General features: G+C 43.7%; 51 protein-coding genes and 1 pseudogene (1 of these 52 cut by a window edge). 32 read left to right on the top strand and 20 right to left on the bottom strand.

Going from position 1 to position 53,802, the window contains the following annotated elements; translation table 11 throughout:
- Positions 1–801, bottom strand: the 5' portion of a protein-coding gene (locus tag F0251_RS13680) for a sigma-54 dependent transcriptional regulator (protein ID WP_061034057.1). Its footprint begins 663 nt before the window's first position; only the first 801 of its 1,464 coding nucleotides appear in the window; the start codon lies at positions 799–801; its stop codon lies beyond the left edge, outside the window.
- 303 nt (positions 802–1,104) lie between these two features.
- On the opposite strand from F0251_RS13680, the gene F0251_RS13685 reads away from it, so the two are divergent.
- The 6 genes from F0251_RS13685 (at position 1,105) to F0251_RS13710 (ending at position 6,399) form a co-directional block, all read left to right on the top strand.
- Positions 1,105–1,911: a substrate-binding domain-containing protein gene (locus tag F0251_RS13685; RefSeq protein WP_171731173.1), complete on the top strand. Its 807-nt coding sequence runs from the start codon at positions 1,105–1,107 to the stop codon at positions 1,909–1,911.
- 196 nt (positions 1,912–2,107) lie between these two features.
- Positions 2,108–2,806 carry an ABC transporter permease gene (locus F0251_RS13690; protein ID WP_008217899.1) on the top strand — a complete coding sequence of 233 codons (699 nt, stop codon included), beginning with the start codon at positions 2,108–2,110 and terminating at the stop codon, positions 2,804–2,806.
- 10 nt (positions 2,807–2,816) lie between these two features.
- On the top strand, positions 2,817–3,536 hold the full coding sequence (locus tag F0251_RS13695; RefSeq protein WP_008217897.1) for an energy-coupling factor ABC transporter ATP-binding protein: 720 nt from the start codon (positions 2,817–2,819) through the stop codon (positions 3,534–3,536).
- Positions 3,514–4,098 (top strand): molybdenum cofactor guanylyltransferase MobA, encoded by a 585-nt coding sequence (gene mobA, locus F0251_RS13700; RefSeq protein WP_004742253.1) that lies wholly within the window; start codon positions 3,514–3,516, stop codon positions 4,096–4,098. The genes F0251_RS13695 and mobA overlap by 23 nt, the downstream gene beginning before the upstream one ends.
- Positions 4,098–5,915: a bifunctional molybdopterin-guanine dinucleotide biosynthesis adaptor protein MobB/molybdopterin molybdotransferase MoeA gene (locus tag F0251_RS13705; protein ID WP_171731174.1), complete on the top strand. Its 1,818-nt coding sequence runs from the start codon at positions 4,098–4,100 to the stop codon at positions 5,913–5,915. Before mobA ends, F0251_RS13705 begins: the two co-directional genes overlap by 1 nt.
- 217 nt (positions 5,916–6,132) lie before the next feature.
- Positions 6,133–6,399, top strand: coding sequence for a DUF2960 family protein (locus tag F0251_RS13710; RefSeq protein WP_171731175.1), 267 nt, complete (start codon positions 6,133–6,135; stop codon positions 6,397–6,399).
- 128 nt (positions 6,400–6,527) lie between these two features.
- Here F0251_RS13710 and nagK read toward each other — a convergent pair whose 3' ends face one another.
- Both nagK and F0251_RS13720 read right to left on the bottom strand, forming a co-directional pair.
- Positions 6,528–7,436: an N-acetylglucosamine kinase gene (nagK, locus tag F0251_RS13715; protein WP_008217891.1), complete on the bottom strand. Its 909-nt coding sequence runs from the start codon at positions 7,434–7,436 to the stop codon at positions 6,528–6,530.
- A 163-nt stretch (positions 7,437–7,599) separates the two neighbouring features.
- A complete protein-coding gene (locus F0251_RS13720) occupies positions 7,600–8,340 on the bottom strand; it encodes a tRNA-uridine aminocarboxypropyltransferase (protein ID WP_239962622.1) in 741 nt (246 codons plus the stop codon).
- A gap of 74 nt (positions 8,341–8,414) precedes the next feature.
- On the opposite strand from F0251_RS13720, the gene F0251_RS13725 reads away from it, so the two are divergent.
- Positions 8,415–9,224 (top strand): sterol desaturase family protein, encoded by an 810-nt coding sequence (locus F0251_RS13725; RefSeq protein WP_171731177.1) that lies wholly within the window; start codon positions 8,415–8,417, stop codon positions 9,222–9,224.
- 115 nt (positions 9,225–9,339) lie between these two features.
- Here the strand turns inward: F0251_RS13725 and F0251_RS13730 are convergent, their stop codons facing one another.
- The gene (locus tag F0251_RS13730) at positions 9,340–11,385 is read right to left on the bottom strand and encodes a methyl-accepting chemotaxis protein (RefSeq protein ID WP_171731178.1); all 2,046 of its coding nucleotides are present in this window, start codon (positions 11,383–11,385) and stop codon (positions 9,340–9,342) included.
- Positions 11,386–11,489: 104 nt separating this feature from the next.
- Between F0251_RS13730 and F0251_RS13735 the strand changes: the two genes are divergently transcribed.
- On the top strand, positions 11,490–11,975 hold the full coding sequence (locus F0251_RS13735; RefSeq protein ID WP_061034065.1) for a C40 family peptidase: 486 nt from the start codon (positions 11,490–11,492) through the stop codon (positions 11,973–11,975).
- A gap of 114 nt (positions 11,976–12,089) precedes the next feature.
- Here the strand turns inward: F0251_RS13735 and F0251_RS13740 are convergent, their stop codons facing one another.
- Entirely contained in the window at positions 12,090–12,434 is a 345-nt protein-coding gene (locus F0251_RS13740; RefSeq protein WP_008217871.1) for a DUF3802 family protein, read from the bottom strand.
- A 506-nt stretch (positions 12,435–12,940) separates the two neighbouring features.
- On the opposite strand from F0251_RS13740, the gene F0251_RS13745 reads away from it, so the two are divergent.
- Together F0251_RS13745 and F0251_RS13750 are read left to right on the top strand one after the other, a co-directional pair.
- Positions 12,941–13,807, top strand: coding sequence for a fructosamine kinase family protein (locus tag F0251_RS13745; RefSeq protein WP_171731179.1), 867 nt, complete (start codon positions 12,941–12,943; stop codon positions 13,805–13,807).
- Between the two features lie 58 nt (positions 13,808–13,865).
- Positions 13,866–14,069: a CPXCG motif-containing cysteine-rich protein gene (locus tag F0251_RS13750; protein ID WP_008217868.1), complete on the top strand. Its 204-nt coding sequence runs from the start codon at positions 13,866–13,868 to the stop codon at positions 14,067–14,069.
- A gap of 105 nt (positions 14,070–14,174) precedes the next feature.
- Here F0251_RS13750 and F0251_RS13755 read toward each other — a convergent pair whose 3' ends face one another.
- Entirely contained in the window at positions 14,175–14,783 is a 609-nt protein-coding gene (locus F0251_RS13755; RefSeq protein WP_171731180.1) for a riboflavin synthase subunit alpha, read from the bottom strand.
- Positions 14,784–14,925: 142 nt separating this feature from the next.
- Between F0251_RS13755 and F0251_RS13760 the strand changes: the two genes are divergently transcribed.
- Positions 14,926–16,296, top strand: a complete 1,371-nt coding sequence (locus F0251_RS13760; protein WP_061034068.1) for an MATE family efflux transporter — start codon at positions 14,926–14,928, stop codon at positions 16,294–16,296.
- A gap of 134 nt (positions 16,297–16,430) precedes the next feature.
- Here F0251_RS13760 and F0251_RS13765 read toward each other — a convergent pair whose 3' ends face one another.
- Positions 16,431–17,276: a DNA ligase gene (locus F0251_RS13765; RefSeq protein ID WP_171731181.1), complete on the bottom strand. Its 846-nt coding sequence runs from the start codon at positions 17,274–17,276 to the stop codon at positions 16,431–16,433.
- 330 nt (positions 17,277–17,606) lie between these two features.
- On the opposite strand from F0251_RS13765, the gene F0251_RS13770 reads away from it, so the two are divergent.
- The 21 genes and pseudogenes from F0251_RS13770 to F0251_RS13870 all read left to right on the top strand — a co-directional run bounded on the left by F0251_RS13770 (position 17,607) and on the right by F0251_RS13870 (position 44,125).
- Positions 17,607–17,936 (top strand): STAS domain-containing protein, encoded by a 330-nt coding sequence (locus F0251_RS13770; RefSeq protein ID WP_061034070.1) that lies wholly within the window; start codon positions 17,607–17,609, stop codon positions 17,934–17,936.
- A gap of 63 nt (positions 17,937–17,999) precedes the next feature.
- Positions 18,000–18,833, top strand: a complete 834-nt coding sequence (locus F0251_RS13775) for an OmpA family protein (protein WP_171731182.1) — start codon at positions 18,000–18,002, stop codon at positions 18,831–18,833.
- Complete coding sequence (locus F0251_RS13780; RefSeq protein WP_171731183.1) at positions 18,830–20,929, top strand: SLBB domain-containing protein; 2,100 nt, start codon at positions 18,830–18,832, stop codon at positions 20,927–20,929. Before F0251_RS13775 ends, F0251_RS13780 begins: the two co-directional genes overlap by 4 nt.
- Complete coding sequence (locus tag F0251_RS13785; protein WP_061034073.1) at positions 20,929–21,618, top strand: tyrosine-protein kinase family protein; 690 nt, start codon at positions 20,929–20,931, stop codon at positions 21,616–21,618. The genes F0251_RS13780 and F0251_RS13785 overlap by 1 nt, the downstream gene beginning before the upstream one ends.
- 530 nt (positions 21,619–22,148) lie before the next feature.
- Positions 22,149–23,141, top strand: coding sequence for an ABC transporter substrate-binding protein (locus tag F0251_RS13790; protein ID WP_061034074.1), 993 nt, complete (start codon positions 22,149–22,151; stop codon positions 23,139–23,141).
- Between the two features lie 155 nt (positions 23,142–23,296).
- Positions 23,297–24,196 carry a proline/glycine betaine ABC transporter permease gene (locus F0251_RS13795; protein ID WP_008217852.1) on the top strand — a complete coding sequence of 300 codons (900 nt, stop codon included), beginning with the start codon at positions 23,297–23,299 and terminating at the stop codon, positions 24,194–24,196.
- Positions 24,189–25,421, top strand: coding sequence for a glycine betaine/L-proline ABC transporter ATP-binding protein (locus tag F0251_RS13800; protein ID WP_171731184.1), 1,233 nt, complete (start codon positions 24,189–24,191; stop codon positions 25,419–25,421). The genes F0251_RS13795 and F0251_RS13800 overlap by 8 nt, the downstream gene beginning before the upstream one ends.
- A 371-nt stretch (positions 25,422–25,792) precedes the next feature.
- Positions 25,793–26,197 carry an Hpt domain-containing protein gene (locus tag F0251_RS13805; protein WP_061034075.1) on the top strand — a complete coding sequence of 135 codons (405 nt, stop codon included), beginning with the start codon at positions 25,793–25,795 and terminating at the stop codon, positions 26,195–26,197.
- A gap of 205 nt (positions 26,198–26,402) precedes the next feature.
- Positions 26,403–27,911 carry a sigma-54 dependent transcriptional regulator gene (locus F0251_RS13810; RefSeq protein WP_061034076.1) on the top strand — a complete coding sequence of 503 codons (1,509 nt, stop codon included), beginning with the start codon at positions 26,403–26,405 and terminating at the stop codon, positions 27,909–27,911.
- On the top strand, positions 27,892–29,022 hold the full coding sequence (locus tag F0251_RS13815; RefSeq protein WP_253820280.1) for a glycosyltransferase family 4 protein: 1,131 nt from the start codon (positions 27,892–27,894) through the stop codon (positions 29,020–29,022). The genes F0251_RS13810 and F0251_RS13815 overlap by 20 nt, the downstream gene beginning before the upstream one ends.
- 197 nt (positions 29,023–29,219) lie before the next feature.
- On the top strand, positions 29,220–30,593 hold the full coding sequence (locus F0251_RS13820) for an O-antigen ligase (protein WP_116870550.1): 1,374 nt from the start codon (positions 29,220–29,222) through the stop codon (positions 30,591–30,593).
- 93 nt (positions 30,594–30,686) lie between these two features.
- A complete protein-coding gene (locus tag F0251_RS13825) occupies positions 30,687–31,472 on the top strand; it encodes a DapH/DapD/GlmU-related protein (RefSeq protein WP_116870549.1) in 786 nt (261 codons plus the stop codon).
- Positions 31,465–32,583: a glycosyltransferase gene (locus F0251_RS13830; RefSeq protein ID WP_171731185.1), complete on the top strand. Its 1,119-nt coding sequence runs from the start codon at positions 31,465–31,467 to the stop codon at positions 32,581–32,583. The genes F0251_RS13825 and F0251_RS13830 overlap by 8 nt, the downstream gene beginning before the upstream one ends.
- Positions 32,580–34,004, top strand: a complete 1,425-nt coding sequence (locus F0251_RS13835) for a Wzz/FepE/Etk N-terminal domain-containing protein (RefSeq protein WP_061034080.1) — start codon at positions 32,580–32,582, stop codon at positions 34,002–34,004. The genes F0251_RS13830 and F0251_RS13835 overlap by 4 nt, the downstream gene beginning before the upstream one ends.
- Before the next feature lie 278 nt (positions 34,005–34,282).
- Positions 34,283–35,383, top strand: coding sequence for a glycosyltransferase (locus F0251_RS13840; RefSeq protein ID WP_061034081.1), 1,101 nt, complete (start codon positions 34,283–34,285; stop codon positions 35,381–35,383).
- A complete protein-coding gene (locus F0251_RS13845; protein ID WP_171731186.1) occupies positions 35,380–36,567 on the top strand; it encodes a glycosyltransferase family 2 protein in 1,188 nt (395 codons plus the stop codon). The genes F0251_RS13840 and F0251_RS13845 overlap by 4 nt, the downstream gene beginning before the upstream one ends.
- 9 nt (positions 36,568–36,576) lie before the next feature.
- Positions 36,577–37,236 (top strand): sugar transferase, encoded by a 660-nt coding sequence (locus tag F0251_RS13850; RefSeq protein ID WP_032498275.1) that lies wholly within the window; start codon positions 36,577–36,579, stop codon positions 37,234–37,236.
- A gap of 177 nt (positions 37,237–37,413) precedes the next feature.
- Positions 37,414–38,281 (top strand): annotated as a pseudogene (locus F0251_RS13855) (LysR family transcriptional regulator).
- A gap of 99 nt (positions 38,282–38,380) precedes the next feature.
- A complete protein-coding gene (locus F0251_RS13860; protein WP_171731187.1) occupies positions 38,381–39,490 on the top strand; it encodes an efflux RND transporter periplasmic adaptor subunit in 1,110 nt (369 codons plus the stop codon).
- Between the two features lie 9 nt (positions 39,491–39,499).
- The gene (locus tag F0251_RS13865; RefSeq protein ID WP_171731202.1) at positions 39,500–42,610 is read left to right on the top strand and encodes an efflux RND transporter permease subunit; all 3,111 of its coding nucleotides are present in this window, start codon (positions 39,500–39,502) and stop codon (positions 42,608–42,610) included.
- Between the two features lie 12 nt (positions 42,611–42,622).
- Positions 42,623–44,125 carry an efflux transporter outer membrane subunit gene (locus F0251_RS13870; protein WP_171731188.1) on the top strand — a complete coding sequence of 501 codons (1,503 nt, stop codon included), beginning with the start codon at positions 42,623–42,625 and terminating at the stop codon, positions 44,123–44,125.
- Positions 44,126–44,210: 85 nt separating this feature from the next.
- Here F0251_RS13870 and F0251_RS13875 read toward each other — a convergent pair whose 3' ends face one another.
- From F0251_RS13875 to F0251_RS13940, 13 genes are all read right to left on the bottom strand, one after another.
- Entirely contained in the window at positions 44,211–44,426 is a 216-nt protein-coding gene (locus F0251_RS13875; RefSeq protein ID WP_171731189.1) for a DUF6434 domain-containing protein, read from the bottom strand.
- A 57-nt stretch (positions 44,427–44,483) separates the two neighbouring features.
- Positions 44,484–44,816: a YnfA family protein gene (locus F0251_RS13880; protein ID WP_171731190.1), complete on the bottom strand. Its 333-nt coding sequence runs from the start codon at positions 44,814–44,816 to the stop codon at positions 44,484–44,486.
- 345 nt (positions 44,817–45,161) lie between these two features.
- Entirely contained in the window at positions 45,162–45,569 is a 408-nt protein-coding gene (locus F0251_RS13885; RefSeq protein ID WP_171731191.1) for a hypothetical protein, read from the bottom strand.
- Between the two features lie 44 nt (positions 45,570–45,613).
- A complete protein-coding gene (locus tag F0251_RS13890; RefSeq protein WP_171731192.1) occupies positions 45,614–46,036 on the bottom strand; it encodes a hypothetical protein in 423 nt (140 codons plus the stop codon).
- 164 nt (positions 46,037–46,200) lie between these two features.
- Positions 46,201–46,839, bottom strand: a complete 639-nt coding sequence (locus F0251_RS13895; protein ID WP_171731193.1) for an RraA family protein — start codon at positions 46,837–46,839, stop codon at positions 46,201–46,203.
- A 267-nt stretch (positions 46,840–47,106) separates the two neighbouring features.
- Entirely contained in the window at positions 47,107–47,661 is a 555-nt protein-coding gene (locus F0251_RS13900; RefSeq protein WP_171731194.1) for a nucleotidyltransferase family protein, read from the bottom strand.
- 60 nt (positions 47,662–47,721) lie between these two features.
- Positions 47,722–48,177, bottom strand: coding sequence for a GNAT family N-acetyltransferase (locus F0251_RS13905; RefSeq protein ID WP_171731195.1), 456 nt, complete (start codon positions 48,175–48,177; stop codon positions 47,722–47,724).
- Positions 48,178–48,332: 155 nt separating this feature from the next.
- Positions 48,333–49,112, bottom strand: a complete 780-nt coding sequence (locus F0251_RS13910; RefSeq protein WP_171731196.1) for an FRG domain-containing protein — start codon at positions 49,110–49,112, stop codon at positions 48,333–48,335.
- 126 nt (positions 49,113–49,238) lie between these two features.
- Positions 49,239–49,655, bottom strand: a complete 417-nt coding sequence (locus F0251_RS13915) for a VOC family protein (protein ID WP_171731197.1) — start codon at positions 49,653–49,655, stop codon at positions 49,239–49,241.
- A gap of 693 nt (positions 49,656–50,348) precedes the next feature.
- Positions 50,349–50,705 (bottom strand): DUF6404 family protein, encoded by a 357-nt coding sequence (locus F0251_RS13920; protein WP_171731198.1) that lies wholly within the window; start codon positions 50,703–50,705, stop codon positions 50,349–50,351.
- A 224-nt stretch (positions 50,706–50,929) separates the two neighbouring features.
- Positions 50,930–51,535, bottom strand: coding sequence for a hypothetical protein (locus F0251_RS13930; protein WP_045986704.1), 606 nt, complete (start codon positions 51,533–51,535; stop codon positions 50,930–50,932).
- Between the two features lie 227 nt (positions 51,536–51,762).
- Entirely contained in the window at positions 51,763–52,854 is a 1,092-nt protein-coding gene (locus F0251_RS13935) for a transposase (protein WP_171731199.1), read from the bottom strand.
- Positions 52,851–53,708, bottom strand: a complete 858-nt coding sequence (locus F0251_RS13940) for a tyrosine-type recombinase/integrase (RefSeq protein WP_171731200.1) — start codon at positions 53,706–53,708, stop codon at positions 52,851–52,853. The genes F0251_RS13935 and F0251_RS13940 overlap by 4 nt, the downstream gene beginning before the upstream one ends.
- Positions 53,709–53,802 lie beyond the last annotated feature (94 nt).

Consider the following 53,802-nt stretch of genomic DNA (forward strand, 5'->3'; position numbering starts at 1 on the left):
AGGCAGTGGCATTTCGCCAATTTCATCAAGGAATAGCGTACCGCCATTAGCCACTCTGAATAAACCTTCACGATTCTTCTTCGCGCCAGTAAAGGCACCGGAGGTGTGGCCAAATAATTCACTTTCAAGAAGCTCTGGAGCAATCGCACCACAGTTGATTGGGACAAATGGCCCAGTTCGTTTACTGGCTTCATGAACACCACGTGCAACCAATTCTTTACCGGTACCAGACTCACCTTCTACTAACACGGACGCTCTTGACGGAGCAAATTGGCTAATAAGAAGCTTAAGTTGTTTGGTCTTATCTGAGCTACCAATAATCTCGGTTTTGATGTGGCGGCTGACATCACGCTTCAACGCGTACTGCATTCTTTGGTCAAGGCGCTTATCCATACAACGAAGTACAGCTTGAATCATCTGTTCTAAGTTGAATGGCTTTAAAATGAAATCTGAAGCACCGAGCTTGAGTGCTGATATGGTCATCTCCAGATCGGCATAGCCAGTCATAAAGATAACATCTGCTTTTCGGTCGCTATCATTGAAGGCTTCTTCCCACTCAATACCAGAGCGACCAGGAAGATTAATATCGAGAACGATCAGGTCGAAGTGTTCATTGCAACGTAGCGTTTCTGCTTCTTCTACAGAGCCTGCACTCGACACCTTGCCAAAGTACTTACCTAGTGCTTTCTTTAAAATTGCCTGCATGCCAATTTCATCATCGACCACCAGGACCGAAAACGCCTGATATTGAGTCAAGGTGCTTGGATTGAGGTTAGAGGCGTTTGAACTAGGTAAAGACATAATGATCAGCCGAAAGGGAAAGTTGGGACAGAGTGTACCAATTAACCTTTTGTTCAACAGGGACAATGTGCGACATTTTGTCCTAGCTCATGTTTTGGTTCATTTTATCTAGCGAAATGACGCAGTTTTGTCCGAAATAACAGCAATTTAATGAGACTTGATGCATTATTTGTTGGCATTAAGATTGCTTATAGGGAAAGGATTTCTAATTACTATAATTAGCATCTTATGCACATGTCCTTCTTTGAGCCCTTTAAAACTGAAGACATGTCATTCATTTCTAACAAAATGGAAATAATAATAATGAAAGCAATTCCCCTAACTATTGCAGCTCTATCTATCGTCAGTTACTCGGCTAGCAGCGCAGAAGACACCACTCATATCAAGCTTGCGACAACGACAAGCACTTATCATTCTGGCTTACTGGATTATCTACTGCCTGAATTCGAAAAAGATTCGGGTATCAAAGTCGATGTTTTAGCGGCAGGTACTGGTAAGTCACTTCGCATGGGTGAAAACGGTGATGTGGATTTGGTGATGACACACGCACCAAAAGCAGAAGCTAACTTTGTTGAGAAAGGCTACGGCGTTTTACCTCGTAAATTGATGTACAACGACTTTGTGATCGTTGGCCCTGAAAGTGATCCAGCGAAAGTTGAATCTCAAAAAGCAGTGGCGGATGTATTTAAAGCGATTGCGACAAACAATGTAACGTTTGTGTCTCGTGGTGATGATTCAGGTACACATAAGAAAGAGATGGGTATCTGGGCTCAAACTAAGATCGAGCCAAACTTTGGCGGCTACCGCAGCGTTGGTCAAGGCATGGGCCCTACTCTAAACATGGCGTCAGAGATGCAAGGTTACACAATGACTGACCGTGGCACTTGGCTGGCTTACCAAAATAAATTGGATCTAAAAATCCTTTTCCAAGGTGACGAAAACCTATTCAACCCTTACCAAGTAATTCTAGTTAACCCAGAGCGTTACCCAAGCATTCACTACCAAGCAGCAAAAACGTTCAGCGATTGGTTGGTTAACCCTAAAGGTCAAAAACTGATTAACGACTTTAAGCTGCACGGCAAGCAACTGTTTGTTGCGAGTGCTGAGTAGTTTGTCGCTCGCTAGGTTGTGCTAAATAGGGTTAAAGGTTCACTCTTTGCCAAATAGCATTACGCTTAACGAGTCAGCAAACCAAACAAGTAAAGAAATAATAGCTGGCCAATAAGGCTCATTAATATTGTGTCAGCTATGATTAACATCAGTCATTACCGATAAAAACCTATTATCGATTCACACGAGATACTTCATGACCTTATGGCAAACAACGCTAGATGCATTGAATTTACTGGTGAATTTTGACCACGACTTGTGGCAAATTGTCGCGGTGTCCTTCAGCGTATCTTTGTCCGCCATCTCTCTGGTAATTGTTCCCTCTATCATCATGGCTTTCTTATTGGCCTACACGGAATTCCCTGGGAAATGGGCGTTACTCTCTGTAATCAACACATTGCAAGCAATACCAACCGTGGTTATTGGCTTATTGATGTACATGATGCTCTCTCGTTCTGGCCCATTGGGCGACTGGCAATTGCTGTTCACTCAAAAGGCTATGATTCTAGGTCAGATGCTGATCTGCTTTCCTATTCTAGTTGCCATGATGCACGGTGCGCTGCAAGCCAGTGATCGCCGAGCTGTCGAAACGGCACGCACTCTGGGAGTTTCAACCACTCGCGTTGCCTGCACCTTGATTTGGGAAACTCGTTTTCCTCTACTGGCGGCAGTCATTGCTGCGTTTTCTCGCATCGTCACTGAAGTGGGTTGTTCAATGATGGTTGGCGGAAACATTATGGGAATGACAAGAAACATCCCTACCGCTATTGCAATGGAAAGTCACAAAGGTGCTTTCGCTCAAGGTGTGGCGTTAGGCATGGTTTTATTGGCATTGGCATTAGCCCTTAACTTTTTCCTTTCTAGTGTGAGAGGAAAAGGCTATTTAAGAACTTAGGAACGCTGTCATGAGTATAAAAATAACAACGCAGCAAATTTCAATGCGCTACAAAGAGCGTGTTTTGTTCCACATCCCTGAATTGTCGATCGGTCCGAACGATGCGATTTATCTTAAGGGCGATAACGGTGTAGGAAAAACCACTCTATTAAAAATTCTGTCTGGATTGATTAAGCCGACTTCTGGCCGTATTCAGTCACCGACACAAAGTTGGCAACATAACCTGTTCCCTAGACTAAAATTTAAAGACATCATCTATCTACATCAAACACCTTACCTATTTGATGGTTCTGTGTACCAAAATGTCGCTTATGGGATTCGCTTTAGTAAAGAGAGCCAAAAAGATAAGCGAGCTCAAATTATTAATGCGTTGAGGATGGTAGGTTTAGAAACCCTAGCAGATGAACACATTTCTGTGTTGTCTGGTGGTGAACGTCAACGCGTAGCAATGGCACGAGCTTGGATTCTCAAGCCATCAATTTTGCTGATGGACGAGCCAAGTGCTTCTTTAGACAAAGAATCTATTGAAAGATTGGTGATTATGGCCGAAGATCTTCTTCAGAGAGGCGCGAGTTTAGTCATTACCAGTCACCAAACCAACGCGTTAACCGATTTGTGCAAGAAGCAATGGTGGATCAAAGATAACACGCTAGCTGAGTCACCGCTTCTGCAAGTAATTAAAAAGAACAAAGCACAAGAGAATATTTATGCTGCTTCCAACGCAAACTAGTTGGGTTATTTTGGCTGGCGGACAAGCCAGCCGTATGGGCGGAAAAGATAAAGGACTCGTTGAGCTCAACGGTTCCCCGCTTATTCAATACGTTATAGACAAGCTGTCACAACAAGATGTCAGCATCACCATCAATGCCAACCGTAACCTCGACAGTTACCAAGCATTCGCTCCGGTTGTTTCCGATTCGTTCCCTGATTATCCGGGGCCATTGGGCGGTATTCATGCTGGTCTTAAAAACGCGACCACAGATTGGGTCGGTTTTGTCCCATGTGACAGCCCACAAATCAGTGATGATCTCGTACAACGCTTTTGTGCAGCTGTAAAAGAAGACAGTGACATTCTTGTGGCCCACGATGGTGAATTTAAACAACCCGTGTTTACCCTATTCCACAAGCGTGTTCTTCCAAAGCTAGAAGCCTTTTTAGAACGTGGCGATCGCAAGATAATCTTGCTCTACAAAGAATGCGTCACTGAGTACGTTGACTTCAGCGATGCACCAAACTGCTTTGTAAACCTTAATACGCCAGAAGAACTCACCCAATTCGGAACGCTTCAATAATGAAAGATTCAAAACAACGCCCTAACCTGCCGTTATTAGGTTTCGCTGCCTACAGCGGTACAGGTAAAACAACGGTACTTGAAGCCCTGTTACCTTTGTTAACCGACGCAGGTTTGAAAGTTGGCGTTCTTAAACATGCTCACCACGAATTTGATGTCGATAAGCCGGGCAAAGACAGCTATCGCTTACGCAAAGCTGGTGCGAATCAAATGTTGATCAGCTCTCGCAACCGTAATGTCATAATGACAGAAACGCCAGAAGCCGAAGCTGACTTTGATTATCTGCTTACCCGTTTCGATACCAACACGCTTGATTTAATTTTGGTAGAAGGCTGCAAGAACATCGCTTTCCCTAAAATCGAGCTTCACCGTGATGAAGTGGGTAAACCTTGGCTTTATCCAAACGATGACAACATCATTGCTATCGCAGCAGACAGCAAAGTCGAATCTGATCTGCCACAAATGGCAATCAGCGACTTAGAAGCAATTCGTGATTTCATCATTGAATACGCTCAGTCATTTGATCCTGTGTTGAAAACAAGCAAAACAGCAGCGTGTTCATCACCAAAAGATAATACACCGATTGTATGTTGCGACGCTTTTTCCCCTGCAGGTCTTACCGTGACTCAAGGCCAGCAAAAGATTGTTGATAGCATTGATGCACTAGAGCTGACGGAATCCGTTGCCCTAGAACAAGGATATGGTCGCGTATTAGCGGAAGATGTTATCTCACCAATCAATGTACCTCAGAACACGAACTCTGCAATGGACGGCTATGCCATTCGTAATGAAGACTTAGAACTGGATAGCTACCACGTTGTTGCTGAAGTTATGGCAGGACACAGCTACGACAAGACAGTTCAACAAGGTGAAGCGGTTAAGATCATGACAGGTGCACCAATGCCAGAAGGTGTTGATGTGGTTGTTATGCGTGAGCAGGCTGTTCAAGAAGGTGACACAGTTAGTTTCCCAGACGCAAAAATTTCAGTAGGACAAAATGTCCGTATGGCGGGTGAAGATCTTGAAATCGGCCAACCTGTCTTTACTCGTGGTACAAGAATCGAAGCACCAGAAATGGGCATGATGGCATCACTAGGTTTTGGTACCTGCCCTGTTCTACGTAAAGTGAAAGTTGGCGTATTCTCGACAGGTGATGAAGTTCAAGCACCAGGTAGCGAGCAAAAACCAAATTCTATTTACGATTCAAACCGTTTTACTATTATTGGTATGCTTCAAAAACTGGGCTGTGACATCGTTGATTACGGCATTATTGAAGATGACGAACAGAAGATGATGGATGTCCTTCATGCTGCGTCGTTAGAGACTGACATGGTATTAACGTCTGGCGGTGTATCTGTTGGTGATGCTGACTACATCAAGCTTGCGCTAGATAAACTGGGTGAGATTAACTTCTGGCGTATCAACATGCGTCCGGGGCGTCCTCTTGCTTACGGTAAAATTGAAGATAAACCATTCTTCGGTTTACCAGGTAACCCAGTCGCAGTAATGGTGTCATTCATCAATTTTGTTGAGCCAGCGATTCGCAAGCTGCAAGGTCAAACAAACTGGACACCAGTAAAAGCGAATGCAGTAGCTACCGAGCAATTACGTTCTCGCCAAGGCCGCACTGAATTTAGTCGTGGTGTGTTCACTATGAACGAATCTGGTGTACTTGAAGTTAAGACGACTGGTAAACAAGGCTCAGGCATTCTGCGCTCAATGAGTGAAGCAAACTGCTTAATTGAAATTTCACCATCGGTTGATACCGTGAAAGTTGGTGAAACAGTGACGATCATTCCGTTGCAAGGTCGTGTTTAATTAATAAAACGGCCTAAGGTGTATTGATTACACTGAAGTTCAAACGTTCGAAGCCCCTTCTGCGATGGTTTAGTCGCAAGGGGCTTTTATATTTCTGAACAACCTTAATAAGTAACCCATTAACTAAGTTAATCTTAAGATTTCTTACCATTACCTTGAGCGACGTACGGTTTTTATGTACAGTGCGCCCAAAGTAAAAATTCTATTGGAGCGCATCATGGCTCGTACCATTCTGTACACGTACAAAGACGAAGACAAAGAGTTACTGTTTTCAAAGCAAGAACACCGCACGATCCAAGAAGCGGTTGCTGATGCTGAAGGCATCGACATCACTGAATATTTAAAAACAGAGCACCAGCTTGAGTTGATTTCAGATACTAAAGCAGTTCGCAACTACCAAGACAATTACTTCCGTAAGCTAGGTTTTTCAAAGCTTACGCTGAAGCAAAAAGAAAACCTTGGTGTTGGTAAAAAGAATAAGTAAGTTCTTAGAGAGCTTCGCTCTTGCTAATCGATAGCTAAAATCACCAAACAATAAAAAATGCCGCAACCTCTTTCGAGATTGCGGCATTTTTATTTATTCTGCGTAACTTGTTTAGCTGAAAGCCATCACTATTTGATGTTTAGGAATGCAGCACCACGAACGCCACCTGAATCACCGTGTTTTGCTTTGATGATCTTCGGACACTTAGCAACAGACAGTAAGTACTTAGGAACGCGCTTTGGCATTTCTTCGTAGATAAGCTCGAAGTTTGAAAGACCGCCACCCAGTGCAACAACGTGTGGATCTAGGCCAGTAAACAGGTTCGCAAAGCAGATAGCCAAAAGTTCCATGAAGCGGTCAACGTGTTCAGCCGCTTTAGCCTCACCTTCGTTGTAAGCTTGGATGATCTCAATCGCTTTCTTCTTCTCGCCAAAGTAGTGCTCGTAAATCAATTCGAAACCACGACCCGACAGATAGCTATCTAGACAACCTTTTTTACCACAACCACAACCTAAAAGCGGTGCGTTGTCACCAAGGTGGAACCATGCATCCAAAGGTAGACGCATATGGCCTAGTTCACCGGCAACGTGGTTACGACCAGAGAATACCTTACCTTCGTAAACTAAACCGCCGCCAAAACCTGTACCTAGAATTAGACCAGCAACCGATGGCTCGTCTTTTAGCTCATCATCCCATGCTTCAGAAAGCGCGAAACAGTTCGCATCGTTTTCGATTTTTACGCTACGACCGATTAGCGCTTCTAAATCTTTACGTAGTGGCTTACCTGTTGATGCAGGAACATTAACAACCAGCATAGTGCCGTCGTCTGCGTTTTCCATACCAGGAAGGCCAAGGCCGATTTTGCCTTCGCAAGAGAATTCGCTATCGTATTTCTTTACTAAACCAGCGATCGTATCAAGCAGTAATTGATAGTCATCTGTTGGTGTTGGAACGCGCTCTGTTGCTACTCGCTCAAGTTTCTCATTGAATGCACCAAATTCAATTTTAGTGCCGCCAACATCGAAGCCGTAATACATGAAATCTCTCCAATTTTTCCCTAAATTCGGGCAAATAAACTCTTTAAATAAAACAACTGGGGAACATTATCCATAACACTCCCCCTACAAACCGTGATAGATAACAAACTTATCTCGTGTTTGAGTCTGTTTGAACAACAAGTCAGCACAAAGCGGTTAAAGGTTAGAGTGACGTCTCATTTTTACTGTGCTCTATGAAAGCATTCAGGCTTGGTTTGGTCGGATCTGACTTGTAACGAGTCTTACTTAGCATGTAGCTTTCGCGAAATGCTTCAAACCATAGTTGTAATGTTTTGGCGCCCTGCTCTTCACCAGCTTGTTTTAATACTAAGCTCGCGACTTCTGCAGTTGAAAGGTGTTGCTCATTGTCTGACTTTCGCATCATGTATTGAGAAACGGATTCAGGTTCAATCGACAACACAGGTAGCTCTTGTAAGTACTCAGAACGTCTAAAGATACGTCTTGCTTCACGCCAGCTACCATCGATGAAAATCAGTAGTAGCTTTTTATTTGGATTACGCATTTGTGGCAGGTCTTGAACCACTCGCGATTTGTCATCGGTATAATCTTCTGGGAACACAATCACCGGTTGATATTGCTCGTCCTTCAGAACATCCAGCATCTCTGTGTTTGGCTCTGTTCGATGCCATAGGTAAACATGGCTGTCTTTTACTGTGTCGACAATCAAACGACCTGTATTACTTGGTTTCAATATTTCGTTATCTGACAAGATCAACATTGTGGCAATATTCGTATCTATGTTCGGTTGGTGGTCACAGATACAGCTGTCTTGTTTGATTTTACAGAACTCACATCGAACCACTTTACACCCGCGCGCATTGAACGGCTTGGTAGAAAGGGACAAACGGTGTTGATATAAACGGTGAAAAGCGTGGATTCTCATGGACAATAACAGTAAATCTAGAAAAGTGGCCCGATTGTACTTACAGTATCGTTAGAATGATAGAAGGAATTCTCATGCAAGACCCATCCTTACTTCGCCTTGTTTTCTTTGTTAGCGCTTTTGTTTTGTGTGCGTTGTGGGAATATCGTGCGCCAAGAAAAACGTTGACTCAAAATAAATGGTTTCGTTGGGGAAATAACTTCTCATTAATGGCGCTTAACAGTGTTTTATTGGCGACATTAATACCTGTTGCGGCATTTCAAGCGGCACTGATTGCGGAACAAAACCAATGGGGTCTGTTCAATAACATCAGTCTACCCTTTGAAATCACCGTGTTCCTTTGTGTCGTATTATTAGATCTTGCCATTTACACTCAGCACCTGGTGTTTCACCGTATCCCAGCTCTATGGAAACTTCATCGTGTTCATCATGCCGATCTGGATATAGACGTAACTACAGGTACCCGCTTTCATCCCTTTGAGATGATTTTGTCGATGTTGATTAAGGTCGCGTTAATTTTTGTATTGGGTGTGCCCGCACTAGCCGTTGTGGTATTCGAGGTCGTTTTGAATGTAAGTGCAATGTTTAACCACAGTAACGGTCGTTTACCTTTATGGTTCGACAAACAGCTTCGTAAAGTGATTGTCACGCCAGACATGCATCGAGTGCACCACTCTGTGATTGTCAAAGAAACCCATTCTAACTTTGGGTTCTTCTTATCAGTTTGGGATATCTGGTTTAAAACGTATCGTGCTCAACCCAAGCTTGGGCACGACAAGGTCAATATTGGTGTGCCAGAAATACGAGACGGAAAAGAACAAAGACTCGACTTGATGTTACGCCAACCATTCGCTTCCTTCCCTCATTCGGAAGACAAGACCTAACGCCTCAAGACATAATAAAAAATGGCGCCAACTCATTAAGAGATTGCGCCATTTTTATATGCGTAGCTTTTCACCCTTCAGCGGCAATTCCCACTTCCGGACAACGTTGACACATCTACTTCAATACGTACTTATGAAGCATAGCTTGTTGATGGCCTGCGATTTCACCCACTTGCTCAGAACTTTCAATCATGGACTCAAGTTGCAGTTTGGTATTTTCGCCCTGTTCGGACACGCGCGTGATTGAGTGTGTCACATCAACAGTTGCACGAGCCTGTTGCTCTGTTGCGACCATGATTTGCTCGACGCGGCCTTTAATCTGGTTAACCGCAACTTCAATCTTCTCAAAAGCTTGCTTCACATCGCCGCTCGCTTGAAGTGCATTCGCCATCTCAGTTCGTGATTCAGTAACAGACGTACGAGAACGGTCCGCCGCAGCCACCAGCTCATTCATCATGTTTCGGATATTAGTGGTTTGTTGGGATGTACCACTCGCTAATTTCCTTACTTCATCTGCGACTACCGCAAAACCACGACCTTGCTCTCCCGCTCGCGCTGCTTCTATCGCAGCATTCAATGCCAGCAGGTTGGTGTTTTCTGCAATACCACTGATCATGTCGACCATTTCACGAATTTGCTTCACTCGCCCATCAAGATCAGCCATCGACTGTTCGTTCATGTTTAAAGAGTGCTCTAACGCTTGTAAGCGCTCTTGGTTTAAACCAATAACCTGGCTACCACTCACTGACTCGTCTTCTGCGACTTGGGCATCATCATTCGAGGCATTCGAAATACGAGCGATTTCACCAATCGACGCTTCAAGTTGTGTGATTGTGGTGATCATATTCTGCAGAGATTCATTCTGCTCATGCAGGCTCAAGTTGGTTTGCTCTGCAGCGTCGTGACTTACTTCTGCGGTCTGATAAAGCGTTTCACAGTTGCGAGTAACTAAACGTATAGAATCGGCAGTTGAATCGACAACCGTATTAAGTTTAGAGGTGATGACTTGTAGCTCGAGTGGGCCAAGCAACTCACTCTGCTTCGAGAAGTCATGTTCTGCAAGAGACGTTAACTGACGTGTAATGTTTTTTAAGCCTTTGTTCATCCAACGACGCAGTACTAGCCATGACGTAGTAATGATCATTGCGATCACTAACCCACTAATAAATAGCACACGGTCGATGTTAGTAATGGTCTGGTTTACGACCAGTTCACTTTCATCAATCAGTTGAGACGCTGTCGACGATAGCTGATTGAGCGTGTTAATCACCGTATTCGCTAGTCCAATCACTTGCGCTAAGTTTTGCTCTTGTTGTTTGACTAGCTCTAGCTTAAGCAATATTTGTTTGATCACGCCCTCTTCTGTAAAGCCCTCTTTTACCATTTCATAAGGAGCGATTAGGCTCGCGAATTCTGCAATGTCTGGGTGCCAATCTGAGAAATCACTGTAGGCCAAGTTAAGACCTGCGATTCGGTTCCTCAATTGACGATATTCATCTTCTGCTTTCTCTAGGTCGTTTTGCATCATCAACATTAAGAAAGTATTGGCCATCGCAGATGCACTCGACGTAAAGCGGTTGGCCGCATCGCTCGCTTCTGGATTATCTTCAACTAAGAATGAGCTAATACGATTCATTTCAGGACCGATAGATCCTACGCCGTAACGAAACTCACCAATTTTACTGTCGATTAGGTTTTGCTTACTTTGTATTTCAATTTGTGCAGAAAGAACCGTGTCGGTCATTTGTTGTAGCTGTGCCATATCGTCGATAAGGCTTTGCTTTTGTTCAAGAGAAATCGCATCAGGAAAAGATTGGGAGATAAAAAGGAGTTCCTCGAGCGTGTTGTTACTCTCTACAGCGAGTTCATCGATCAAATTACGTGTTTGGTTTAGTGTATCTAAGTCAGTCGATTGGGTGCTATAAGTGAGTAGTTTTACTTGTTCTAATACGCTTTGTGTTAATTCTGCGTTATGCAGAGCGAGTGGCAGAGCTTGTTCAGACAGAGTATCAAAGTAACCTCCTACTCGATCTATGCCACGAATACTGACCATAGATAAAAAGCTGACAAGTAGAAGGATCGAAATAAATACGGCACTAACCGTTTGAATGAGCGAGAATGTATAACGTGAGGGTTTTACCGATAAATTGGTGTCAGTCATGCGAAATCCAGTTTGACTACAAAAAGAGATATCCTTAAGTTAGTCGGTATACTAGAAGCCCTTGATTACGCTTTTATTTCAGTTTTCTTTCAGAAGAGTTACATATGAAATTCAGAAAAATGCTTGCAGTTACAATAACTTTCGCAACATTAACAGCTTGTAGCTCAGCACCATCCCCTTCTAAAAACAGCCAAATTGCAAATAAACCTCTATCAAAGTCAGAACAATTGACTACCAATGCTTATATGAGTGTGTACAAGCAGTGGAAAGGCGTACCTTATCATTTCGGTGGAACTTCATTCAGAGGCGTGGATTGTTCCGCTTTTGTCCAAATTGCCGTGCAAAATGCGACGCAGCAAGCATTACCAAGAACAACAAAAGATCAGAGTAAACAAGGTGTTGAAATTGCTTATGAGCAAGCAAGGAGTGGAGATTTGGTATTTTTCAAGACGTCTTTCACCGTTAGGCATGTAGGTGTGTATTTGGGGAATAACCAGTTCCTACATGCGTCTACGTCGAAAGGTGTAATCATATCTAGGCTAGATAACCCATATTGGGCTTCTAAATTTTGGCACTTTAGGCGCATATAGTGTATTTGCGAGGCCACCAATTGAATTAAAGGCAACCTCATAGAGGTGCTACGCTTTCAGTCCATCAATAAAGAGTACTAACCACAAAAATAGTCAGTAACGACGAAATAGAGGTTAATCGTATTTTGCTACTGCAGTATCGAATAGGTTCTTCACCAATGCGATGTATTCATCCAAGAAAACAATCTGTTCGTTTGTCGCTTTTTTAGCCCACACGCCTGCAAGCACTTCCCCTAGATCAGCAACCACGGCATCCGCTTCTTTAAGCAACTGAAAACGTACACTTGAATGCAGCTCAGGGTTTTGCTCGAAGATCGCCATAATGTTGCTTGAAATCATGTCAGTTACTATGTCTTCGACACTTTCGTTTCCAGTATCACCGTTACCGTTAGTAAATACATCTAGGTTAAATGATAAGTGCTCGATCAAAGCTAGGTAGCCATCGGTTTCTACAACCACAATAAATCTCCGTTTTAAGCTCTAAGGCAGATTAATACGTATTAGGCTAATACTATGTATATGAAGTCATTTGTCATCATTTTATTGCTATAACGAGGATTAAAATGATCTTTGTTAGTATTTAAGTGCAAAATTGAATCAATAATACGCGAAGCAGCTTACTCAATAATAATTACCCGCCTTGCTCAAACCACAACATCTCAAAGCTCTCTTTAGCAATAGCGCGTCAACCATACCAAGCTATTATTGGTTTTCTAGTGGAAGTAAGGTTATTTGGTGTCGCACGTGATATTTGTTCCAACTATTTTGCGATTGGTGATTCACTTTTTACTGATTTATCAAAGGCATTCACATAGCCCGAGTTCACAAAACTGTTAATTGATCCGTACTGTCTTGTACTAGTGCTGAGAACATTGACCAGAACGTCTATAAATCACTCAGATTTGTCCTAAACTATTGCTATCAAACGATAGTATTTCACTCCAACAGTTCATTGAGGATTTCCTATGTGGCAGGCCATTTCTCAACAGCTTTCAGACACACTCTTATTCAATTTTCAGCTTACCGAGCGCGTTAAGGTTCCCGGTGGTGACATTAACGATTGCTATATGATCAGCGACGGTAATGAACGTTACTTCGTTAAGGTGAATCAGCGAGAGTTCCTACCTAAGTTTGAGATTGAAGCTGAGAACCTACGTTTATTAAGAGAGACTTCAACAGTCTACGTACCTGAGCTGGTGCTGATTGGTAAAACCAAAGAGTGCTCGTTTATCATTCTTAACTATCTGCCTACCAAACCACTCGAGACAGGCAATAACAGTTATGACTTTGGTGTCCAGCTTGCCAAACTTCATCAGTGGGGTGAGCAAAAAGAGTTTGGTTGCGACCAAGACAACTACATCGGCAGCACGCTTCAACCAAATCCCTGGCATAAAAAATGGGGCCGTTTCTTTTCTGAACAACGCATCGGTTTTCAACTCCAGCTCCTAAAAGAGAAAGGCATCGAGTTCGGGGATATTGACGACATTGTTGGGATGGTGAACATGAGACTTGCTGGCCACAACCCTCGCCCTTCATTACTTCATGGTGATCTTTGGAATGGTAATGTGGCTAATTCAGCATTTGGTCCTATTTGCTACGACCCAGCTTGTTATTGGGGCGACCATGAGTGTGATTTAGCGCTCACTGAACTGTTTCAGGGCTTCCCACCTGAGTTTTATGAAGGATACCAAAGCGTCATGCCGCTTGACGTTGGCTATACTGATCGAAAAGACATTTACAACTTGTACCACCTTCTTAATCACTGTAATCAATTTGGCGGTGAATATCTGGCACAAACAGAAGCGTGCATTCAGAAGATTCAGGCTGTGTAATACTTATCACAATAGATAAGCGGTCAGATGGTATAAGTTAGCTTGAGGAGAATTTGTCATGCAGAAATATACAGAGAAACATGTCTCCTGCCCTCATTGCGGGCACGGTATTAATATAACGCTCGACGCATCCAATGGCAGTCAAGATTTTTACGACGACTGCCCTGCCTGCTGCAATGCCATTCACCTAGACATGCAAGTCGACGAAGTGCGAGACAGAATAAACCTGTCGATCGATGCAGACGATGAGCAGGTATTCTAATTTGTGTTTCTTACAGGCAACAAAATCAAAAAAGAGCACCTAGGATGCTCTTTTTTATTTGGTCATCGCGTAAATAGAACAACGCAGATTAAATGTGACGGTTGATTACTTTTGATTCGCTAGTACACGTTCCACAGTATCAACAATCGCTTGAGTTTGAGGATCAAACTCGATATTTACTTCGTCACCGACTTCACGGCCACCAAATAGCGTGCGATTCAGGGTTTCTGGGATTAAATGTACAGAGAAGCGGTTATCTTCCACTTCACCGATCGTAAGTGAACAACCATCAACACCGATGTACCCTTTGCTTAGAACATACTTCATTGATGTTTCTGGTAGTTCAAACCAAAGTGTGCGGTTGTTTTCCGTTTTGATAACTTCAACTAACTTAGCCATTAACGAAATGTGGCCAGACATGCTGTGACCACCAATCTCGTCACCAAACTTAGCGGCGCGCTCAACATTCACTTTGTCACCTACGTTTAACTCGCCCAAGTTGGTTAGACGTAATGTTGCTTGCATTAAGTCAAAAGAGATTTGGTTACCTGAAATGTCAGTCACTGTCAGGCAACAACCGTTGTGAGCAACAGAAGCGCCGATAGCTAACCCCTGTACCATTTCATCCTTTAACTCAATGGTATGAGTCTGAAACAACTCTTTTTTATTGATAGCAACCAGTGTTGCCATGCCTTGAACGATACCTGTAAACATAAGTTTCCTATTTAGCATTTTACTATGGCAGTTATTGTGACATTTCTTTATGATTCGTCCAATGGAAGCTTAACGATCAGTGTCTCTGATTCCTTCTGAATATTCATTCCTGTCCCATTTTCTTTCTCATCTGGAGTTGTTTGTGCATCGTTACAAAGAAGAAGCCTCAAATCTAATCAAACTTGCGACGCCAGTATTGATCGCATCTATCGCGCAAACTGGCATGAGTTTCGTTGATACTGTTATGGCCGGTGGCGTCAGTGCTATCGATATGGCAGCGGTATCAATAGCGGCAAGTATCTGGCTTCCTTCAATTTTGTTTGGTGTCGGATTACTTATGGCGTTAGTGCCTGTGGTCGCACAACTAAATGGTTCTGGTCGCCAAGTTAAGATTCCTTTTGAGATTCAGCAAGGTGCATTCTTAGCGCTTGTACTTTCGATTCCAATCATTGGAGTCCTTTTCCAAACTCAAGCCATTTTGCAATTGATGGATATTGAAATCCTAATGGCAGAAAAGACCATCGGCTATATGAATGCGGTAATGTTTGCAGTGCCAGCTTTCTTGTTGTTCCAAACCTTAAGAAGTTTTACTGACGGTATGTCTTTGACTAAGCCTGCAATGGTCATTGGTTTTATTGGCCTGTTATTAAACATTCCGCTTAACTGGATGTTTGTTTACGGTAAGCTTGGTGCTCCTGCCCTTGGCGGTGTGGGTTGTGGCGTAGCAACCGCTATCGTTTATTGGATCATGTTTGGCTTACTGTTTACTTATGTGTTGACCTCTAAGCGCTTGGCTAAAATCAACATTTTCGGTCAATTCCATAAACCTCAACTAAAAGCTCAAGTTCGCTTATTTAAACTTGGTTTTCCTGTCGCAGCTGCGCTTTTCTTCGAGGTGACGTTGTTTGCAGTGGTTGCGCTGTTAGTTGCCCCACTCGGCTCATTGATCGTAGCGGCGCACCAAGTTGCGATTAACTTCTCTTCACTGGTGTTTATGATCCCAATGAGTATTGGTGCTGCGGTTAGTATCCGTGTTGGTCATAAACTGGGTGAAAACAACACTGAAGGCGCTAAAATTGCGACTCACGTTGGTATCATTGTTGGCTTGGTAACAGCGTTTATCACAGCGGCACTCACCGTGTTGTTTAGAGAGCAGGTCTCACTTCTTTACACAGAAAACACAGCAGTAATTACCATCGCAATGCAGCTCCTGATTTTTGCGGCGGTATACCAATGTACAGATGCAATTCAAGTCATCGCTGCGGGTGCACTTCGTGGTTATAAAGATATGCGTTCAATCTTCAATCGTACTTTTATCGCTTACTGGCTGCTTGGTCTGCCGATTGGCTACATCTTAGGGATGACGGATTGGATTGTTGAACCAATGGGCGCACACGGCTTCTGGATTGGCTTTATTATTGGTTTGTCTTCAGCAGCAATTATGCTTGGTATGCGTTTGCATTGGATGCACAAACAAAGTGATGAAGTACAGTTGGAGTTCGGCTCTCGCTAACCGCTTCTTAAAGACAAGTTAATTAAACAAAAGAGCACTGATAATCAGAGCTCTTTTTTATTTCATGTACACACTTTTTCCGTGTCCAAAATAGTTATCAACAATGCTTGTTCGGCACGCTGATGTGCAATTGTTTAATAATCACTTTTCTCTCTAACGAACCTTGCAAACTTCGGCTTACCATTTTGAGTGAAGCCATTGTAACGGAAGGTAATTTGACTGCCAATTTCTGGAGGAGACAAGCGCATCTTATCGGTGAAGCCACTTCCAATGTAAAACTCCACACCATCTTCTGTGTGTACTAAAATTGAGCCCATCATCCCCTTATACTTGCCAGTTCCGGTTTTATAGCCAATAACGGTCGCTTCTGCATCGTGATGTCGTTTTAGTTTTAACAAGTCATTACTTCTACCCGCCTGATATCGGCTGGTAATCTTACGAAGCATCAACCCCTCGCCTTTACGCTCATCGACATTATCAAGCTGATGAAACAATGCCTCTTCACTTGCAATCGGTGTATGCTCCACATACCCAATGTGCGGTTCGTTTATCACTCTTACCCAGTGCAAGATGTTGTAGTAACGTTTCTGATAGTCGCCCGCCGCACCTGGCATATCAAACAGCATGAATTCGATCTCTTGCCACGCTGTATCACTTGGAGTGTGGTCTAAGACTGTTGTTTGGACTAAGTGAAAATTGTCTCTTCCAGCCCACAGTTCTCCTTCAAGGTGAACATCCGGTAATTCTTTGACAAACCACTTAGGCGCATAAATTCGATTCCCATTGCGGGTATATAGATGCTTTCCATCCCACAAAGCCCTGATGCCATCGAGCTTTTCGCTGGTCCAATATTCAGACACATCTATACCTTGCTTATAGGTATTTGCTAAAACCAATTGTGCAGGAGGCAGATACGAAGCATGAGAAGGAAACGTAGAAAACGCACACAGTGTTGCTATTGCCAACTTGGTTAGCCTCATTTCAAAATTCCTTTTGTAGCTTGAGCGGTTAAAAGTATGAGCACTTTGCTCAAATCTACTTTCTATCCTAGGTGTTCTAACCATTCATCATTCAATCTTTAATCTAAGATGCGATCAATGCATCAACCTTATCCATAATGGCGTTTCATTCGCAAAATCAATTCGTTACACCTCCCAAAAATCCAACCAATTTTAGTTCTCATATTGAGAAATCACCTTTCTCAATATGAAACACTAAAAATCAAACACTATAAGCCATTGATATGTAAGACCAAAAAAGTTGGCACATTCAGTGCTTTTGTAAACTCATGAACAAAAGGAGATAAGACTATGGAACTACGTAAGATTGACCTAAACACAACAACACTAACACTTTCAATTTTTGGTGATTTAGACGCGGCAGGCAGTCGCGATGCACAAACCGACATTGATGACGTGATTTCTAATGACGGTCATCAAGAGATCGAAGTCGACTTCAGTCAGGTCGAATTTCTTGATTCATCGGGTGTGGGTGCGATTGTTTACATGTTCAAACGCCTAACTGAGCGTGAACGTAACATGCGACTAGAAAACGTGTCGGGTCAACCACTGGAAATCATGAACCTTCTGCGAATTGGACACGCTATCCCTGTTAACTCAAAAAATCCTACAAATTCATGAAGATCCACTAAGCTAGAAGTAACAAAAAATAATAATAAAAAGCGTAAAACAAAGGACGTTGGCATGAATACAATCAAAAACTACATAGCCCTATCTCTGTCTGTGCTAGTTCTGGGTTGCACAAGTTACCCAGAACACGGCACTGGCGGACTAGCCGAGAGTTATGATTCGATGAACTATCAGAATTCTGACTTCTCGCCGGTTATGCCTGACGAACCGTTAGGTCCAGAGCATGGCTTACGTTTTGATTGGCAACTCGCTAAATTGCATTTGGATGCGCTGATTCAAGAAGGCGCGCGTTGGTGCTTCCCCGCTGCGGTTGTCCAAGCCATCGAGAAGCAAAATCGCATCGCTCGCGAGCTTCAAGGAGGCCTACTTTTAGATGCGGCTAACGATTTGGTTATCCAAAGAAAACGCCTAAACGAACTTGAGGTTCAACTTGACTATGTAACTTCACAAGCGCGTTGTGAACCTCCCAAGAACGAAAACCAATTCCGTATGCAGCTGTCGATAATTCAACAACTGTACGATCTACTCAACGTCGACAATCAATTCGCACACAACTCTATCGAAGTGAATCCTAAATATATGGGTAAGCTTGCAGAGGCGTCTTACATCTTAAAAGACAACAAGTCGCTAGAGTTAATAGTGACAGGCCATTCAGACGCAACAGGCTCAGAAGAATACAACGACAAATTAGCCCTAGGCCGAGCGCAACAAGTTGAGCGCTATCTCACTATCTTTGGTCTAAGCCCTAGCCGTATCAAGGCCGTCTCAGTAGGTGAAACCGTACCACTATTTGAAGGTGAATCCGAAGGTACACGCTTAACCAATCGAAGAGTGAGTATCGAAGTCATCTCCCCTGAAAACGCGGCTAAGATGGGGAGCTCACTATGAAATTACTGATTGCGTTACTTATCACGTTATCGATGTTCATCGCGACTTTAGTACATGCCGACGACGACTTTTCGGACGCAGTGCAAGTCGGTGATCTTATCCAAGTGAATGTGCCTGGAGAGAGCGAGTTAAACAAAGGTTACCAAGTGGATAAACGCGGTCGAATCACCCTACCTGAAGTAGGTACTGTGTTCGTCGCAGGCTACGATAAAGAACAGTTGAATAAAGTCGTTCTAGAGTCACTGGCGACGGCTTATAAAGATCTATCGAATGCTTCTGTTTATGTAAAAGAACAACAGATCATTATCTACGTGCAAGGTTACGTTGAACAACCGGGTGAATACACCTTGGCTTTGGGCTCGAGCGTCCAAATGGCGCTGTACGCGGCTGGAGGCTTACGTTCTGGGGCTCAATTGGACAAGTTAATCTTAAAGCGTGGCGCAGAACGTAAAGAGTTTAATTACAAGCGTTTCTTAGATTCTGGCGATGAGGACTACCTGCCTACACTGCAATCACTTGATTCTCTATTTGTCCCTGCTTCACCACTGGTTGGTAATATTGAACAAGAATTTGATCCTGCTAAGCTTGCCAACTCGGGTGACAGCGCGGATTCAAGAAGTTCAATTAAAGTCTTCGGTGAGGTCAACGCACCTGGTTCATTCACTTATAAAGAAAATACCGATCTCGTTGATGTCTTAATGCGCTCTGGCGGCGTAACTCGCTACGCTAGTGTCGAACAAATCCGCGTCATCTCAAACAATACTCCAACGCTATTCAACCTTAAGCGCTACCTTGATTCTGGCGACGAAAGTCTACTGCCAGTGCTACGCCCAGGCTCAACCATTTTTGTGCCAAAACAGGAAGAAGAGATTAAATCCGGTGCGAACATGGTTTATGTAATGGGCGAAGTGGCAGCACCTGGTGCCTTTGAAGGTAAAAAAGGCGCGACCTTCATGGATATCTTGGCTAACGCCGGTGGACCTACTCGCTTCGCTGAGTCTCGCCAAATCCGCGTTATCAAAGCCGATGGTCGAGTACTTCGATTCGATTTAGCCGCCTATACCGAAGGCTTACCGAACTCAAACCCACCAAACATTAAAGCTGGTGATGCGATTTTTGTTCCTGAGAAAACGGATATGAACGAAAAATCTTGGTTGAAGATCGCTCCAGACAGAGCCGTTAACGTGATTGGTGAAGTAAACCGACCTGGTCGAATTGAGTGGTCAGACGAAATGAACTTCATGGGCCTACTCGCGCATGTCGGAGGACCAACTCTACGCGCTGATACTACAAAAATTGAGATTGTGACTGGCAGAAAGCTCGTGGTATTCGATTTAGATGAGTTTATTAAAAACGGTGCACCACGAGACCAAATGCCCTATATCTCTGCTGGCTCAATCGTTCGTGTACACGATTTACCGCAAGACCCATCAGACAATAAATCACAATGGGTTCGCCAAAGCTCTGATGCGTCTATTTACATTTTTGGACAAGTCAACGCACCGGGCCGTTACCGTTTCACTAAAGACATGCATTTCCTAGATATCTTGTCTGCGGCCGACGGCCCTACTGGAGATGCAGACATACACAACATTCGTGTGACCCATCGTGATAAACCTTACGCCAAGGTCAGCAAGCTTAATCTGTCTTTGTATTTTGAAACAGGCGATGAATCGTTACTACCGAATGTCACTACTGGCGACACTATCTATATCCCTGAGAAGAACAAAAACTGGCTAGACAAGCCAAAAGAAGAAACCGTGCGTGTGCTAGGGGCCGTTAATAACCCCGGCCGTTATGCGTTTAACGATAACATGACGATTTTAGATATCTTAGCTGAAGCGGCTGGCCCTACTGACAATGCATACGTTGAGAAGATTACCATTGTAAATATGTCTTGTTGCCAAGGACAAGCTCGCACTTTCGACCTGGTTGAATTTAGTAAAACAGCCAACATTTATAACCTACCGGTTTTGCGCGCTGGAGACACCATTTACATTCCAGACCGTCGTGACAGTTTTATGGAAAAAGCCCGTGTAGGCCTAGAGGACATACTACGTATTACTACCACGATTGTACTAATAGGAGCGTTATAATGACTATTTCAGCAACGCATGCCGAAGTTGAGCAAATCTATTTGGCGTCTGAATTAAACGAACAACGCTCTATCTGTGTTACTGCTTGTCATTCAGGTGACGGCGTAACATCGGTCGCAACTGCCCTCGCCGAGCGTTTCTTGTTAGCGGGTCACTCTACACTGTATGTGGACCTTAACCTGTTCAACCCAGCTTTTAAGAACCTCAATATGCTTGAAGAGGAACAATCAGGTCAGCTTATTGAGCATGTTGAATCACAACGCACGTTTATCGGGGTACCCGCACCGCAAGTCGCATCGACGCAGTTAGCATACAAAGATCCATCGACATTAAAGCAGGCTGTTGCTCAATGGCTAGTTAAATACGACCGCGTAATCATCGATACTTCGCCGCTACTCAACATAAATAAAGGTAATATCCCAGCTCAATCAGTAGCTAGCGCCTGTGATTCAACGCTTCTTGTTGTCGCTTACGGAGATACATCGTCTCATCATCTCGAGCAAGCTAAGAAGCTTCTCGATGCTCAGACTATTTCCTTAACGGGCTGCATCATGAATATGAAGGATACGCCAAGCTTTGCACAAGAACTGGTTAGACAGATAAACCGAATGAAGTTTATCCCAGTTAAGCTACGTGAGCGTCTAGCTAATAAACTCTATCGGAACGAGTTTTTGAACCTGCCGATGTAGAATGTATCCTGCTAGCAGGTGAATTAATGCCAATTACTTCCTGAAATCGCACATTAATCGTATTTTCTAATTTTTGGCGAATTTAATATAGAAAATACGATTTTTGCGACCATTCAATGCATTTCATACACATAATTAGTGGTCATCTCACCTTGAAAACGCCTCAAAGATCAACACAAACCGGCTAACTTTGGTGGTAATGTGACACAGCCTGTTAAAGTGCCATGTAAATAGCGTCAAAGATGGAATTCGTACGAATATTCCCTAAGATTATAAATAGAGGTGGTTTTTGACGAATTTGTAATAGTTTGACAAAGTTATCCGATGGCGGTGAAACACCGTGGATAAATCAAGCAAATCACACTTATGCTTTGTTGCTGTATTGGTTTGCTGATTGATTCACACACTTCCCCCATCCCTCCTTCTGCTCAAATGGTTCAAAACATGGAAAGGATCACCATCGAGCAATTCAGTTAGTCAACTGACCTTGACTAGCTTGGTTGTATTATTAAAGAGAAAGGAAACTCAATATGAAATACAAGTTAAGCTCCGTATTTTTGTTAGTTGCAGCAGCCAGTGGTCATGCTAACGCTGGAGAATGTGGCAGCGTAACAATCGCAGACATGAACTGGAACTCTGCAACTCTTATAGCCAACATCGACCAATTCATCCTTGAGCATGGTTACGATTGTGATGCCGAACTCATCCCTGGCGACACTATGCCAACCGGCACATCCATGATTGAAAAAGGCCAACCAGATGTTGCACCGGAACTATGGAGTAACAGCCTAAAAGACGCTCTTGATAAAGGTGTTGAAGAGAAACGTCTTCGCTACGCAGGTAAAGCTCTTGTAAATGGTGGTGAAGAGGGTTTTTGGGTTCCTGCTTACCTAGTTAAACAAAACCCAGAAATGGCAACAATCGAAGGTGTACGCAAGAACGCTGCGTTGTTCAAGCACCCTGAAGACCCAGATACATCCGCATTTTACAGCTGTCCAGCAGGCTGGAACTGTCAAATCAGTGCCGCTAACCTGTTTGACGCACTTAACCTAGAAGAGAGCGGTTTTACCATCGTAGACCCTGGCTCAAGTGCTGGTTTATCTGGATCTATCGCGAAAGCTTATGAACGTGAAGAAGCTTGGTTCGGTTACTACTGGGCACCAACTGCAGTTCTTGGCAAATATGACATGGTAAAAGTCGACTTTGGCAGTGGTGTTGATAAAGAAGAATTTATCAGCTGTACGACCCAAGAAGGCTGTGAATCTCCTAAAGCAACCATGTACCCGCCTTCTCCTGTCCACACCATTACCACTGAAAGTTTTGCATCGCGCGCACCGGAAGCGTACGACTACTTTACTAAGCGTGGTTTCACCAACGAAAAAATGAATGCTTTACTAGCTTGGATGGAAGACAACCAAGCGGATGGTGAAGAAGCGAGCATACATTTCTTGAGTGAATTCCCAGAAGTATGGCACCCATGGGTTTCTGAAGAAGTCGCAAAAAAGGTTGAAGCTGAGCTTTAATAACAATGCTTAGTGAGTAGTTATATTTGTCTATGGCTACGCTTCAATACAATGGAAATAACGTCGCTATACTTGATGTTATTCGTAATTCGGAGCCTTGTTCACATCGCATTTTAGTGTGTTGAACAAGTGGCTCCGAACTATAAGGATATAAAATGGCTGACAGCAATTGGTTATCGAGCTTCCCAGAAATGGAACGCTCTGATTTGCGAGCAATTAAAAAGACGCTAGACGGCGCATATCGTGAGTTTTCCCGTGAATATGGAGAAATGATCGAATCATTATTTGACCCTCTTCTTTCCTTCCTAGTTTGGTTTGAAAAACTTCTAATCTCTACCCCTTGGCTGATCGTTCTTGGCGTTTGCACGGGCTTAGTTTATGCCGCCAGTCGCTCTTGGAAACTGGCTCTAGGTTGTGTGCTCTCTCTACTTCTCATCGGCTACTTTGGTATGTGGGAAGACACAATGCGGACACTCAGCATCATCACTGTGTGTACCTTAGTTTCTATCTTCCTAGGTATTCCTATTGGTATCGCCATGGCGCGTTCTAATCGCGCACAATCGATCGTTACACCACTGCTGGATATTATGCAGACAATGCCTGCGTTTGTTTACTTAATCCCAGTCGTTATGCTGCTTGGTATTGGTAAAATTCCAGGTCTTATCGCCGTGGTTATTTACGCAATCCCCCCTGTGATTCGTCTAACTAACTTAGGCATTCGTTTAGTCGATAAAGAAGTGTTAGAAGCTGCGACTGCTTTTGGTGCGAGCAAGAAACAGCGTTTATGGGGCGTTCAGTTACCACTGGCAATGCCAACCATCATGGCAGGTATAAACCAAACCATCATGATGGCCCTATCAATGGTGGTTATTGCGTCTATGATTGGTGTTAAGGGCTTAGGACAACCGGTTCTTAAATCGATTACCAACCAATATTTCACTCTAGGCTTGATGAACGGCTTCGCCATTGTTGCACTCGCGATTCTGTTTGACCGAGCGTCACAGGCTTATGCGCGTAGAACCAATGCCCACCTAGGAGGGTTCAAACATGACTAAACCATTAATCGAAATTAGTGGCCTGTTCAAAGTGTTTGGGCCTAAACCTCTGTCCGTAATGGACCGCGTTAAGAATGGCGAGCATAAAGATGCGATTCTCGCCGACACCGGTCATACCGTTGGCCTTAAAGAAATTAACCTTCAGATAAATCGCGGTGAAATCTTTGTGATTATGGGGCTTTCAGGCTCAGGTAAATCAACACTCATCCGTCACTTCAACCGCTTAATTGACCCGACTCAAGGTAAAATCACGGTAGAAGGCATCGACGTAATGAGCTTGAATACCAAAGAACTGGAAGAGTTTCGTCGTCACAAAATGTCGATGGTATTTCAACGCTTTGGGTTGATGCCACACCGAACTGTGGTTGAGAACGTCGCCTATGGCTTGGAAGTCCAAGGTATCAAAAAAGATGAGCGCCTATCAAAAGCAAATGAGTGGTTGGAAACCGTAGGTTTGAAAGGGTATGGCAATCAGTACCCTGCCCAACTTTCGGGTGGTCAACAACAACGTGTCGGCTTATCACGCGCCCTGTGTACTAACGCTGAAATTTTGTTAATGGATGAAGCCTTTTCTGCACTCGACCCTCTCATTCGAAGCGAAATGCAAGATCAGTTAATTGAACTTCAAGAGAAACTCCATAAAACCATTGTCTTCATCACCCATGATCTAGACGAAGCCCTCCGCCTAGGTGACCGCATCGCTATCCTTAAAGATGGCGAGTTAGTACAGCAAGGCACGCCTCATGAAATCCTACTTAACCCTGCCGATGATTACGTTGAGGCATTCGTAAAAGACGTGAATCGCGCTCGTGCTTTGACTGTAGAAACAGTTATGCAGCCTCCTTTGTATCGAATCACCTCAGAGACCATCGAAGGTGCATTGGCTCAAATGAAGATGCTCAAGCACGATTACGCTTATCACGTTACTGACGATGGCTATCAAGGTTTGGTCACAAAAGAGAGCTTACAAGACGCTGTTGAAGATTCTTCGGTTCACGATTTCAGTGATGAGATCTACGAAGAAGTTCCTGTGGTATTACCTGATGCAGTGATTGAAGAAGTTCTGCCAGACACCATGTCTTGCGACTACTCTCTTCCGGTCGTGGACGAAGATGGGAACCTCAAAGGTGAACTAGAGAGAAGCGCTGTTGCCGACATCTTCTCAGAGACAAGCGAGGAAGAAGTAGAACCTATCCCAAAGCCAAAAATTGACAAAGCGTCTTAGTCCAAGTCCAACTTGGACAAAGGCGTAACCAATGACTTTATTAACACTTAGGCCACCACTATTCAGCAACAGGGTGGCCTTTTTCTTTAGTTTACTAGATTTAGAGGAAACGAGGTTTTTTAGCACTAGAGTCCAAGCCCTTCTCCTATTACACACCTAAGTTCATATTTTGTAAGTAAAAATACATATAATCAATCCGTTAGGTTTATCACAAAGATAGCCACAAGCATGGCTTAATGTCGATTTATTCTGCTGTTTATAAGGCAACCAGTTGAAATTATTCCAGAAAATGACTAAAACTTAAGAGTGCAAACGAGTATTAGACTTCTCGATGATGTAAGTATTTACAGCTCAATAAAAGGACTAGTTTGATGAACTCGACTTTAACGTCAGACACACCTTCAGGTGAAAATAAGCTAAAAAATGAAGAGCTTGTGGAAGAAAGCGTACTTGAACAGATGGTTCGAGATACCAGTCCGGAGATTATTCCAATTTTAATCGACCACTATGTGACAGAGTCACAGGCTCGTTTACTCACCATTAAAGAAGCAGTTAGCAACAACGACGCTCAAACGCTCGAGTTTGAAGTCCATACCCTTGGTAGTACCGCACTTTCGCTAGGTAACCGGCCTTTAGGTAAGTTAGCAAGAGCATTAGAACAGCAGTGTTTAGAAGCGCATCATGAACAAGCCTTTCTGCAGGTTGGCGAGTTAATCGAACTTGCAGAGCGTTCAATCAACGCGTTATTAGAAAGAAAAGAAGCCGGTTTTAGTTAGCGCTCTTTCACCAGATATAAATTAGTTAAATAGCTAAACATAGTCATCACCGATTTACGTTTCATGGTCATCTGTTCGCATAAACAGACTAAACTCAAATAAGACAGCGCGCCCAGTAAGTAACAAAGACCGTCGACTCGTATCTACGCTCAAACATCACTATGTTATTGATTGGTTAGGATAAAGTTTCAAAAGGAATTACACAATGCGCCCTAAGGTATTGTTAGTTGAAGACTCCACCTCCCTCGCCGTACTTTACAAGCAGTACGTAAAAGACGAGCCATACGACATATTTCATGTCGAAACTGGAGCTGAAGCTAAAACATTTATAGAGAGACACGTCCCACAACTGGTTATCCTCGATCTTAAACTGCCTGATATGCCAGGTGAAGAGGTCTTAGATTGGATCAGTGATAACGACATCCCAACCGCTGTAATCATCGCGACAGCCCATGGTTCAGTGAACATTGCCGTTGACCTAATTCAGCGCGGTGCGGAAGACTTCTTGGAAAAGCCAATTCAAGCCGACCGCCTCAAAACATCGGTTAACCTGCATCTGCGCAGAGCCAAACTCGAAAATCTAGTCGACAATATTCAAAGCAAATTCGATCGTGACCGTTTCCATAACTTCATCGGTTCTTGTTTACCGATGCAAGCCGTCTATAAAATCATCGACTCAGTTGCTCCGACAACCGCAAGTGTGTTCATCAATGGCGAGAGCGGGACAGGTAAAGAAGTATGCGCAGAGGCAATTCACCAAGAGAGTCAGCGTGGTGATAAACCATTCGTTGCCATCAACTGTGGTGCTATCCCCCGCGACTTAATGGAAAGCGAAATCTTCGGTCATGTCAAAGGCGCATTTACCGGTGCTACAACCGATCGTAAAGGTGCTGCAATGCAAGCACACGGTGGCACACTGTTTCTGGATGAACTTTGTGAAATGGAATTGGAAATGCAGAAAAAGCTCCTTCGATTCCTACAAACCGGGACTTTTACCCCGTTAGGTGGCAACCGAGAAATCAAAGTAGATGTCAGAATCATCTGTGCGACTAACCGTGACCCTCTCGTCGAAGTAGAAGAAGGTCGATTCCGTGAAGACCTTTACTATCGTGTACATGTGGTGCCTATTGAGATGCCACCGCTGAGAGAAAGAGGAAGTGACATTGTCACTCTAGCTAACCACTTTTTGAAACTTTACGCCAAACAAGACAAGAAGAAATTCAATTCTATCGATAAAGAGACACAAGGTTTACTTAAGCGCTATCCATGGCCGGGCAATGTTCGTCAGCTACAAAACATCATTCGCAACATCGTAGTGTTAAACAATGAAACCAGTGTAACCAAAGAGATGTTACCTGCTCCGATCAATAAAGCAGACGCTACAACCTCAAAAAGCGTTACGCCAATACGTAGCGCTGTTGTGGAAGCCGTGTCGCCAGTTGTTCAAGAAGGTAAGCTGCCTCCAGTCACACCAGAAGAGCTTGAGCGTTCATCTGTCTCTCCAGACACAAATGATCCAATGACACCGGCATTTACCACTAGTGACGGTGCGATACGTCCAATGTGGCAGATAGAACGCGAAGCCATTCAACATGCGATCAATCATTGTGATGGAAATGTGTTAAACGCTGCCGTTTTATTGGAGCTGAGCCCTTCCACTGTTTACCGTAAGAAACAGGCTTGGGAGTCTGAAGATGAGTGTAACCAAGCCTAATTTGGATACTCAAGCTCAACCAACTCAGGTTCAGGGGCATTTAGTTCCTGAACCTCAAGAGATTTGGCTACTCATCGATAGCCAAACCTTTGGTGGAATTGAAACGCATGTCATTGAGCTCGCACTTGGTTTACTTAAACATAACCGCAAAGCTAGAGTCGTCCTGCTCACCAAGTTTGCTCCTCTTCCCCCAGTGATAACACGCTTAAAAGACTTAGACCTGCCTTACAGTCACCTTAACGACTTAGCACCAAGTAAAACCTATTCAGTTTCGCAACTTAAACTGGCAATCACGCAATATAAACCCACGCATGTCCATGCTCATGGCTACAAAGCAAGCATTGTGAGTAAACTGGTGAAGCTAGTGACCCCAAGCCATTGTAAGCCTCGTCAAATATCGACGTATCACGCAGGCGAAACACCTAAAGGCAAAGTTTGGATCTACGATTTTTTAGATAGATATACTGGATTCCTGTCCAATCACTGTTTTGTTGTCAGCAACAAAATACAAGATAAGATCCCGTCACGAACTACCCTGCTTAATAATTTCATTGCGATCCCAGACAGCTCTCCGAATGCTCAACATTTAGTTAACGAAAGCAACAGTGAACAAATTTATCAGGTAGGTTTTATTGGCCGTTTAAGCCACGAAAAAGCGCCAGACCGTTTTGTTGCTCTTGCACAGTTTGCGGCTAATCATAAATTTCACCTATTTGGAGATGGTCCTGAAAGGCAAACGCTCGAAAAGAGTAAACCAAATAACTTAACATTCCATGGACACCAAACCAGTATGGACCATGCATGGAAAACCATTGATGTTTTAGTCATACCATCTCGTTACGAAGGTCTACCTATGGCGGCATTAGAAGCCATGGCTCGCGGCATACCGGTTATAGCGACCAACGTTGGTAATCTATCGCAACTGATTCAGCATGAATCCAATGGTTACATCGCTACAAATGAAAGCGAACTCACTGCATGTTTAACGAGTTGGTTTGACCTCCCTTTTCAAGACAAGCAGACTATGGGAATGAAAGCCAAAGCGACCATCCGCGAGCATTACTCTCCACAAGCTGTTATTCCCCAGATCCTAGCCTGCTACAGTGCATAACGTTGCCACACCATAGATTCAATCCAAATAACAATGGCAAGCGCGTTTCCAATTTGATTCTCATTTTGACCCGCCTCAACTCAACGTTTTAGAAAAATCTAAATTGAACATAAATACAATAACTTAGTGTCAGTCGATATGTGGCATTCACCTTGCTATGTCTTTAGTTGAATAATAAAAAACGCTAGGGATTTACAATGAGAGACCAAGTTAACCGAACACCGCTAATTTTAGGGCTCTCATTGCTAAGCCTTGTTATTGGTGCTGCTTGGTATCTCGTTCCTCACCCAGCAGTGGCTATCGGACTCGCCTTTATCCCGCTTGGTGCCTTGTTCGTCATCAATAAGGCATTTTGGTTTGTAATTCTGTTTGTTGTGTTCTCTTTTTTCAGGATTCATGAAGCATTACCAGTACTCTATCCAATGAAGATCCCTTTGTTACTGTCCATGGGGGCATTGTCGGCATTGCTGTGGCACTCACTGGTCAGTAGAGAGCTTAAAATCTCTTGGCATCATTCTCTGAATTGGCTGGTTATCTTTTGGATTCTCACGATCATTGGGATTGTTTTTGCCTCTAATAGACCGATCGCGTTAGCTGAATTTAAAGGTATCTACTGGAAGATTATTGTCATGACTCTTGCCATTACTTGGCTCGTGAACACCACGGAAGACTTAGCGAAAACGGCGATGACGATCATATACGCGGGAGCTCTGGTCAGCACCATCGCCGTTTACAACTCAATCAACGGTATTGGTTTGGTCGAAGGCACACGCGTAACCATAGGTCGTGATTTTGGGTCAATGCTCGGAGATCCTAACGATTTGGCGCTGGTATTAATGTTCCCTCTCGCATTTACTATCAGTCAAGCCAGCACTTCCGGAATCCCATTGTTTAAACGAATTATCAGTGGCTTCGTTTGCGTGCTACTACTCGCTGCTATCATCGCAACGCAGAGCCGTGGTGGACTATTAGGGTGTATTGCCGTGATTGGTATATTTGCTTGGAAGTTGGTTCACTCTAAACTCTTGTTAATGTCTGGCGGAGCAATTGCCGCAGTCGTCCTTTACTTAGCTGCTGGAATATCAGACAGAGCTTCAGGTGGTGCGGCCGAAGAAGGGATTGATGAATCCGCTATGGGACGAATATACGCTTGGGAAGCCGCTTTCAAAATGGCATTAGACAACCCTCTTACTGGGGTTGGCTTAAATAACTTCTACTCTAATTACTTTTTTTATAGCGCTTATTGGGATGGATTAAATCATGCTGTGCACAGCACCTGGTTTGGCGTTTTAGCTGAAACTGGATTTATTGGGTTGATCATTTTCGTAGGGCTTATCGTATCTCTGATCAAAACCTCTCGTGCCACCTTGGCGCAACTTAAAGCTGCGGGTTCCAATGTCCCACCAGAACTCAATGCTATCGCCTACGCGGTCTACGCAGGCCTGATCGGTACCATTGTTTCCGGCACTTTTCTAACTCAAGGCTTCAACTGGCCGATTTACATCCTTGCAGCACTCACAGTTTGCGTTTCAAACGTATCTCAAACTGCTTGTCAAAATGAGAAAATCTAAAAGCTAAACCTTAACTCATTGAAAATATGGGCTTTACTATATGGCACACAATATGAAGGTACTTCTATATAACAACAGAGAAGGAATTTCATTATGACGTCAGCAAGCATCCATCAATTTAAACACTGGCTTAAGTTTCACCCTAATTCTCGAATTAGAAATGTTTTTTTCATTTTGAAAAACATCAGAAGCGCCGAGCTCCCTACTCCTCAGATCTTCAATCGTTGCCTATACCAAACACACAAATTGATTGTGAATGTCATCGGGGGATTTACTCGCTTTTGCTACTGGACCCCAGCGTTCAAAGGCAGAGTCGCACAGTGTGGTAAGCGCCTATATTTGTATGGAGGCCTACCTTTCGTAAGTGGACCACTGCAAATTTCAATTGGGAATGACTGTCGTATATCGGGTCACACTACATTTTCAGGGTGTACGCAGCCGCTCGACGGTTTAGAGCATCCGTTACTGTCAATTGGTGATAATGTTGATGTGGGTTGGCAATCAACTATCGCGGTCGGCAAACGAGTGATTATCTCCGACAACGTCCGAATTGCTGGCGGTGCCTTTCTTTTTGGTTACTCCGGCCACCCACTTGATGCGACACGTCGTGCAAACGGTGAAGGTGATGACCCACAACAGATTGGCGACATCATACTAGAACGAGATGTGTGGCTAGGGACCAATGTAACTGTCAAAGGCGGCGTGACAATTGGTGAAGGTGCCGTGATTGCTGCCGGTAGCGTTGTAACCAAAAGTATTGCCCCATTCTCTATTGCCGCAGGTAATCCCGCACGAGTGGTTGGGGAAATAAAATCCGAAGAAGTGACGGAGTCGGATGTTTTTGATGCATTTGAGACTCACGGAGGTGACCATGCGTGATCTCATTGTATTCGGTGAAGACTTTGGCGGACTTCCATCGTCAACCCAGCACTTAGTTCGCCAACTAGTTAAAACACATAAAGTACTTTGGATTAACTCCATTGGCCTTAGACAACCACGCTTAAGCGTGAAAGATGTAACGCGTGCGTTCAATAAGTTGTTTGGTAAGACTAACGCAATCACCCAGAACATGTCGGACTCTGTTGGCCTCAATAACATTAAAGTCGCCAACTTGAGAACCATTCCTGCTCCTGCATCATACGCTTCGCGCAAGCTCGCTCAAATGATGATGTTGCAACAGTTAAAACCAATGATTGAAGAGCTTAACTTACAAGACCCTATCCTGTGGACGTCACTTCCTACTGCAGTTGACCTGTGTGGGCATCTGGGTGAGTCTGCTGTCGTTTATTATTGCGGCGATGATTTCAATGCGCTCGCAGGCGTTGACCACCAAACTGTCGCTGAGCACGAATCTAAACTTATAGATAAAGCGGATCTGATTTTCGCAGCGAGTAAAGAGTTAGTGAAAAAGTTTCCTAAATCTAAAACGCAGCTGCTTCCACACGGCGTTGATGTTGAGCTATTTTCTACACCAGTAGCCAGAGCTGAAGACCTGCCAAGCAGTCATCGTCCGATTGCAGGGTTTTATGGCAGCCTGTCGAAGTGGCTAGACTATGACATGATCGGACATGTTGCTCACGCAATGCCTGAATGGGATTTTGTATTCATTGGGCCCAACGAGCTTGATACGCTAATGTTACCAAAGTTACACAATGTCCATTACCTTGGCCCAAGACCACATCACACCTTACCAAGTTACTCACAACATTGGAATATTAGTTTGCTGCCCTTCGTAGACAATGAGCAAATACAAGCGTGTAGCCCACTTAAGCTAATGGAATACTTAGCTGCAGGCACACCCATCGTAACAACACCATTCCCTGCGATGGCGTCTTATCAGAAGCACGTTACAGCTATCAACAATGCCCAGGAAATGATCCAAGCACTTAACAACGCTCGTCAACTCACTCACTCGCCTATCTCTATCGTCGAAAAAGACAGCTGGAAAAACCGTGGCAACTTCGTACATTGGATGCTGGAGCTATTATGAACAATCTCAAGCTGCGTTTATTAAGCATATTGAACGGGATGTGGCGTCAGCGCTACGTGATTCTAATCCCTATTCTTATCTTGCCATTTGTGGGGTTTGGTGTGAGTAAACTTGCGCCAACAAAATACGATTCGCACACCAGTATGCTGATACAAGAAACCGCGAAAATGAATCCGTTTCTTGAGGACATCGCCGTTTCTACCATGCTTAAAGACAGAATGAGTGCACTTAGAACCCTGTTACACAGCCGTCACGTTCTTTATTCGGTGGCAGATGAGCTTCAGCTAACAAAACCAGATATGTCGGAAGTTCAAAAACAAGAGATCATTACGGATTTGTCAGAACGTTTATCTGTTACTCAAATGGGTAAAGATTTCTTAAAAATAAGTCTTACCTCTAACACGCCGATCGGTATGGAAGAGACACTTAGTTCCGTCAGCGAGCATTTTATAGAGCAAATATTGGCTCCAGAACGTTCGTCGATCCAAGACTCGAGTAGTTTCCTTAGAATTCACATCGACGAGCGAAGCGCCGAACTGGCAAAGGCGGAAGAAGAGTTAGCGAGATATATTAATGAAAATGTACACTCAACTCCTGAGGTTCAAAGCCAAAGCTTGAATCGATTGGCTTCGTTAAAGCAAACCCTAGCCGAGAAAGAAGCCGAGTTATCAGGCGTTGAAAAAAGCCTAGGGTCAATTGACCAACAACTATCAAAAACCAATCCTGTTATCGGACGATTAGAAGATCAGATCATTGACACACAAAGTTCGTTAACCTTATTAAAAGCAAAGTACACCAATAAACACAGTGCTGTACAGGCGAAGGTCCTTGAATTGGAACGTCTTGAGAACGAAAGAAAAACACTGCTCGCACAGAAGCAACCCGGAATGAACAGTGACCAATTGTGGGATATAGCGAGTAGCACCTCACTAGACAAACTCTCCGACACGCAACCTCTTTTAGTGACTCAACTTCATAACCTTCAACTTGTTCGGGGGCGCTATGAGTCATTAAAAGAAGAGACAAAAAGCCTTAAAACCATGATTTTTGAATTGGAACACAAGGCAAACAACTTCGGTGACAACGCAAAAGAGATGTACCGTTTGCAGCGTGATGTAGAAGTTAAGCGACAACTATTCGATGAACTTAATGAACGTTATGAGATGGCTCAGTTAACTGGCTCGCTAGGTGTGTTCGAAGAAAATAAACGTGTGAAGATTATCGACTTACCTTACACCCCGAGTATCAAATCGAATATGCCGACCTTCATATTCATCCTAGCAGGTCTGATCGCAGGCATTGGCTTGGGTGCGGGGTTAGCGATACTGTTCGAATTGTTTGACTCATCGATCAAACGAAAAAGTGATATTGAAGCGATCATGGGCGTGTCGGTATTAACGGTCATTCCGAACATGAACTAAGGGCTCACTATTAAAGAAACGAGCGCCAACCTGATGTTGGTGCTCTTTTTTTAGCGATAAACAGCATTGTTGTTCCATTGGAGATTTGAGCCGATTCCTCTCACTGTCGATTGTCTTTTGATTCCTATTTTGAGAATGTAAAATCAACAGACACTAAATTAAATTAAGCCATTGATTAAACTTAATTAATTTTCTGGCACGGCACGTGCAACATTGCAGTCATAACAACAAATATGTTTAGCAAAAAGACTTAAAACGTCAGTGCAAGGAGCCGCATTATGGAAAAGCCAAATACAAACCAACGTAAGAAAGTCATACATGTGGTTCAGCACCTAGCGCCAGGAGGTTTAGAAACACTCACTCTCGACTTGTTACGTCTTGCAAAGCCACTCGACCAAGTACTAATCGTTAGCTTAGAAGGAACCAAAGATAAGGCGATAAAAAATTGGCCGAAACTACAACCGTATCAAAATCAGATCGTGTTTTTAGATAAAGCACCGGGTGTTCAATTCGGTATCATCGTCAAACTCATTAAAGCTTTTAAAGCAATACGCCCGGACGTCGTCCATACGCATCACATTGGTCCATTGCTCTACGCTGGATACGCCGCGAGAGTTTCAGGCGTCCCAACACGTATCCATACAGAGCACGACGCATGGCATTTAAAAAACAACAAACGTCGAAGACTCCAAGCCCTTGCTTTAAAAGCCGCTCAACCGACATTAGTTGCCGACGCGACCCGTGTCTATGACCAACTTCGTCATACTTTTTCATACAACAATATCATCACCATAAAAAACGGTGTCGATTGCGATAAATTCAAGCCAACGCCCAAAGCGATTGCTCGACAAAAGCTCGAATTACCTAACGATAAACACATCGTTGGCTGTGCTGGACGCTTAGAACATGTGAAGGGACAAGACCAACTCATCAAAGCGCTCTCCTTTCTTCCCGCTAATTTCATTGTTGCGTTCGCAGGTGACGGCTCAAAGCGAACCCAATTAGAAGCATTAACGACAAAACTTGGTTTACACGAACGCGTAATATTTCTGGGGTTAGTTGAAGACATGACCACATTTTATGGCTCGCTCGATACTTTCTGTCTTCCTTCACGACACGAAGGTCTGCCCCTGTCTACGTTAGAAGCGCAAGCTTGCAATATTCCTACGGTAGCAATGGATGTTGGTGCAATTGATGAAACGCTATGTCCAATTAGTGGCACGCTGGTAAAAAAAGGAAACATTATTGAGTTAGCCAACGCGCTGCTAGAGGGTCAGCAGCAACGCTTCCTATCACCGCGCCAATATGTGCTCGACAACTTCGATATAGTGAAAATGGTCGCGTCTTACGACAATATTTCTCAAGGAGCTTGCGCATGATTGATTGGGTATTAGCCGGTTTGTGTTTGTTTTCAGGAATGTTGATTGTCTATCACCATGCAGCGTATCCGATCCTTTTACGATGGTATGCGAAAGGCCATCCAATACGTCAAGTAGAAGAAAGCCATCGCTGCTACAAAGATGAAAAACAAGATTGTACGTTACCAAGCATCACTATTCTGGTACCGGCATTTAACGAAGAGCAATGGATAGCGGATAAAATCCGTAACCTAGCATCATTGGATTACCCGAAGAAAAAACTTACTGTAATCATTGCTTGTGATGGGTGTACGGATAACACCGTTGAAATTGCTCAAATGACCATCCAAGAAGCAATATGCAGTGACATCCATTTCGAGATACATGATCACACTCAGAACCGAGGTAAAGTCTCAGTAGTAAACGAAGAAGTGACAAACATAACCAGCGATATCACAGCACTTAGTGACGTGTCAGCCCTGATATCATTGGATGCACTTTTAATTGCCGCTGCTCACTTCGAAAGTGACAAGGTTGGTGTCGTTAACGCTACTTATCTGTTATGCCCTACAGGAAACGAAGGTGAAAACACCTATTGGCAATATCAAACGGCGGTGAAACAGTGTGAAGCATCTTTGGGGTCCAGTTTAGGTTCTCATGGCGCCTTCTACTTATTTAGAACATCACTTTTCGAGCCACTGCCACTCAATACCATTAATGATGATTTCATTTTACCGATGCAAATCGTCAAGCAAGGCTATATCGCCGAATATGAAACTCAAATGGTTGCACTGGAGCTTGAAGAGTCGAACCTCAAAACCGACTTCAAACGTCGCTTACGTATCTCGGCAGGTAACATGCAGCAAGCCATCCGATTATTCGGCTTGTTCAGCCCTAAGTTCAAAGGCATCGCTTTCGCTTTCTTTTCAGGTAAAGGGCTACGCCTACTGACCCCCTATTTGATGATCATGTGCTTAGTGTGTTCAGCTCTCCTAAATCACTATTTAGTGTTCGAAGCGCTGCTGTGGGCACAGATTGCGATATACACCATTGGTTTACTTGGCTGCATATTACCTAAGCGCCTAGTCAACAAACCTATTTCATTAATTTCTTATTTAGTCGTTGGGCATTATGCCAACTTCATTGGCGGATTACGCTACTTATTCGGACTTGAAAGCTCACCTTGGACTCGAGCAAATCGTTAAGGATTGACCATGATGAACATTGACCAACTATCAAATCACAACCTTTACCAATACAAAGTCTCTCGTGCGAAGCGTACCTTCGATTTTGTCGCCTCATTGGTTGCACTTATTATTCTGTCGCCAGTGTTCCCTATCATTGCCCTAGCGATTGTTTTTACTTCTCGTGGTCCAGTGCTTTATCGCCAGCTTCGTGTCGGTAAATCAACACCAGAGAAAATGGAAATCTTTGAGATAATGAAGTTCCGTAGCATGTACGAAGATGCTGAGTCTCGCTCCGGTGCGGTTTGGGCGACACAAAACGACCCTAGAATTACACCTGTCGGTCGTTTTTTAAGAAAAACTCGCCTTGATGAAATCCCTCAGTTATTCAATGTGCTAAAAGGTGAAATGTCTTTAATTGGTCCGCGTCCAGAACGTCCTACTTTCTACACTAAGTTAGAAAACGAGATTCCGTACTTTGCAGACCGTACCTACGGCGTTATGCCCGGTATCACGGGTCTAGCGCAAGTCAATCAAGGTTACGACACTTGTATTGACGATGTTCGTCGTAAAGTTGGATTCGACCACAGCTATGCATTGAGCCTTTGCTCGGTCAAATCTTGGATTGCAACAGACCTAAGCATCATAACCAAAACGATCGTCGTTATGGTTGATGGCCGTGGGCGCTAAAATAGACTTTGCATTCAATTACCAGTATCGAACTACTCTAGTCCCTCACTTTTTGATTTATGTCCTATTAAAACCAATGAGTCGTTAATTGCTCATTGGTTTTTTCGATTTTATATACCATCTGGTATACGATGCGGACTAATTGACCCAATTATCTACGCTAAGTCGGCCGTCACTATGAAAATTGAAGATCTTAAACTATTCACTACCGTTGTTGAGCTTGGAAGCTTTACCGCTGCCGCGAAGGCTCTCGATCTTCCGCGAGCAAATGTCAGTCGACGAATCAATGACTTAGAGAAATCACTTAATATACAATTGTTCTTCCGTACGACGCGAAGCCTATCCGTTACCAAGTCTGGCGAGCTGTATTACAACGAACTGCTGAAGGCATTAAGTGCTTTGGAAAAAGCCAATCACGTTGCGTCGAACTTGTTGGAAGTACCTCACGGTCGAGTCAAGATCGGTTTGCTTCCAGAGACCGGTGATATTGTCCAAGCCACCCTATTCAAGTTCCAAGATCTCTACCCAGAAATAGAGCTCGATATTCGCAGCATCAGTAACGGTTTTATCGACATGTATCGCCAAGGGTTAGACCTTGCGATGCATGGTGGTCGTTTGAGTGATTCTAATGTTGTCGCGCGTAAGGTAATGGATTTGCAGCGCATTTTCGTTGCTAGCCCTGAATACATTGCTAAATCGGGTAAACCTACAACGCTTGAAGAGCTGTCTAAATTTCCGTTTGTCTGTTTCCGTTGGCCAAGTGGTGATGTTGATAAAGAGTGGGAAATATCAGGACAAATTGTAAAGGTAGAACCCTCTATCGTTAGTGATAGTATCGGCTTTGTGAAGGGTGCATCTACCCGCCATCGAGGTACCTCTATTGATGGTGAGACAAGAGCTTAAAGAAGGGTCACTGATTAACCTTTTTCCTGATCACACCATGCAACAAGAAGAAGCTTGGTTGTTGTACCCGCAGCGCAAAGCACTCAGCCACGCAAGTCAATTATTGATTGATTTCTTGTTACAAGAACTGCCAAATCTCTAATTATTGTCACAAATAGCATGACAGTGTTATACCGTTAGCACTGATTATCTCTAGTCTTCATCTCGATAGAATTGCTCCATCAATATTTAGGAGCAATTCATGATGTCCATCTATCGCTACTCTCTACTCGCAGCCACTCTTCTCCCTCTTATCGGTTGCAACCATTCTGTTTCTACGGAGCCAACTGCAGATTCATCTAAAGTAACGGAAGAACGCCCTATTCAAGTCATCCAACTTGAATCTGCATCTCAACAGTCGAGTAAAACCTTCACAGGGAAGCTTCAATCAGTAGAAACCGCAGGCGTGGCATTTCGTGTTCCCGGTACCATACAAAAATTGCTAGTTAAAACGGGGGATCGCGTGCAAAAAGGTCAGCCTATCGCTCAACTCGACCCACACGATTACCAAGTTGCTTTAGAAGAGTTGCAAGCTCGCGCTTTAGAAGCGAAATCTGCACATAAGTTAGCAAAAGCCGAATTAGCCCGCGTTAAACAAGCGATTGCTGATGATGCTATTGCTAACGTAAACCTAGACCGTGCAATCAGCGGTTACGAACGCAGCGAAGCCGCAGTTAAGGTAGTAGAACAAAACATTCGTCGAGCGAAAGATTCGGTGCGCTACACCCGCTTATTAGCGCCTTTCGATGGTGTGATTGCTTCATCAAACTTCGATCAATATGAACAAGTGCTTCCTGGTGTAGCTGTGTTTACTATTCATAAGCCGGAACAGCTTGAAGTGACCATCGACGTACCAGAAAACTTGATTCACCAATTCGAAGCTGAACAACAAGCTACCATCAGTTGGTATCACGCAAAAAAGTCTATTACTGGTCATGCGACTGAAATCTCCACACTCCCTCACCCAATAAAACAGACCTATTCTGTGACTTATCGTTTGGATGATTTAACTAATACAGACTCTCGTAACCTATTACCTGGTAAAGCGGTGACGCTCACCACTGATTTAGGTGAAAGTAGCAACAATTTCTGCCTACCTTACTCATCAATTGTTAATCAGTCTGGCGATGAACAAGTGTTTGTTATCAAGGGCTCACAAGCTGAATCCGTGCCGATCAACATTACCTCTGTGAGAGAAAACAGCGCGTGTGTCGATTCAACTTTAAATGATGGCGATTTTGTCGTCGTAAGCGGTGCGCAATACATCAAGGAAGGCCAGCATTTCTCATCCATCCAAGTTAAAGAGCTGTAGGTGAACACCATGAACTTAGCTGACTTTTCCATAAAGCAACGAACCTTTGTCCTGTTCTTCACCGCGTTAAGCGTGATTGCTGGGCTCTATTCTTATTTTGATCTAGGAAAACTTGAAGACCCAAGCTTCACCGTAAAAACGGCTGTCGTCGTCACTCTCTACCCTGGAGCTTCGGCTGAAGAAGTTGAGCAACAAGTCACGGATACGGTTGAAACCAAACTTCAAGAAATGGCGACTTTAAACCGACTACGCTCGCTTTCTCGTCCAGGCATGTCGATGGTGTTTGTCGATTTGAAAGAGTCGCTAAACTCAAAAGAACTCCCACAAGAATGGGATCTACTTCGTCGTAAAGTATCAGACATGAAGATGCTCCTACCGAGTACTGCGCAAATCAGCATAGTACAAGACGAGTTTTCTGAAGTGTACGGGATGCTTTTCTCAGTTTACGGTAAAGACGCGACTCCATCAGAGCTTCGTAGTTATGCGGAAGAGTTACAACGTCGCATTAAAACCGTCGATGGCATTAAAAAAGTAGAATTGCATGGTGTCCAACCGCGCGTTGTTCATATTGATATTCCTGATGAACGTTTGGCGCAGTACGACTTATCTATGGCGCAGGTATGGAGCCAGTTAAACACGCAGAACACCACGTTTGACGCAGGTAAGTTCTCTGCGGGTAGCGAACGAATTCGAGTTCAGCAATCAAGCCAATTCACTTCTTTAGCGGACATCAAAAACCTGATGATTAAAGGTGGCGTAAGTGATTTAGGTACTGGCCTTATCCGTCTTGGCGATATTGCTGATGTGACCATGGGCTATCAAGAACCGATGATGACAGAAAACCGCTACAACGGTATACCAGCTGTGACGCTTGCCATGAGCCCTGTGTCTGGTGTGAATGTCGTATCTCTAGGCGATGACATCAATCGAATCGTCAATGAGTTCCAAGCATCGTTGCCTCTGGGTGTAGAAGTCGCCACCGTTGCCAATCAACCTGAAGAAGTTCAAAAGTCGATAGATAACTTCGTAAGCAACCTACTTGAAAGTGTTGCGATTGTATTTATCGTGCTATCCGTTTTCATGGGCTTAAAGAGTGCAACCATTGTTGGCTCTAGTTTACTACTTACGATTCTGCTGACGCTCATCTATATGAACATCGCAAACATCGACTTACACCGTGTGTCTCTCGGTACCTTTATCCTTGCTCTGGGCATGTTGGTTGATAATGCAATTGTGATTACCGACATGATGATCGTGAAGATTAACAAAGGTATCGACCGAACGGTTGCAGCTATCGACTCAGTAAAAGAGACGGCAACACCGCTGTTTGGCGCGACCGTGATTGCAATTATGGGTGCGAGCCCGGTTATCTTCTCTCAGACAGATGCCGCTGAATTTGCGAGTTCAGTATTCTTGATCATCGCCTCTTCACTACTGCTGTCATGGTTTGTCGCAATGACGTTTACCGCGCTAATGTGCTGGATGTTCATTAAGCCAACTGAGCAAAAAACCGATACAAAAGTCAGCTTGTACCGAAAGAGCGTGAACTGGACCGTCGATAATCCAATTAAAGCACTGTCAGCACTGATACCTTTGATTCTGGTTACCGCGCTAGCGATTCCAAGCATTGCGATTAATTTCATCCCGCAAGCAGACCGTCCAATCTTGTTCCTTGATTACTGGCTCCCGAATGGCGCAAAGATCGAACAAACGTCACAAGATATGGAGCGTATTGAAGCCTGGTTATTAGAACAACCAGAAGTGACCAGTATCTCTACCTATGTTGGCGCTGGTGCACCACGATTCTCAGTAACGATCGAGCCAGAACCATTCGTCCCTGCGTATGGCCAAATATTGATTAACGCGACCGATTATCCATCACTCAGTACCTTAATCGCTCGTGGTGACAAATGGCTTGCAAAAGAGTTTCCAAACGCGAACCCAAGGTTCAGAGGTTTGAAGCTTGCGACATCAGATAAATTCAGCGTAGAAGCGCGCTTCTCTGGCCCTGACGTTGCTGTACTGCATGATTTATCTAACCAAGCTAAAGCGATTTTTGAAGCGCACCCTGATACCAAGTATGTGCGTGATGACTGGCGACAAAAGAGCAAAGTGCTTCAGCCGATCATCAACCAAGATAAGGTTCGCCAAGCTGGTATCAACCGCGCTGATAGCGCATTCGCAATGAAGCGTGCTTCTGAAGGCATGCCGCTAGGACGCATGAACCTAAACGATGAACTCATTACGATCCAACTTAGACGCACAGATCGTAGCCTTCAATCACTAGAGACATTGCCAGTTCGCTCACTATTGGGCTTACATAGCGTACCTCTCGGCCAAGTGGTGGATGGGTTTGAACTAACAAGCGAAGAGACCATGATTTGGCGTCGTGATCGTGTGAAAACCATCACCGCACAAGCCGGTGTTGGCCGCTACACCACTCCGGCTGCTGTAAGAAATGCCGTCATTGACGATATTGAAGCTATCGAACTTCCGCCAGGTTACAGCCTTGAATGGGGTGGCGAATACTATGACGAACATAAAGCAGTGAGTGACATCCTCAAGCAACTACCAAAAGCGATGTTGTTGATGGTGATCATTCTAGTCGCGATGTTTAACGGCTTTAAGCAACCTGTGATTATCTTCACCACATTACCGCTTGCAGCAACGGGGGCGACATTCAGCTTGTTGTTATTGGATAAACCTTTCGGCTTCATGGCTTTGATTGGTGCAGTCACCCTAACAGGCATGATCATCAAAAACGGTATTGTACTGATGGACCAAATTGAACTGGAACGCACCAATGGTCGTACTCTGTCGGATGCCATTAAAGAAGCAACCGTGAACCGTACCATGGCGATCTCAATGGGCGCACTAACAACGGCTCTTGGTATGATCCCGCTACTGACGGATCTCCTATTCGACCAGATGGCGGCAACGATTATTGGTGGTTTGGCGGCTGCAACCGTGTTGTCTCTGTTCGTTATGCCCGCGCTATACAAACTGTTCTATCGAGCAGAAGAAACAGTGAGTATTTCAGATGCTATAAAGGATGCTGTTGTTGTGCTTGATACGACACCTAGCAATACAGGTAACCAACAAACTAACGTCACTCAATAAGGAGCAGTAAACATGTATCGATTACCTAAGTTTAAAGTGGCTCCTATTGCGCTAGCCTTGTTACTTACCGGTTGTGCGGTTGGCCCAGATTACGAGGAGCCACAAACCACAATGGCAGAAACCTTCTTGTACAGCCAAGACAGTGAAAGCCACAGTGAGACGAATCAACAGCAGAACCATTGGTGGACTCAGTTCAATGATCCGACACTCAACCAGTTAGTTTCTGATGTGCAAAGCCAAAACATACCACTCAAACTAGCTGCTGAACGGATCAATATGGCGAACTCTTATAAGAGTGTTGTTGAATCTTTTAAAGTACCGACCGTAAATGTCGGTGGTGGTTACTACAACTACCAACTGAGTGAGAATGACTCCCTACTCGGCCCCGTATTTGGTGCCTCTGATGCGGTTGAATCAGCAACCGGTATGTCATTGTTGGAGGCACAACACGATGGCGGTTTTCTTGGCGCGAGCATCGCGTGGGAAATGGACCTGTTTGGACGCATCGACAGACAAGCAAACGCAGCTTCGATTCGTGTCGAACAAGCCGAAATCTTCCAATCGGGGTTAAATACCTTAATCACCGCAGACGTGATCCACAACTACCTTCAATACCGTGGCGCTCAAGAACGCAAAGCAATCGCCATGGAGAACATACAAGACCAACAACAAACACTTGAACTCGTAACCAAAGTGGTTCGCAGCGGTTATGGCTCTGAATTAGATCTGGCACAGGCCAAAGCAATGCTTGCCGCAACAGAGTCGATTGTTCCTCAACTAGAAATTGCAGAACAAGTTCACAAGCAGCGTATGGCTGTATTGCTAGGCGAGTCACTTTCGGACGTTAATCAGCGTTTGGCGGGTGACTATACTCTTCCAAGAATGAAAGATGTTATCCCAACAGGCATCCCTTCAGATTTGTTAGAGCAGCGCCCAGACATTCGCATCGCAGAGCGTGAAATGGCCGCTATCAACGAAGAACTTGGTGCGAGTATTGCCAATCGTTATCCAAAGTTCTTCTTAACAGGCACACCTGGCGTTACCGCTGGAAGCTTTGACGACTTATTCAGCAGCGATTCATTCGGTTGGGCTGCGTCAGCGGGTATTAGTTGGAATGTGTTTGATGGTGGCCGTGGTGAAGCTATGGTTGAGATGAATGAAGCCAGATTCCGCTCAGCAGCACTTAATTACCAACATTCGGTAGACAGCGCATTCGCTGAGGTAGATTCAAGCTTATTCGCGTACGGCCGCAGCCAAGAGAATCAAAAGCGCATTGATGAAGCCACCCTCGCTGTTGATAACGCCGTCAGCAAGGCAAAATCCTTGTACAAGGCTGGCCTTGTTGATTACTTGTCTGTGTTAGATGCACAAAGACAACAAAAGATGATGCAAGACCGCCAAGTAGCCGCCAAGCTGCAAACCGCGAACACGACTATCGCTGTATACAAAGCACTCGGTGGTGATTGGAAAGTCTCTAACAATACAGAAAATGTCGAGTTAGCTGCTATAAATTAAGAGACCGACACGCAATTCACCGAAGCAATAAGCAAAAAATACCGCTGAATCAATCAGCGGTATTTTTCCATTCAAACAAACGTGACTACTTAGCTTGGTTGCGCTTCGCCCACTCTTGTACGGCATCACCCATCGTTAATCCCGCTGAGCTTTTCATCCAAAGCATGAAATCACGATCAAACTTAAACTGCTCACCAAATTGGGATTTAAAATATCGACGGACATTCTGAGTCGTTTTATAGCTATCTGTGATTAACGTATTCTCATCTATCTGATTTTTGTGCCAATCAACCTTTGTCATGTACTCTAATTCCTCCTTGAAAATAAGCGATTCAAATTGCGCCACAACAGCGTCTAATTACACGTTTCTTGGTGCGAACATAATAATCGCCATACCAAGCAGCGCAACCGAACCACCAACTAGATCCCAAGTTGTTGGTTTCTCACCATCGACAAGCCACAGCCATACCAGCGCGACTGAGATGTACACACCACCGTAAGCCGCATAAACTCGCCCTGTTGCTGTAGGGTGCAGCGTGAGTAGCCAAGCAAATGCGGCAAGGCTGATGGCTGCCGGGATCAGTAACCAGACACTCTTGTCTTCCCTTAGCCAAAGGTAAGGTAAATAACACCCTACTATTTCCGCTATCGCCGTAAGTACAAAAAGACCTACCGTTTTTAATTCAATCACAACTTACCTGTACTTTTTATAACCCACTAGCTCCAGCCATTTGGAACATTTTCATCATTATCATACTCTGCGTGACACACTGAGCACCTGAAATAACTAATTTGAGACTTAGACTTTTGAGTTCCCAACAACACACCGAACACGATGTTCAACACATGCGACTTCAACGTATTTTTATCTAGTTGTTTCGCTTCAATTTCTGCTGAACTTAACCTTATATGGGGCGTCTCTTTATTGCAGTTCCCGCAATGCAATATCTTCTCGCTAACAGACATATCCTTATCCTTTTTAACGTATGTTTGTTGAGTATTAAAACGTCTTTATCTTTTCGTGATTATAAACTCATCATGGTTTCAGGACAGCCTTCAAACCTTGCGCGTCTTTACAACCAATATAGATATGTTTTCCATCGCTTAAGCTTAGCTTTAACGCTGAGCCTGTCGATGCGTTATACAGCCATCCATCGCTCAACATTCGGATACCAATACCTTGATACCACTTAGTTTGATAAAACGATGTGTCGACAATATCAGATACCTTCACAACCTTACGCCAAAAACCAAAACCGAAATACCAAGTCAGCGTGTCGCCTTTGAGCTCAATCGTCATGGAGAAAAAGAGAATCGCAATTAAAGCGTTTATCGACAGGGCAAACAAGGCTCCGAAGCCGTTGTCAGATGTAAATACAATAAACACGCTAAGCACAATGAGGATCAAGAGCAACCCTTTGTTGAGCTCCTTGCTATAAAACATACTTCAAACTCCTTTTGTTAGAGGTGTTGGTAAGCTACGTAATCTTATCTGAAGGCCAGCCTTCTAACCATTCGAGTCACGAAATGTGCGCAGACTCCAACAGCGACGCCAATGATCATCGCCTTGATGCTACCCAGCCAAAGTATCAAACCCGAGTAACCTTGTGCTGGCCCTAAACCATCGTTTCTGGTCACATCGGTGAACATGAATCCATTCCACCAAACATGTAACAATACCGTAGATAGATGCATACAAATGGCAATGGTTCCAAGTAACGCATGCCTGTCAGCAGCGCCATCTCGGCAAAATGAGAAAACGAGAAAAAAGGTAAAAATTAAAGGTGCAGACAACACCAAAGAGACAGTGAAAGCTTCTAACCCACTCTCGCTTCCATAACTATAAGTGCTAAACACCATGGCCATTGATAGCAAAAGCGGCACAAGTGCAGTCCATGTTAATCTGTTCATTTCAGTTCCCTGTCTTAGTAGTTAGCTTGAAGAAAAATTCGATAATCGACAGGGAACGTTAATTACCAAAATTTGAGCATCTGAAACTTACTTATATCTAAATAACTCGATAGAAAACTCAGTCTTCGGTGAATCTCATGTAACGAAAGTCTTAAGTCTTTGGGTCAACCTACATCATTTTGCGCACTTTGTTTTTGTTTCGCACAGATTATTGCTTGCTTAATCTTCGCCTTATGGTTCTCTTCCCACTGAGCCAATGTTAACGAGGCTTCTTTATTAGCTTTATCTGAAGCCATTAAAAATACCTCATCTTTTCTGAACTTAGGAATAACAGCAACACCCTCGATATCAGCCACAATGATATCTCCGGTTGAGACGTTTACGCCTCCACATCTAATTTCAGTACCTAGTTCAGAATAGATCTCTTTTTTTCCCGGAACTGGATGAACACCTTTAGCAAAAACTGGGAATTTCATGTCTGTAATTTCAGCCAAATCCCGAATAACACCATCAATAATGAAACCTTTTATGCCTCTACGCTTAGCAACTGCGCATACGTTGCCTCCTGCAACTGCATATTCGCTATCAACACCATCGACGACAATAATTGAGCCTTTTGGTGCTTCATATATTGCAGAATGAAGCATTAAGTTATCACCAGCAGCTAATTGAACCGTAAAAGCTTCGCCACAAATTCGCGGCATGTCCTGCCAAAGAGGACCAATATTGAAATCCATAAAGTACTGATTACCCAATATGTTTCCGTACTCGGTTGTCGCTAATGTAGAAAAGTCTTGCTTCATATTTACACTCCTTGTCCAGGGTATCCTTAAGCCTCAAATACAAGTCACGGGCTCTCATTTCAACCCCGTTCTATACACTTTGAATTTTCGTAATTCATTAATGTTACTTACTGTAGCGCTTATTCTGTTGATACTCTGCGTATTTATTAGAAATCCATTGATGAATATGAAGCTCTGTTTTACGAACCAGATACCAATCTATCGCCGCTAAACGACCAAGCCTATTACAGTTCCCACCTATTCACTCCATATACACTTATTGGTAGATCAATCCCAAGTTAAGACTTGTACTTGCGGCCATCTAGCTTTGTAGCCCGCCGTCATTGTGTTGTAGTTCTGTTCGGTCATTGCTCGCTTATTTGGCTTGATCAACATGTTAAATGCGTCTTCTAATCCGTAAGGTGCAAATATCCTGATGTGATCTGACCCTTCTATGGTGAAGCCAATAGCAAAAGCAGATAACCAAGATTCAATACCTTGCTCAACACAGTCATATGGCTGAATGGAACATCCGAACTTCGTCGAATAGCGCTCATGTATAGTTGCTTGGTTTTTTACATCAACATCTACGGAATGACTTAACCGTGAGCGAATGCGGCTTTTAAACTCATCTTCACTGGCGATCTGAGAACTATCAAAATAAACGATATCAAAATCCTTCACCTGATCGAGAAGTGGCTTATTTTCAATGCTATTCCAGATCACTTGAGTAATAGCGCCACCAGCAATATAGAAGTTTGGCAACCCTACTTCTCGACACACTTTAGCTGTCTCAATTAGCTCAGGAACTTGATGGATTAGATATTCAAGCTGTTTATTCATATTGGCCTATTAGAGCATGCTAAAGGTGAAGAAGAACTGAAGCAGATTGTGAGCAGATGCCTACAGCGCGAGTTTGAACCCTTCGTGTGTTGCTTTGAATCCAAGTTTCTCATAGAACCTGATGGCATCAGGGCGCTGCTTGTCACTTGTTAACTGAACGATTGTACAGCCTTTGTTTTTTGTCAATTCGATAGCGTGTCCGAACATTTGCTCACCGAAACCTTGTCCACGATAGTCACTATGGATTCGAACACCTTCGATAAGACAGCGCCAACTACCAATATGCGTTAGATACGGAATAAAGGTTAGTTGAAGCATCCCGACCTGAGCGCCTTCCAGTTCAACAACCAGTAATTCGTTATTTGGGTCTCGTGCAATCGCTTCGAACGCTTCAATATAGCCACAATTCAACGGAATAGACGCATCTTCTCTTTTACTACCAAGCGGGTCATTTGAAAGCAAAGCAACAAGACTTTCCAAATCTTCAAATTCAGCTGAACGATACTTTAATTCCATCTATAAATCCTTTTACTTGTGACTACTAACGCCACATAAAAGTATGAGCAATGCGACGACAAAGCTTAACCTTACCACCCTAAAAACCGAACTCAACTATTGGATGGAAAATGACATGCTTGGGAATCACTCTTAAACAGATTGTATGGAGAATGTTACCAGCGCTCTGCATCCCAACGGTCATACCTAAAGCTATGAGCATGACCAAAACCATCAATATCGGGGAATAGAGTTAAGTACCTAATATCAAACGTACCCTCTAACTCTTCAAGAAGTACTTTTTTAACTTCTGGGGTTATAGCAATCGGTAAGTTAGCCTCAGGATCTGTATCCAACGTTAGACTTCCCATTGCGTTCTGCGAAACTGAGCTATATAAAAATTGCCCACCTTGAGCTGCAATACGCTTCGTTACCGTTGGTGGTTGCCACGTTTGCGGATTTTCATATTCTTCTAGATCCTCGAAAATTTCCGTATATTCTCTACTTTCAACTTTATTCTCACCACCACCAAGGAAGTCTGAGTGAACACCCAGCAATAAGCCGGTCGCTTGAGGTTCTGATGAACAACAAAACCACAAGCCAACAAGAAGATTTCGCGAAACATCAATTAGCCGAGTAGCGGCACCATGATGTTGGAGTTTAGCTAATAGCTCAAAATCAGATAGCTCTCTACCATTTTCAAATCGATAACCTTGATGTGTTGCGTGTTCAAGCAAGTACTTTTCATAACTTTGCATGCTCGATTCTGTAACTTCACCTCGATTAGAAAGTCGGCGAAATGCTGAGCTATGTATAGGCCAACAAATATCAGCCTGTCCTCGCCATAAGTACACATTTCGACGGTCTTCAGCATGTTTAGACACATAAGATAGTAGCTCAATTAAATTACTCGGCTGAGCTACTGTTCGGAATAATTTTGTATCGATATAGTTCATTAATTCCCCTAACGCCCTGTTAAAGGGTAAGCAACGCAATACTGAAGCCGCCGCATACCACCTTAATCACTTAAACCAACGCATGGTAAAAATGCCACGCGTTGCGAATCCCTCTTGAACAATTTGTTATGTGCGTTGCTCAATTTCTGCTTTATAGAGCTCTGAACCTACAGCTATCTCCCACAAGTACCCATCTGGGTCAGAGAAGTAACCTGAAAAACCACCCCAAAACACAGCCTGTCCCTGTTTGACGATTTTCCCACCATTATCCTCAGCTTTTTTCAGCAGACTAAGCACTTCACCAGACGAACGAACATTTCTAGCCAGTGTAATACCGGCAAAGCCTGATCCATTTGGTTCAACACCAACATCTTTTGCTAATTCGGATTTGGGAAACAGAGCTAATTCCGGACCATCAATATCCAGAAATACAATTTCATCAGATCGATAATCTGTGCGTTCTAATCCAAGTACGGCTTCATAGAACTTTGCGGAAACCTCGATGTTTGATACACCCAATGTAATGATTGATAGTTTTCTCATTTTATCTCCAAGCACATAACGCCTTGCTAAGGTGTGAGTAACGCAATACAAAAGCTACCGCACAGCGCCTTAATCACCACAAGCCACCGCAAAGTAAAAATGCCACGCGTTACGAATCACTCTTAAGCAATTTGTTAGTACATGCGCTACTTCTATTTGTGCGCTCCAAGATATTGAAAAGTAACATGATATGAAAGGCTTTGAACACTGAAGTGAGACGGGCAGCTACAAAACTTTACCGCCATTGAGAGACAAAAGTGAGCTAGAAGAAAAACGCACTTAGCTGCCCTACTTTCACTGGCTTCAAATTAGAAAAGGATTCGTTCCTCGCACTTCGACAGCAACACCAAAGAAAGACAATTTTGACTTAGTAAAAACCACGAAAAAGAAGAAGTAATAAAGAAATAGGCTAAGAGTTAGAAGCCGTAAACGGTAAAATCAAAGCGAACACTTCGCATATAGTGCCACCGGAAAGAACGTGAAAGGCACTAACTGAAAGGTGTAAACACGAGCGCTAAAACAGATAAACACCAAAACTTATGACCTTTGATGTCAAATCCGTACTAACGCCCAATTAAGGTGCGACAACGCTGTAACACCCAAGCTAAACCATTGCACCGTAAACACAAAATTCAAATCGGAGTGAAACCGCCACGCGTTGGGAGTCACTCTTAAATTGTTTGTTATGGCGCTTTACTGGTAGTGTTGCTTACACCAATTTTCCCAACTTGTTTCACCCAAGAGCTTTCGTGCCTTAATGGTGCGAAACACGTTAATAAGTCCCATACAAATGCCAAATAGGGATGATGCGATAAGATAGGTTATCCAATGGTCAGGTTCTGAATGCCAAAATAATATCCACATTAGCGCCCCCCACAACCCTCCCATGAACAAACCATTTGTTATTAGTATTCTTATAGGAGACTGAAAAACTAGTGGTTTTTGGGACGGATCTTTGTATTTAGACCAAATAAAAGTTGTTGGCTTGGTTAAGTCTGCTGGTACACCCTTTTCAATGAGGTGCTTTTGAATGAATTTCGCCTTTTCCATCTTGGCCTCTATGCATGTATGCCAATTTCAAGTCTAAATCCATATCACGACTTATCGAGAATAGTGATTAAAGCGCTGCGACTGACTTCAAAATCTGGCTTGCGCCATAACGCCCTGTTAAGGTGTGAGCAACGCAATACCGAAGCCACCGCATACCACCTTAACCACTAAACCTAACGCATAGTAAAAATGCCACGCGTTGCGAATCACTCTTAAACAGTTTGTTATGCGTGTGCCTGAGGCTTCAAAGAATCTAGCATTTTCTGCTGGAACTCTTTTCGCATAATTTCTCTTTCTTCGCTCTCATGAAGAGCCAGCAAGAATGTCTGACGATCACCCCACTCTTCTACTTTACGCTTCGGCAAGCCACCTAGGTCTCTAAGTTTCTCAGACATTTGAATGGCTAATAAACCTAAAGCAGCATATTTCATTGCTCTCGCCTCATAAAATTCCGCAAAATCAGGAGGTGTAGCAGTGTAATCACTTACAGCTGAAATATATGAGTTAGCTTCGTGAACCATTTGAGGTAGGTTTAACAAATCGTAGAGTAAATCTTGAGGCAGTATTTTCCAATCAACCTCAAGTTCTAACGGAGTAAAACTTGGGGTTTGCGAATGATAGTAAGTGTATCCATTCTGATCTTCGGTGCCATTATCAGTGACGACCTCACGGCAACCAACTATAAACTGCTCGATACTACTCGTGACAATAATTGCAAGATAGTACGTTTCTGCCGCTTTTGACTTTTTCGCAGCAACAGACTCTTTGAGGATAGTTAAAAGAAAACCGACCAAACCGCCTAAAATGACAACAATTAATTTCTCAAACACGATAATCCTCTAGTCGATAAAACGCATAACGCTTAAGTATTTATCCGTTGTCGTAGCACAATGGATAAATACCTGTTGGACTTGGCCGCTTCTATTTATGGAATTTGCTTTTTAGGACTGACTTGCGTTCTACAGCGACTATACCCGTTGCATAATCTTTTTAAAAGCGAACAATGCCCCTCTCTCGCCATAACACAACGATAATTTTATTCATTATAATCAGACAACTAGGTCAGTTGGTACTCTGAAACGACTATCCTAGGTCTAATATTGATGCACACGAGTACCATGCTGTTGCTATGGCAGTTCGGACAACACGGTTTCTCTTTCAGCACTTCCGATTTCTCTGCGGGTCGCTCTCGTAAGCTATGCCTAATTTCCGCTATCGCTTTGACCCGTACAGCATTAGCTAAAAAGCCATAGTAGCGTATTCGCATTAGCCCTTTAGGCAACACATGTAAAAGTAAGCGTCGAAGCAACTCGCCCGCATTACAACACATTCTTTGAGTCCCGTTGGTTCGATAATCTTTGTAACTCATCGTGATACGGCCATCCACGTTATAACTTAATTGGTTGGGATTTAACCCGATACGATTGCAATACCGAGATAGATAACCCACTACCGCTGTGGGCTCGTGGAGTACAGGTTTACTGTACACAACCCATCTCTTACTAGCGGCTTCCTCTAATAAATTACTGTGCGTCGCTATCAACTCGCTTACTCGACATAACATCTCTTTCTTAAAGCGAACGGATAAGGCTTTAACCGGAAGCAGGTAACTCTCTTTTCTTGTCGGTTGCCATTGCCGATCTTTTGTAAGCACCCCACTCGGTAACAGGCAATGAATATGAGTATGTTGACTCAGATTTCTTCCCCAAGTGTGAAGAACCATTAATGCTCCTAGTTGACCGACAAGGTGATGCCGCTCATTAGCAAACGCGCATAATGTTGCCCACACTGAATGAAACAAGCATTGATAAACCACCTTAGGATGAGCTTTAACCAGAGCATTGAACTCGTGAGGTAAGGTAAAAACCATATGATGGTAGGCCACAGGTAAAATATCTTGGCTTCGCTTTGTTAGCCATTGCTGTCTCATCTGCTCTTGGCAATTGGGGCAATGACGATCTCGACAAGAGCAGTACCAACGAGTTTCATGACCACATTGCTGACAACGCCAGTCGTAACTGCCCATACGCTCCGTTCGGCAGTCTCTTAAATGGTTAAGCACTTGCCACTGTCTCGGTGTGACTTTGCTTTTATCAAGCTCTTCTAAGCCTTGGGTTAATACGGCTTGGTAAGGAGATAATGCGTTCATTCGCTTTCCTCCCATAGTTGAGCAACTAAGTCGAACTTACTTCCGTCCGAGCTTTCGTTGTGATGACCTATCCAATGGGTGTACCTCAATGTCGTTTTGATATTCGAATGTCCGAGGTAACGCTGCAGAACATTCAAAGGCATGCCCGATTCGAGCTGATGAGTCGCATAAGCGTGCCTCAAGGCGTGTATTCCTCCTAATTTTCTGACGTTTGCCTCAACTTTTGCTGCTTTGAAGCACTTCTGCAAAGAGCTAATACCCAATGGTTTTTCGGGCTCTAGGCTGGGAAACAGCACTACGGTTGGGTGATAATGACGCCAGTAATTTCGAAGATGATTCAGTTGGCTATCACCCAGTGGAACAAAGCGATCTTTTTTACCTTTACCACAATGAATGTGCAGTCGTTTCGCCGTACCATCAATGTCTTTCACGTACAAACCTACGACCTCACTGACACGTAGGCCACATCCATAACACATTTCAAGTGCGGTCTGATACTTAAGACTTCGACAATGACTAATGATACTTCTTACTTCCTCGCGATTAAGCAGCTCCGGTATTTTACTGGCGCGTTTAATCGGGGGAACCAGTCGCTCTTCAAATTCTCTATTCAAAACGGCACGATAAAAGAACAAGATGGCATTCAAAGCTTGAGCACAAGTACTACTACTTAAGCTCCGCTCTGTGGTGAGCGTACGTAAATACGCACTAATCTGTTGATCGGTGAGTAAATCGGGGGACAGATCGTAAGTAGTAGATAGATCTTTAACCCAACGTAAATAGCTTGCATGGGTTTTCGGAGAAAAACGGCGAACCGCCATTTCATCGATAAGTTGTTGTCTTAATAGGGTCATGATGTATTCCTTAATCTATGGATACATCATAAGTTTGGTCTATCGGGTAAGTGAGAGGAAAGCCCTCCGCGAAGCGGCTTAGTTCAACAGCTAT

It is taken from the genome of Vibrio sp. 070316B (genome assembly GCF_013114115.1).
In the GTDB taxonomy this organism is placed as follows: domain Bacteria; phylum Pseudomonadota; class Gammaproteobacteria; order Enterobacterales; family Vibrionaceae; genus Vibrio; species Vibrio chagasii_B.

Excerpts from the sequence above, each read along its gene's own strand:
- F0251_RS13935 (WP_171731199.1), bottom strand. The coding sequence starts at position 52,854 with ATGAACGCATTATCTCCTTACCAAGCCGTATTAACCCAAGGCTTAGAA.
- F0251_RS13830 (WP_171731185.1), top strand. The coding sequence starts at position 31,465 with ATGCGTGATCTCATTGTATTCGGTGAAGACTTTGGCGGACTTCCATCG.
- F0251_RS13820 (WP_116870550.1), top strand. The coding sequence starts at position 29,220 with ATGAGAGACCAAGTTAACCGAACACCGCTAATTTTAGGGCTCTCATTG.
- F0251_RS13900 (WP_171731194.1), bottom strand. The coding sequence starts at position 47,661 with ATGAATAAACAGCTTGAATATCTAATCCATCAAGTTCCTGAGCTAATT.
- F0251_RS13845 (WP_171731186.1), top strand. The coding sequence starts at position 35,380 with ATGATTGATTGGGTATTAGCCGGTTTGTGTTTGTTTTCAGGAATGTTG.
- F0251_RS13915 (WP_171731197.1), bottom strand. The coding sequence starts at position 49,655 with ATGAGAAAACTATCAATCATTACATTGGGTGTATCAAACATCGAGGTT.
- F0251_RS13755 (WP_171731180.1), bottom strand. The coding sequence starts at position 14,783 with ATGTTTACAGGTATCGTTCAAGGCATGGCAACACTGGTTGCTATCAAT.
- F0251_RS13800 (WP_171731184.1), top strand. The coding sequence starts at position 24,189 with ATGACTAAACCATTAATCGAAATTAGTGGCCTGTTCAAAGTGTTTGGG.
- F0251_RS13875 (WP_171731189.1), bottom strand. The coding sequence starts at position 44,426 with ATGACAAAGGTTGATTGGCACAAAAATCAGATAGATGAGAATACGTTA.
- F0251_RS13860 (WP_171731187.1), top strand. The coding sequence starts at position 38,381 with ATGATGTCCATCTATCGCTACTCTCTACTCGCAGCCACTCTTCTCCCT.
- F0251_RS13720 (WP_239962622.1), bottom strand. The coding sequence starts at position 8,340 with ATGAGAATCCACGCTTTTCACCGTTTATATCAACACCGTTTGTCCCTT.
- F0251_RS13780 (WP_171731183.1), top strand. The coding sequence starts at position 18,830 with ATGAAATTACTGATTGCGTTACTTATCACGTTATCGATGTTCATCGCG.
- F0251_RS13825 (WP_116870549.1), top strand. The coding sequence starts at position 30,687 with ATGACGTCAGCAAGCATCCATCAATTTAAACACTGGCTTAAGTTTCAC.
- F0251_RS13895 (WP_171731193.1), bottom strand. The coding sequence starts at position 46,839 with ATGAAGCAAGACTTTTCTACATTAGCGACAACCGAGTACGGAAACATA.
- F0251_RS13725 (WP_171731177.1), top strand. The coding sequence starts at position 8,415 with ATGCAAGACCCATCCTTACTTCGCCTTGTTTTCTTTGTTAGCGCTTTT.
- F0251_RS13835 (WP_061034080.1), top strand. The coding sequence starts at position 32,580 with ATGAACAATCTCAAGCTGCGTTTATTAAGCATATTGAACGGGATGTGG.
- F0251_RS13865 (WP_171731202.1), top strand. The coding sequence starts at position 39,500 with ATGAACTTAGCTGACTTTTCCATAAAGCAACGAACCTTTGTCCTGTTC.
- F0251_RS13905 (WP_171731195.1), bottom strand. The coding sequence starts at position 48,177 with ATGGAATTAAAGTATCGTTCAGCTGAATTTGAAGATTTGGAAAGTCTT.
- F0251_RS13730 (WP_171731178.1), bottom strand. The coding sequence starts at position 11,385 with ATGACTGACACCAATTTATCGGTAAAACCCTCACGTTATACATTCTCG.
- F0251_RS13690 (WP_008217899.1), top strand. The coding sequence starts at position 2,108 with ATGACCTTATGGCAAACAACGCTAGATGCATTGAATTTACTGGTGAAT.
- F0251_RS13775 (WP_171731182.1), top strand. The coding sequence starts at position 18,000 with ATGAATACAATCAAAAACTACATAGCCCTATCTCTGTCTGTGCTAGTT.
- F0251_RS13885 (WP_171731191.1), bottom strand. The coding sequence starts at position 45,569 with ATGTTTTATAGCAAGGAGCTCAACAAAGGGTTGCTCTTGATCCTCATT.
- F0251_RS13770 (WP_061034070.1), top strand. The coding sequence starts at position 17,607 with ATGGAACTACGTAAGATTGACCTAAACACAACAACACTAACACTTTCA.
- F0251_RS13705 (WP_171731174.1), top strand. The coding sequence starts at position 4,098 with ATGAAAGATTCAAAACAACGCCCTAACCTGCCGTTATTAGGTTTCGCT.
- F0251_RS13840 (WP_061034081.1), top strand. The coding sequence starts at position 34,283 with ATGGAAAAGCCAAATACAAACCAACGTAAGAAAGTCATACATGTGGTT.
- F0251_RS13750 (WP_008217868.1), top strand. The coding sequence starts at position 13,866 with ATGCAGAAATATACAGAGAAACATGTCTCCTGCCCTCATTGCGGGCAC.
- F0251_RS13745 (WP_171731179.1), top strand. The coding sequence starts at position 12,941 with ATGTGGCAGGCCATTTCTCAACAGCTTTCAGACACACTCTTATTCAAT.
- F0251_RS13870 (WP_171731188.1), top strand. The coding sequence starts at position 42,623 with ATGTATCGATTACCTAAGTTTAAAGTGGCTCCTATTGCGCTAGCCTTG.
- F0251_RS13920 (WP_171731198.1), bottom strand. The coding sequence starts at position 50,705 with ATGGAAAAGGCGAAATTCATTCAAAAGCACCTCATTGAAAAGGGTGTA.
- F0251_RS13805 (WP_061034075.1), top strand. The coding sequence starts at position 25,793 with ATGAACTCGACTTTAACGTCAGACACACCTTCAGGTGAAAATAAGCTA.
- F0251_RS13685 (WP_171731173.1), top strand. The coding sequence starts at position 1,105 with ATGAAAGCAATTCCCCTAACTATTGCAGCTCTATCTATCGTCAGTTAC.
- F0251_RS13735 (WP_061034065.1), top strand. The coding sequence starts at position 11,490 with ATGAAATTCAGAAAAATGCTTGCAGTTACAATAACTTTCGCAACATTA.
- F0251_RS13940 (WP_171731200.1), bottom strand. The coding sequence starts at position 53,708 with ATGACCCTATTAAGACAACAACTTATCGATGAAATGGCGGTTCGCCGT.
- F0251_RS13765 (WP_171731181.1), bottom strand. The coding sequence starts at position 17,276 with ATGAGGCTAACCAAGTTGGCAATAGCAACACTGTGTGCGTTTTCTACG.
- F0251_RS13815 (WP_253820280.1), top strand. The coding sequence starts at position 27,892 with ATGAGTGTAACCAAGCCTAATTTGGATACTCAAGCTCAACCAACTCAG.
- F0251_RS13810 (WP_061034076.1), top strand. The coding sequence starts at position 26,403 with ATGCGCCCTAAGGTATTGTTAGTTGAAGACTCCACCTCCCTCGCCGTA.
- F0251_RS13695 (WP_008217897.1), top strand. The coding sequence starts at position 2,817 with ATGAGTATAAAAATAACAACGCAGCAAATTTCAATGCGCTACAAAGAG.
- F0251_RS13910 (WP_171731196.1), bottom strand. The coding sequence starts at position 49,112 with ATGAACTATATCGATACAAAATTATTCCGAACAGTAGCTCAGCCGAGT.
- F0251_RS13710 (WP_171731175.1), top strand. The coding sequence starts at position 6,133 with ATGGCTCGTACCATTCTGTACACGTACAAAGACGAAGACAAAGAGTTA.
- F0251_RS13850 (WP_032498275.1), top strand. The coding sequence starts at position 36,577 with ATGATGAACATTGACCAACTATCAAATCACAACCTTTACCAATACAAA.
- mobA (WP_004742253.1), top strand. The coding sequence starts at position 3,514 with ATGCTGCTTCCAACGCAAACTAGTTGGGTTATTTTGGCTGGCGGACAA.
- nagK (WP_008217891.1), bottom strand. The coding sequence starts at position 7,436 with ATGTATTACGGCTTCGATGTTGGCGGCACTAAAATTGAATTTGGTGCA.
- F0251_RS13785 (WP_061034073.1), top strand. The coding sequence starts at position 20,929 with ATGACTATTTCAGCAACGCATGCCGAAGTTGAGCAAATCTATTTGGCG.
- F0251_RS13790 (WP_061034074.1), top strand. The coding sequence starts at position 22,149 with ATGAAATACAAGTTAAGCTCCGTATTTTTGTTAGTTGCAGCAGCCAGT.
- F0251_RS13890 (WP_171731192.1), bottom strand. The coding sequence starts at position 46,036 with ATGAACAGATTAACATGGACTGCACTTGTGCCGCTTTTGCTATCAATG.
- F0251_RS13795 (WP_008217852.1), top strand. The coding sequence starts at position 23,297 with ATGGCTGACAGCAATTGGTTATCGAGCTTCCCAGAAATGGAACGCTCT.